This is a genomic window from Kitasatospora sp. NPDC090308 (assembly GCF_044769485.1).
GTDB lineage: Bacteria > Actinomycetota > Actinomycetes > Streptomycetales > Streptomycetaceae > Kitasatospora > Kitasatospora fiedleri.
Genome location: NZ_JBIVXY010000011.1, coordinates 163,251 through 216,191 on the forward strand (window position 1 = coordinate 163,251; position 52,941 = coordinate 216,191).

48 protein-coding genes, 2 tRNA genes, 2 pseudogenes and 1 riboswitch (1 of these 53 cut by a window edge) are annotated in these 52,941 nt (G+C 74.9%); of the genes and pseudogenes, 16 read left to right on the forward strand and 36 right to left on the reverse strand.

Annotated features, from left to right (window positions below; translation table 11 throughout):
• The 4 genes from ACIQVD_RS24110 to ACIQVD_RS24125 form a co-directional block, all read left to right on the forward strand.
• Positions 1 to 1,963 carry the 3' portion of a beta-ketoacyl synthase N-terminal-like domain-containing protein gene (locus ACIQVD_RS24110; protein ID WP_402291659.1) on the forward strand. 368 nt of this gene lie to the left of the window's left edge, so only the last 1,963 of its 2,331 coding nucleotides appear in the window; its start codon lies beyond the left edge, outside the window; its stop codon occupies positions 1,961 to 1,963.
• Positions 1,964 to 3,345: 1,382 nt separating this feature from the next.
• Positions 3,346 to 3,999: a hypothetical protein gene (locus ACIQVD_RS24115; protein ID WP_402291660.1), complete on the forward strand. Its 654-nt coding sequence runs from the start codon at positions 3,346 to 3,348 to the stop codon at positions 3,997 to 3,999.
• Positions 3,996 to 5,168 carry a hypothetical protein gene (locus ACIQVD_RS24120; RefSeq protein ID WP_400691947.1) on the forward strand — a complete coding sequence of 391 codons (1,173 nt, stop codon included), beginning with the start codon at positions 3,996 to 3,998 and terminating at the stop codon, positions 5,166 to 5,168. Before ACIQVD_RS24115 ends, ACIQVD_RS24120 begins: the two co-directional genes overlap by 4 nt.
• A 49-nt stretch (positions 5,169 to 5,217) precedes the next feature.
• Positions 5,218 to 7,005: a DHA2 family efflux MFS transporter permease subunit gene (locus ACIQVD_RS24125; RefSeq protein ID WP_402291661.1), complete on the forward strand. Its 1,788-nt coding sequence runs from the start codon at positions 5,218 to 5,220 to the stop codon at positions 7,003 to 7,005.
• A gap of 25 nt (positions 7,006 to 7,030) precedes the next feature.
• On the opposite strand, the gene ACIQVD_RS24130 is transcribed toward ACIQVD_RS24125, so the two are convergent.
• The 5 genes from ACIQVD_RS24130 to ACIQVD_RS24150 all read right to left on the reverse strand — a co-directional run bounded on the left by ACIQVD_RS24130 (position 7,031) and on the right by ACIQVD_RS24150 (position 12,314).
• On the reverse strand, positions 7,031 to 8,026 hold the full coding sequence (locus ACIQVD_RS24130) for a LuxR C-terminal-related transcriptional regulator (RefSeq protein ID WP_400691941.1): 996 nt from the start codon (positions 8,024 to 8,026) through the stop codon (positions 7,031 to 7,033).
• Positions 8,027 to 8,178: 152 nt separating this feature from the next.
• Positions 8,179 to 10,056 carry a BTAD domain-containing putative transcriptional regulator gene (locus ACIQVD_RS24135; RefSeq protein ID WP_400691938.1) on the reverse strand — a complete coding sequence of 626 codons (1,878 nt, stop codon included), beginning with the start codon at positions 10,054 to 10,056 and terminating at the stop codon, positions 8,179 to 8,181.
• A gap of 194 nt (positions 10,057 to 10,250) precedes the next feature.
• Entirely contained in the window at positions 10,251 to 10,451 is a 201-nt protein-coding gene (locus ACIQVD_RS24140) for a hypothetical protein (protein ID WP_400691935.1), read from the reverse strand.
• 166 nt (positions 10,452 to 10,617) lie between these two features.
• A complete protein-coding gene (locus tag ACIQVD_RS24145; RefSeq protein ID WP_402291662.1) occupies positions 10,618 to 10,854 on the reverse strand; it encodes a hypothetical protein in 237 nt (78 codons plus the stop codon).
• A 224-nt stretch (positions 10,855 to 11,078) separates the two neighbouring features.
• On the reverse strand, positions 11,079 to 12,314 hold the full coding sequence (locus ACIQVD_RS24150) for an ROK family protein (protein ID WP_400691929.1): 1,236 nt from the start codon (positions 12,312 to 12,314) through the stop codon (positions 11,079 to 11,081).
• Between the two features lie 143 nt (positions 12,315 to 12,457).
• On the opposite strand from ACIQVD_RS24150, the gene ACIQVD_RS24155 reads away from it, so the two are divergent.
• From ACIQVD_RS24155 to ACIQVD_RS24170, 4 genes are all read left to right on the forward strand, one after another.
• The gene (locus tag ACIQVD_RS24155; RefSeq protein WP_100836918.1) at positions 12,458 to 13,768 is read left to right on the forward strand and encodes a sugar ABC transporter substrate-binding protein; all 1,311 of its coding nucleotides are present in this window, start codon (positions 12,458 to 12,460) and stop codon (positions 13,766 to 13,768) included.
• Position 13,769: 1 nt separating this feature from the next.
• Positions 13,770 to 14,762 (forward strand): carbohydrate ABC transporter permease, encoded by a 993-nt coding sequence (locus ACIQVD_RS24160; RefSeq protein WP_400691923.1) that lies wholly within the window; start codon positions 13,770 to 13,772, stop codon positions 14,760 to 14,762.
• Positions 14,759 to 15,601 carry a carbohydrate ABC transporter permease gene (locus ACIQVD_RS24165; RefSeq protein ID WP_400691920.1) on the forward strand — a complete coding sequence of 281 codons (843 nt, stop codon included), beginning with the start codon at positions 14,759 to 14,761 and terminating at the stop codon, positions 15,599 to 15,601. The genes ACIQVD_RS24160 and ACIQVD_RS24165 overlap by 4 nt, the downstream gene beginning before the upstream one ends.
• 98 nt (positions 15,602 to 15,699) lie before the next feature.
• The gene (locus ACIQVD_RS24170) at positions 15,700 to 17,043 is read left to right on the forward strand and encodes a GH1 family beta-glucosidase (RefSeq protein WP_100836915.1); all 1,344 of its coding nucleotides are present in this window, start codon (positions 15,700 to 15,702) and stop codon (positions 17,041 to 17,043) included.
• Positions 17,044 to 17,128: 85 nt separating this feature from the next.
• Here the strand turns inward: ACIQVD_RS24170 and ACIQVD_RS24175 are convergent.
• The 3 genes and pseudogenes from ACIQVD_RS24175 to ACIQVD_RS24185 all read right to left on the reverse strand — a co-directional run.
• A pseudogene (locus ACIQVD_RS24175) lies at positions 17,129 to 18,085 on the reverse strand (chitinase); the annotation flags it as partial.
• Between the two features lie 210 nt (positions 18,086 to 18,295).
• Positions 18,296 to 18,808 (reverse strand): annotated as a pseudogene (locus ACIQVD_RS24180) (carbohydrate binding domain-containing protein); the annotation flags it as partial.
• Between the two features lie 251 nt (positions 18,809 to 19,059).
• Entirely contained in the window at positions 19,060 to 19,608 is a 549-nt protein-coding gene (locus tag ACIQVD_RS24185) for an RICIN domain-containing protein (protein ID WP_400691916.1), read from the reverse strand.
• A gap of 150 nt (positions 19,609 to 19,758) precedes the next feature.
• Between ACIQVD_RS24185 and ACIQVD_RS24190 the strand changes: the two genes are divergently transcribed.
• Positions 19,759 to 20,637 carry a phosphotransferase enzyme family protein gene (locus ACIQVD_RS24190; protein ID WP_402291663.1) on the forward strand — a complete coding sequence of 293 codons (879 nt, stop codon included), beginning with the start codon at positions 19,759 to 19,761 and terminating at the stop codon, positions 20,635 to 20,637.
• A gap of 34 nt (positions 20,638 to 20,671) precedes the next feature.
• On the opposite strand, the gene ACIQVD_RS24195 is transcribed toward ACIQVD_RS24190, so the two are convergent.
• Together ACIQVD_RS24195 and ACIQVD_RS24200 are read right to left on the reverse strand one after the other, a co-directional pair.
• Positions 20,672 to 22,102, reverse strand: a complete 1,431-nt coding sequence (locus ACIQVD_RS24195; protein ID WP_402291664.1) for an LCP family protein — start codon at positions 22,100 to 22,102, stop codon at positions 20,672 to 20,674.
• A complete protein-coding gene (locus ACIQVD_RS24200; protein WP_100836909.1) occupies positions 22,099 to 22,611 on the reverse strand; it encodes a SigE family RNA polymerase sigma factor in 513 nt (170 codons plus the stop codon). The genes ACIQVD_RS24195 and ACIQVD_RS24200 overlap by 4 nt, the downstream gene beginning before the upstream one ends.
• A gap of 221 nt (positions 22,612 to 22,832) precedes the next feature.
• Here ACIQVD_RS24200 and ACIQVD_RS24205 point away from each other — a divergent pair, with 221 nt between their 5' ends.
• A complete protein-coding gene (locus tag ACIQVD_RS24205) occupies positions 22,833 to 24,599 on the forward strand; it encodes an ABC transporter ATP-binding protein (RefSeq protein ID WP_400691907.1) in 1,767 nt (588 codons plus the stop codon).
• Between the two features lie 112 nt (positions 24,600 to 24,711).
• Here the strand turns inward: ACIQVD_RS24205 and ACIQVD_RS24210 are convergent, their stop codons facing one another.
• From ACIQVD_RS24210 to ACIQVD_RS24235, 6 genes are all read right to left on the reverse strand, one after another.
• Positions 24,712 to 25,905 (reverse strand): S8 family serine peptidase, encoded by a 1,194-nt coding sequence (locus tag ACIQVD_RS24210; protein ID WP_402291665.1) that lies wholly within the window; start codon positions 25,903 to 25,905, stop codon positions 24,712 to 24,714.
• 165 nt (positions 25,906 to 26,070) lie between these two features.
• Entirely contained in the window at positions 26,071 to 28,473 is a 2,403-nt protein-coding gene (locus tag ACIQVD_RS24215) for a glycoside hydrolase family 65 protein (protein ID WP_400691901.1), read from the reverse strand.
• Positions 28,470 to 29,213, reverse strand: coding sequence for an HAD family hydrolase (locus ACIQVD_RS24220; RefSeq protein ID WP_400691898.1), 744 nt, complete (start codon positions 29,211 to 29,213; stop codon positions 28,470 to 28,472). Before ACIQVD_RS24220 ends, ACIQVD_RS24215 begins: the two co-directional genes overlap by 4 nt.
• Before the next feature lie 74 nt (positions 29,214 to 29,287).
• Complete coding sequence (locus ACIQVD_RS24225; protein WP_402291666.1) at positions 29,288 to 29,755, reverse strand: SRPBCC domain-containing protein; 468 nt, start codon at positions 29,753 to 29,755, stop codon at positions 29,288 to 29,290.
• A 56-nt stretch (positions 29,756 to 29,811) separates the two neighbouring features.
• A complete protein-coding gene (locus ACIQVD_RS24230; RefSeq protein WP_100836903.1) occupies positions 29,812 to 30,429 on the reverse strand; it encodes an SDR family oxidoreductase in 618 nt (205 codons plus the stop codon).
• Between the two features lie 60 nt (positions 30,430 to 30,489).
• Positions 30,490 to 30,957 (reverse strand): carboxymuconolactone decarboxylase family protein, encoded by a 468-nt coding sequence (locus ACIQVD_RS24235; protein WP_402291667.1) that lies wholly within the window; start codon positions 30,955 to 30,957, stop codon positions 30,490 to 30,492.
• Positions 30,958 to 31,007: 50 nt separating this feature from the next.
• Between ACIQVD_RS24235 and ACIQVD_RS24240 the strand changes: the two genes are divergently transcribed.
• Entirely contained in the window at positions 31,008 to 32,438 is a 1,431-nt protein-coding gene (locus ACIQVD_RS24240; protein ID WP_400691888.1) for a PLP-dependent aminotransferase family protein, read from the forward strand.
• Here ACIQVD_RS24240 and ACIQVD_RS24245 read toward each other — a convergent pair.
• From ACIQVD_RS24245 to ACIQVD_RS24320, 16 genes are all read right to left on the reverse strand, one after another.
• Entirely contained in the window at positions 32,426 to 32,605 is a 180-nt protein-coding gene (locus ACIQVD_RS24245) for a DUF6126 family protein (RefSeq protein ID WP_318551985.1), read from the reverse strand. The two genes, ACIQVD_RS24240 and ACIQVD_RS24245, sit on opposite strands and share 13 nt — an antisense overlap.
• A 31-nt stretch (positions 32,606 to 32,636) precedes the next feature.
• The gene (locus ACIQVD_RS24250; protein ID WP_111555021.1) at positions 32,637 to 33,242 is read right to left on the reverse strand and encodes a helix-turn-helix domain-containing protein; all 606 of its coding nucleotides are present in this window, start codon (positions 33,240 to 33,242) and stop codon (positions 32,637 to 32,639) included.
• Positions 33,243 to 33,702: 460 nt separating this feature from the next.
• Positions 33,703 to 35,436, reverse strand: a complete 1,734-nt coding sequence (locus ACIQVD_RS24255) for a pyruvate dehydrogenase (protein WP_402291668.1) — start codon at positions 35,434 to 35,436, stop codon at positions 33,703 to 33,705.
• A 75-nt stretch (positions 35,437 to 35,511) separates the two neighbouring features.
• Positions 35,512 to 35,769 carry a hypothetical protein gene (locus ACIQVD_RS24260; protein WP_400691881.1) on the reverse strand — a complete coding sequence of 86 codons (258 nt, stop codon included), beginning with the start codon at positions 35,767 to 35,769 and terminating at the stop codon, positions 35,512 to 35,514.
• Between the two features lie 71 nt (positions 35,770 to 35,840).
• The gene (locus ACIQVD_RS24265; protein ID WP_400691878.1) at positions 35,841 to 36,929 is read right to left on the reverse strand and encodes a cytochrome P450; all 1,089 of its coding nucleotides are present in this window, start codon (positions 36,927 to 36,929) and stop codon (positions 35,841 to 35,843) included.
• Positions 36,926 to 38,341: a cytochrome P450 gene (locus tag ACIQVD_RS24270; protein ID WP_400691875.1), complete on the reverse strand. Its 1,416-nt coding sequence runs from the start codon at positions 38,339 to 38,341 to the stop codon at positions 36,926 to 36,928. Before ACIQVD_RS24270 ends, ACIQVD_RS24265 begins: the two co-directional genes overlap by 4 nt.
• Positions 38,338 to 38,934, reverse strand: a complete 597-nt coding sequence (locus ACIQVD_RS24275) for an ATP/GTP-binding protein (RefSeq protein WP_100836897.1) — start codon at positions 38,932 to 38,934, stop codon at positions 38,338 to 38,340. Before ACIQVD_RS24275 ends, ACIQVD_RS24270 begins: the two co-directional genes overlap by 4 nt.
• Positions 38,912 to 39,256 carry a DUF742 domain-containing protein gene (locus ACIQVD_RS24280; RefSeq protein WP_100836896.1) on the reverse strand — a complete coding sequence of 115 codons (345 nt, stop codon included), beginning with the start codon at positions 39,254 to 39,256 and terminating at the stop codon, positions 38,912 to 38,914. Before ACIQVD_RS24280 ends, ACIQVD_RS24275 begins: the two co-directional genes overlap by 23 nt.
• A complete protein-coding gene (locus tag ACIQVD_RS24285) occupies positions 39,253 to 39,660 on the reverse strand; it encodes a roadblock/LC7 domain-containing protein (RefSeq protein WP_400691871.1) in 408 nt (135 codons plus the stop codon). The genes ACIQVD_RS24280 and ACIQVD_RS24285 overlap by 4 nt, the downstream gene beginning before the upstream one ends.
• A complete protein-coding gene (locus tag ACIQVD_RS24290; RefSeq protein ID WP_400691868.1) occupies positions 39,644 to 40,990 on the reverse strand; it encodes a sensor histidine kinase in 1,347 nt (448 codons plus the stop codon). The genes ACIQVD_RS24285 and ACIQVD_RS24290 overlap by 17 nt, the downstream gene beginning before the upstream one ends.
• A 103-nt stretch (positions 40,991 to 41,093) precedes the next feature.
• The gene (locus ACIQVD_RS24295; RefSeq protein ID WP_402291669.1) at positions 41,094 to 43,271 is read right to left on the reverse strand and encodes a SpoIIE family protein phosphatase; all 2,178 of its coding nucleotides are present in this window, start codon (positions 43,269 to 43,271) and stop codon (positions 41,094 to 41,096) included.
• A gap of 137 nt (positions 43,272 to 43,408) precedes the next feature.
• A complete protein-coding gene (locus ACIQVD_RS24300; RefSeq protein ID WP_400691863.1) occupies positions 43,409 to 43,633 on the reverse strand; it encodes a hypothetical protein in 225 nt (74 codons plus the stop codon).
• A 175-nt stretch (positions 43,634 to 43,808) separates the two neighbouring features.
• The gene (locus tag ACIQVD_RS24305) at positions 43,809 to 44,000 is read right to left on the reverse strand and encodes a hypothetical protein (protein WP_400691861.1); all 192 of its coding nucleotides are present in this window, start codon (positions 43,998 to 44,000) and stop codon (positions 43,809 to 43,811) included.
• 30 nt (positions 44,001 to 44,030) lie between these two features.
• Positions 44,031 to 44,615 (reverse strand): TetR-like C-terminal domain-containing protein, encoded by a 585-nt coding sequence (locus tag ACIQVD_RS24310; protein WP_400691858.1) that lies wholly within the window; start codon positions 44,613 to 44,615, stop codon positions 44,031 to 44,033.
• Positions 44,615 to 45,493, reverse strand: a complete 879-nt coding sequence (locus tag ACIQVD_RS24315; protein ID WP_402291670.1) for an alpha/beta fold hydrolase — start codon at positions 45,491 to 45,493, stop codon at positions 44,615 to 44,617. Before ACIQVD_RS24315 ends, ACIQVD_RS24310 begins: the two co-directional genes overlap by 1 nt.
• A 172-nt stretch (positions 45,494 to 45,665) precedes the next feature.
• Positions 45,666 to 45,956: a YiaA/YiaB family inner membrane protein gene (locus ACIQVD_RS24320; protein ID WP_100836888.1), complete on the reverse strand. Its 291-nt coding sequence runs from the start codon at positions 45,954 to 45,956 to the stop codon at positions 45,666 to 45,668.
• 241 nt (positions 45,957 to 46,197) lie between these two features.
• Positions 46,198 to 46,347: riboswitch (cyclic di-AMP (ydaO/yuaA leader) on the forward strand.
• A gap of 10 nt (positions 46,348 to 46,357) precedes the next feature.
• On the opposite strand from ACIQVD_RS24320, the gene ACIQVD_RS24325 reads away from it, so the two are divergent.
• On the forward strand, positions 46,358 to 47,176 hold the full coding sequence (locus ACIQVD_RS24325) for a M23 family metallopeptidase (protein WP_402291671.1): 819 nt from the start codon (positions 46,358 to 46,360) through the stop codon (positions 47,174 to 47,176).
• Positions 47,177 to 47,247: 71 nt separating this feature from the next.
• On the opposite strand, the gene ACIQVD_RS24330 is transcribed toward ACIQVD_RS24325, so the two are convergent.
• The gene (locus ACIQVD_RS24330) at positions 47,248 to 48,060 is read right to left on the reverse strand and encodes a hypothetical protein (RefSeq protein ID WP_400691850.1); all 813 of its coding nucleotides are present in this window, start codon (positions 48,058 to 48,060) and stop codon (positions 47,248 to 47,250) included.
• Positions 48,061 to 48,110: 50 nt separating this feature from the next.
• On the opposite strand from ACIQVD_RS24330, the gene ACIQVD_RS24335 reads away from it, so the two are divergent.
• From ACIQVD_RS24335 to ACIQVD_RS24345, 3 genes are all read left to right on the forward strand, one after another.
• Positions 48,111 to 48,680 (forward strand): GNAT family N-acetyltransferase, encoded by a 570-nt coding sequence (locus tag ACIQVD_RS24335; protein WP_402291672.1) that lies wholly within the window; start codon positions 48,111 to 48,113, stop codon positions 48,678 to 48,680.
• Positions 48,681 to 48,892: 212 nt separating this feature from the next.
• Positions 48,893 to 49,591 (forward strand): sensor domain-containing protein, encoded by a 699-nt coding sequence (locus tag ACIQVD_RS24340; protein WP_402291673.1) that lies wholly within the window; start codon positions 48,893 to 48,895, stop codon positions 49,589 to 49,591.
• Positions 49,592 to 49,940: 349 nt separating this feature from the next.
• Positions 49,941 to 50,705: a class I SAM-dependent methyltransferase gene (locus ACIQVD_RS24345; RefSeq protein ID WP_402291674.1), complete on the forward strand. Its 765-nt coding sequence runs from the start codon at positions 49,941 to 49,943 to the stop codon at positions 50,703 to 50,705.
• On the opposite strand, the gene ACIQVD_RS24350 is transcribed toward ACIQVD_RS24345, so the two are convergent.
• Complete coding sequence (locus ACIQVD_RS24350) at positions 50,663 to 51,034, reverse strand: MerR family transcriptional regulator (protein ID WP_400691838.1); 372 nt, start codon at positions 51,032 to 51,034, stop codon at positions 50,663 to 50,665. The two genes, ACIQVD_RS24345 and ACIQVD_RS24350, sit on opposite strands and share 43 nt — an antisense overlap.
• 78 nt (positions 51,035 to 51,112) lie before the next feature.
• On the opposite strand from ACIQVD_RS24350, the gene ACIQVD_RS24355 reads away from it, so the two are divergent.
• Positions 51,113 to 52,396, forward strand: coding sequence for an MFS transporter (locus ACIQVD_RS24355; RefSeq protein ID WP_402291675.1), 1,284 nt, complete (start codon positions 51,113 to 51,115; stop codon positions 52,394 to 52,396).
• Positions 52,397 to 52,676: 280 nt separating this feature from the next.
• Here the strand turns inward: ACIQVD_RS24355 and ACIQVD_RS24360 are convergent.
• Positions 52,677 to 52,750 (reverse strand) — tRNA-Met (locus tag ACIQVD_RS24360).
• Between the two features lie 118 nt (positions 52,751 to 52,868).
• A tRNA-Met gene (locus ACIQVD_RS24365) sits at positions 52,869 to 52,941 on the reverse strand.

The following is a 52,941-nucleotide window of genomic DNA, read 5'->3' on the forward strand; positions in this document are numbered from 1 at the left end:
GCTGGACGCCCCGGCCGCCGCCGCCTCCCAACTCCCCTGCGTGGGCGACTACATCGCCGCCGAGTTCGACCTGCGCGGCCCGCGGATCGTGCTGTCGAACGCCTGCGCGGCCAGCGCCGTGGCCCTCGGCTACGCCGCCGAACTGCTCTGGAAGGGCGAGGTCGACCACGTCATCTGCGGCGGCGTCGACCCGCTGGCCGAACTCTCCGCGTACGGCTTCTCCGCCCTCGGCGCGCTCGACCCCGAGCCGTGCGCGCCGATGTCCGCCTCCACCGGGCTCACCCTCGGCGAGGGCGCGGGCTTCATGGTCCTGGAGTCCGCCGAACGGGCCGCCGCCCGCGGCGCCACCCCGCTCGCCGAACTCGGCGGCTACGGCCTCTCCTGCGACGGCTACCACCAGACCGCCCCCGACCCGAGCGGCAAGGGCGCCGCCGCCGCGATGGCCCAGGCCCTGCGCACCGCCGGGCTGGAGCCGCAGGACGTCGACTACGTCAACCTGCACGGCACCGGCACCCCCGCCAACGACGTCTCCGAGCCCAAGGCCGTGAAGCTGCTGTTCGGCGCCGAGCTGCCGCCCGCCAGCTCCACCAAGTCGATGCTCGGCCACACCCTGGGCGCGGCCGGCGCGGTCGAGGCGATCGTCTCCACCCTGGCCATCGACCGGGGCGTCATCCCGCCGACCGTCAACACCCGCGGCACCGCCTCCCCGTTCGGCCTGGACATCGTCCCCGACAACGGGCGGCCCGCGCCGCTCGAGGTGGTCGCCTCCAACTCCTTCGCGTTCGGCGGCAACAACGCCACCGTCGTCCTCAACAAGCCCGGACGGCCCGCCCGTTCGGCCCGGCACACCCAGCCCGTGCACCACGTCGTGGTCACCGGCGTCGCCGGACTGGCCGGCTCGGCCGGCTCCACCGCCGAACTGACCGCCGCCCTCGCCGAGGGCCGGACCGGCTTCGACACCCTGGAGCAGGTCGCCGGGATCGGCGAGCGCCCGATCGGCCGGATCGACGTCAAGGCCGTCACCAAGCGGCTCAACCCCAGCAAGGCCCGCCGGATGGACCCGCTCGGCGTGCTCGCCGCCGGCGCCGTCGGCGACCTGTACGAGCGCCACGGCAAGCCCTCCCGGGCCGAGGCCGAGGGCACCGGCATCGTCTTCGCCACCGGCTACGGCCCGGTCACCTCCGTCCTCAACTTCCACCAGGGCGTGCTGGAACAGGGCATCACCGGCGCCAACCCGGCGATGTTCGCCAACACCGTCGTCAACGCCGCCGCCGGCCACGTCGCGATGCTGCACCGCTACCGCGGCTACACCGCCACCATCGCCAACGGCGGCACCTCCTCCGTCCTCGCCCTCCAGCTCGCCGCCCGGGTCATCGCCCGCGGCATGGCCGACCGGATCATGGTGGTGGTCGCCGACGAGTTCCCCGCCCAGGCCCTGGCCACCCAGGCCCGGCTGCCCGGATACGCGAAGACCGCGCACGTCGTCCCCGACGGCGGCACCGGCACCGTCCTCTCCGAGGGCGCCGCCGCGATCCTGCTCGAATCCGAAGCCTCCGCCGCCGCCCGCGGCGCGAGCGTCCTGGCGGACGTCCGCGGCTTCGGGGCCTCCGGCGAGTCCGTCGGCATCGGCCGGATCGGCCGCGACGGCGAAGCCTGGGCCCGCGCCCTGCGCGCCGCCCTCGCCGAGGCCGACTCCACCCCCGAGCAGATCGACACCGTGGTCTCCGCCGCCTCCGGCTACCGCCTGGTCGACCTCGCCCAGCGCCGCGCCCTCGCCCTGGCCGGCCTCGCCGAACGCCCCACCCGCACCCCCAAGGCCCAACTCGGCGAGACCTACGGCTCCGCCGGCGCCCTCGGCCTGGTCGCCGCCCTCGCGGGCGACGCCCCCGCCGGACGCCTCCTGCTCTCCAGCTTCGCCTACGGCGGCTCCTACGCCGCCGCGGTCATCGACGCGAGGCCCTGATGACCCCCCTGCGGACACCCCGACCCCCCACCGCCCTCACCGCCAGCTGGTCCCTCCACCTGGGCCCGGCCCTGCACGCCGCCACCCGCCTCCCGGCGGGGGCGGAGCACGGCGGGGCGGGGGAGCGGTCGGCGGATCAACTCGCCTCGGCGGGAGGATCGTCGGCGGTGGGTGGTGTCGGCGGTGCTGCGGCGGGGTCGGGAGATGGCCGTCCGGCGGTCGGTGCCGAGCCTGCGGCGGTCCCGCCGGGGACTCAACTGGGCCCTTCGGGAGGGTTGTTGGTGTCGGGTGGTGTCGGTCGCGCTGCGGCGTCTCCGGGCCGTCCGGCGGTTGGCTCCGAGCCTGTGGCGGTCCCGCTGGGTGCTCAACTGGGCTCTTCGGGAAGGTCGTTGGCGGTGGGTGGAGTCGACGGAGCTGCGGCGGGACCGGGAGGTAGCCGTCCGGCGGTCGGCTCCGAGCCTGCGGCGTCCCCGCTGTGGGCGCAACTGTCCTCTTGGGTAGGTGCGTTGGCGCCGGGTGGCGTCGGCCGTGCCGTGGCAGGGTCGGGAGGTGGCCGTCCGGCGGTCGGTGCCGAGCCTTCGGCGGCTCCGCCGAGGACACGACTTGCTCCGTTGGCAGGGACGTTGGCGGCCCCCGGCCGGGCGCGGTTCGGCTTCGGTGCCGGTCGCGTCGTGGGGGCCGAGACCGAGTCCGCTGCCGGTGCGGCGGAGCGTGAACCCGCTCCGGTCGCCGATGGGGGAGCGGTCCGGTCCGGCGGGGCCGGGCGGCGGGTGGCCGGGATGGTCTTCGCCGTGCGGCGGTTGACGGCCCGGCTGGTGGGGACGGGGCGGACGGCTCCGGCCCTCCCCGCCACCGGGTCCGTACCGCCGGCGGTGAAGGACGGGCTCGCCACCGTCTCTGCCGCCGCCCTCTCCGCCGCTGGCGCTGGTGCAGCGGTTCGGTCGGCGGTCCGGGGGACCGGGTACCGCCCGGAGGTCGACGGCAGGTGGGCCGTGCCGGCCCCGGCCACCGCCATCCTCTCCGTCTCCGTCCCCGCCGCCAGCGCAGCGGTTCGGGGGGCGGGGTGCCGCCCGGGGGCCGATGGCGGGTGGGACGTGCTGGCCCCGGCCACCGCCGCTCTCTCCGTCCCTGCCTCCGTCTCCGCTCCCTTCTCCGTCCCTGCCGCCGACGCAGCGGCCCAGTCGGCGGTTCGGGGGACCGGGTGCCGCCCGGGGGCCGATGGCGGGTGGGCCGTGCCGGTCCCGGCCACCGCCGCTCTCTCCGCCCCTGCCCCCGTCTCCGCCCCCCTCTCCGTTCCTGTCTCCGTCCCTGCTGCCGATGCAGCGGCCCGGTCGGCGGTCCGGGGCACCGGGTGCCGCCCCGGGGTCGACGGCGGGTGGGACGTGCCGGTTCCGGTCAGCGTGGCCGACCGGGTGGTGTCCGGGGCGGAGCGGGGGGTGGTCGACTGTCTCGTCACCCACCATCCGCGGCTGCCCCGGGACCGGATGGGCCACCGGCTGAACGACGCCGGGCGGTGGCTGATCGCCGAGGCGGTGGCCCACCTGTACGGGGTCCGGATCTCGCCGCGCGAGCTGGCTCGCGATGAGCACCGGCGGTGGAGCGTACCGGAGTTGGGCCTGACCGCCTCGGTCGCGCACTGCGCCGCGTACTCGACGGTGGCGCTGGTCGCCGGGCAGACCGTCGGGGTGGACCTCCAGGACCACCGGGACCGGCCGTTCGCCATGCAGTGGCTGGGCGCGCTGCTCGGCCGCCCGGACGGCGAGCCCGCCACCATGCGGGACTTCGCCGAGTGCGAGGCGCTGATCAAGGCGTCGCACATCCGCAAGGAGACCTTCGCGGGCGTCCGGCTCCCGGACTGGCGGCCGGGTTGGCGTCCCACCAACGTCGGCTACCTGGTCCGCTCCACCGACCTCGGCGACGGTCTGCAACTGGCCCTGGCCACCGACGCCCCCGCGCAGGTCCGCTGGTGGTGGCAGCCGGAGCCCGCCGCCCGCCCCGTCCGCACCGCCACCCCGAAACTGGAGCCCGTCGCATGACCCCCACCGCCACTCCCACCGCCGCCCCGGGGCGCGTCTACACCCGGCGGATCTCGCAGATCGAGCGCGGCTACCTGAACGCCAACGCCACCGGCACCCCGCAGCTGATCCAGATGGTGATCGAGGGCAGCGGGCGGATCGACCCGGCCGAACTCGCCGACGCGGTACGGAAGTCCACCGCCGTCAACCCCGGTCTCGCGGTGCGCCGGAAGGGCCCGAACTGGCGGGCCGACGACGCCGCCCTGCCGCCGGTCACCGAACTGCCCGCCGGGGCCGGGTTCGAGCACCCGTTCTTCCACCGCGACCTGGACGTCGTCACCGGTCCGGTCTGCGAACTCGGCCTGGCGAACGGGCCGGTGACCCGGCTGGTGGTGCGGGCCAGCCACATCGTCACCGACGGCCGAGGGCTGCGGCACTGGATCGAGGACCTGTTCCGGGCCCTGCGCGGCGAGCAGCTCCTCGGCGCCGACTCCACCGTCGACGACACGCACTTCCGGGCCGCCGCCGCCCCCGTCCCGGCGGCGCCCGTCCCGGCCCGGGTGGAGGGCTTCCCGGCGATCCTCGGCCGGGGCGCGGCCGACGGCACCGCGCTGTGGCTGCGCCGCTCGATCGCGGCGACCCCGACCGCGGTGACCGCCCGGATCGGCGCCGCCGTCTCCCGGCTGCTGACCGCCGACACCGGCCGGCTGATCATCCCGGTGGACCTGCGCCGGCACGACCGCGAGGTGCGCTCCACCGCCAACCTGACCTCCCAGCTGGTGCTCGACCTGCACCGCGAGGACCGCTGGAACCGGCTGCACAGCCAGCTGCTCGCCGCCATGCTCCGCAAGCGCGAAGTCGCCTCCCTGGAAAGGGACTTCCTCCGCAACAACCCGTTCGCCAACTCGCTGCGCGAGGCCCAGGAGCTGGACGGCACCCGCTTCCCGTGCACCGCGATCCTCACCGACCACGGCCGGATCGACACCGGCCTGTACCGCACCGCGCACTTCCGCCCGACCGAGTACTACACCCTGCCGATGCTCGTCCCGTACGCCGAGATGTTCCTGAGCACCTGCCAGATCGACGACCGCACCGAGCTCACCCTGTCCTGCCGCAACCGCCCGGACGCCCGCCCGGCCGCCGAAGCCGTGCTGGACGAGGTCGAGCGCGCCCTGCTCACGGTCGACTGACCCGGTCCGGCCCACACTCCTCCTCCCCGCTGATGAAGGACCCGCGAAGATGCCCACCACACCCGCCCGCACCACGGTGAACGCGGCCAAGGGCAAGGCCCGCCGCAAGCCGGCCCCGGCCCGCAAGCCCGCCGCCACCACCGTCACCGTCACCAAGACGACCGCCACCGCGACCGCCGCCGCCACCGCCGCCACCAAGGCGACCGGTGCCAAGCCCGAGTCCCCCGCCCCGTCCGCGAAGGCCGCCACCCCGAAGGCCGCCACCCCGAAGGACGCGCCGAAGGACGCCACCCCGAAGGACGCGCCGAAGGACGCCCCCACCGCCGTCGCGGTCGAGGAGGAGCCCACCCCCGTCGAGCAGGCCGCGCCCCCCGCCGACCGGACGCCTCCCCCCGCCGAGGCGCCGTCGAAGGCCGCGCTGCTCACCATGGTGATCGCGGTGGCCGGCGGCTTCATCGCGCTGCTGGACACCACCATCGTCAACGTCTCGATGCAGGAGACCACGGCCCGGTTCGGCGGCATCAACCAGGTGCAGTGGGTGGTGACGGCCTACCTGCTGGCGCTGGCGGCCGTGATGCCGGCCACCGGCTGGCTGGCCACCCGGTTCGGGACGAAGCGGGTGTTCGCCGCCGCGGTGACGCTGTTCGCGCTGGGTTCGCTGGGCTGCGCCGCCGCACAGTCGCTGGACCAGCTGATCGCGGCGCGCGGCCTCTCGGGCGCGGCGGCGGGCGTGCTGACGCCGGTGTCGACGATCCTGCTGACCCGCGGGGTGCCGCGCGAGCACCTGGGCCGGGTGCAGGCGCTGAACGGTTCGGTGATGCTGATCGGTCCGCTGCTGGGCCCGACCATCGGCGGTCTGCTGGTGGGCTGGGGCGGCTGGTCGGCGGTGTACGTGGTGAACGTCCCGTTCTGCGCGGTGCTGCTGGCGGCGGCGCTGCGCTGGGTCCGCAAGGACGCGCCGCCGGCCGGGAGCGCCCGGCCGCTGGACGTGCTGGGCCTGGTCTCCTCGGCGACGGCGACGGTCTCCACGGTGCTGGCGATCCACGAGTACGCCGAGCAGGGCGCCCGGGCGAGCGCGGCGCTGCTGGTGCCGGTCGGCCTGGCGGTGCTGGGCGCGGTGGTCTTCGTGCTGCGCGAACTGCGGGCGAAGGCGCCGCTGCTGGACCTGCGGCTGTTCCGCATCCCGGTGTACGCGACCGCGGTGGTGAACATCTTCTGCCTGGGCTTCGTGCTGTACTCGCCGATGATGCTCATCCCGCTGTACTTCGAGGACGCCCGCGGCGAGTCCGCGGTGGCCACCGGCCTGCTGATGTCGACCGGCGGCCTGGGCGTGGTGTCCGCGGCCTGGCTGTCCCGGGTGCTGCTGCGCAAGATCGGCGGCGGCGCGACGGTGCTGATCGGCATCGGCCTGACCATGCTGGCGACGCTGCCGATGACCGGCCTGACCGGCACCACCCCGTACCCGCTGATCTGCGCGAGCCTGGTGGTGCGCGGCCTGGGCACCGGCCTGACCATCGTGCCGACGATGACCCGGGCGTTCCAGTCGATCCGTCAGGAGTCCATCCCGGACGCCTCCTCGCAGCTCAACCTGACCCAGCGGATCGGCGGCGCGCTGGCCATCGCGGTGGTCACGGTGGTGCTGACCGACTCCGCGAAGGAGCACCACGGCATGGTGCCCGCCGCGTTCGCGCACTCCTTCGGCTGGCTGCTGGGGGTGTACGGGGTGACGCTGCTGCCCGCGCTGGCGCTGCTCCTCGCGGACCTGCGGGAGAAGCGGGCGCAGGCAGCACCGGCGGCACCTGCGGCACCGGCAGAACCTGCGGCGCAGACGGCCTGACGGCGCGTCAGCCGGGCGCCCGCGGTCAGCGCGTGGCGGGGAGCCAGCCGTCCTGGACGGCGTGCACCCCGGCCTCGAAGCGGCTGCGGGCGTCCAGCCGTTCCATCAGGTTGGCGGCGAACCGGCGGGCGGTGCGCGGCGAGACGCCCATCCGCTTGGCGATCGCCTCGTCGGTGTGGCCCTGGGCGAGCATCTTGAGCACCGCGAGTTCCTGCGGCGGCATCTCGTGCGCGTCGACCTTCGGCATGTCGCCGACCGGGATCGCGTTGTCCCAGACGCCCTCGAACAGGGCGCACAGCGCGGCCACCGTGCCGGCGCCGCGCAGCACCACCGCGCCGGCCCGGGCGTCCTCGGTGTCGATCGGCAGCACGGCCTGCCGCCGGTCGAAGATGATCATGCGAATGGGGAGTTCGGGCACCGTCCGGACCTGGCCGCCGTGCAGGTTCAGCCAGGTCACGTGGTCCAGGGTGGGCCGGTGGTTGCGGACGCTGTCCAGGTAGACCGTGCGCATCTGGACGCCGCGCTCCAGCAGCGCCGCGTTCGGCTGCCGACTGGCCCGCAGGTCCTCCTCGGTGTGCGCGCCGCCGGGGGCGAAGGTGGCCACCTCCTGGCGCACCGAGCCGGCCAGTTCGGCCAGCCGCTCGCGGATCGCCTCCGGGCCGCTCAACTGCTCCGAGGCGGCGTCGGTCGCGGTCGGCCGGAACGCCGAGCACTCCGCGATCAGCTGCGCGGCGGCGGCCCGGGAGGCTTCCACCCGCAGCTGCTGGGCGGCGAGTTCGGCCTGCTGGCGGGCCAGCAGCACCTCCATCGCGGTCTCCGGGCCGATCGCCCGGAACCCGATGCCCTCCCGGGCGGAGGGCTGCACCAGGGCCAGTTCGCTCAGCCGGTCGAGCCCGGCGCGCACTCTCTCCTCGGTGATGCCCAGCGACCTGGCCAGGGCGGCGACGCCGGACTGCGGCTCGGCCAGCATCCGGCGGTAGATGGATTCGGCCTCGGTGTCGAGTCCCAGTGCGTCCAGCATGAATCGATCCCCGTTTCGATCAGCGCCAGTAACGTTTGCTCGGGCTCAGAGCTTACTGATACGGGGCAACCACGCACTGACCGTCATGTTCCGGAGAGGTGTCCGGGCAGCGGACGCGGGACCACCGGGACCGCGGCCCGGCACCGGGGGGATCACACCGCGGCGGTCAGCAGCAGGCGGCCGACCAGCTCGGTGACCTCGGGCGCTCCGGGGACGGCCCCGGGAACGGGCTCGGCCGGCGGCTCGGGCAGGGCCGAGGAGCAGTCCCGGATCAGGCTGTGGAAGGAGAACAGCGCCGACGCCTCCTGCCGGACCAGGTTGTGCTCGAACAGGACGTCCAGGAAGCACTCGGCCTCGTCCGGGCTCACCCCGGTCAGCGCCGCCGCCCGCTGCACGTCGAAGCTCTCCGCGCCCTGCCGGCTCATCAGCCGGGAGAAGCGCTGCTGCGCCCGGTCCAGGTACTGGTAGGAGGCGCGCAGCAGCGCCATCAGGTCCCGGTCCGCGGTGCGCAGGCAGCGGGCCCGCCGGGCCGGGTCGGCCAGCCGCTCCACCAGGTCCGCGACCGTCCAGGCCGGACGGTCGCGCAGCCGGGTCGCGGCGATCCGCACCGCCAGCGGCAGGTACCCGCACAGCGCGACGGCCTCGGCGGCCCGGGCGGGCTCCCGGGCCACCCGGGCCCGGCCGGCCACCCGGGCCAGCAGCTCGACCGCGTCGGACGGCGGCAGCACGTCCAGCGGCAGCGCCACCGCGCCGTCCAGGGCGCTGAGTTTGCGCCGCCCGGTCACCAGCACCAGGGTCTCCCCGGCGCCCGGCAGCAGCGGGCGCACCTGGGCGCTGTCCGCGGCGTCGTCCAGCACCAGCAGGCAGCGCCGGCCGGCCAGCCGGGCCCGCCACAGCGCGCTGCGCTCCTCCAGCGAGGCCGGGACCTCCTCGGGTCGCAGGCCGTCCGCCCGCAGCAGTGCGGCCAGCGCCCGGATCGGCGGCACCGGCGGCCGGGTCTCGTCGAAGCCGTCCAGCGCGGCGAAGAACTGGCCGTCCGGGAACTGCCCGGTCAGCTGGTGGGCGAGCCGCACCGCCAGGGTGGTCTTGCCGACCCCGCCCATGCCGTCGACGGCCAGCATCAGCGGGGCGCCGGGGGCCCGCCGGCCGACCGCCTCCAGCAGCAGGGCCGACTCGGCGGCCCGGCCGGTGAAGTCCGCCAGGTCGTGCGGGAGGCAGTTGGGGCTGCCGGGCGGCTCCTGCCCCCGGGCGGGCCGCGGCGCGGGCGGTTCGGCCGGTGCGGCGGCGGCGCCGTGCACGCCGGGGCCGTCGGCCAGGATCTCGGCGTGCAGGGCGCGCAGCCCGGGGCTGGGCTCCAGGCCGAGTTCGTCGGCCAGGAAGCGCCGCCCCTCGTCGTACACGGCCAGCGCGTCGGCCTGCCGGCCGCTGCGGCACAGGGCCGTCATCAGGCTCCGCCGCAGCGAGTCGCGCAGCGGGTACTCGGCCAGCAGCGCCGTCAACTCGCCCACCAGCGAGGAGGTTTCGCCGACCTTCAGGCGCAGTGCCATCAGGTCCTCGACGGCGGCGATCCGCTGTTCGTTCAGTTTCACCGCGGCGCTGGTCACCGCCGGGCAGTGGATTCCGGCGAAGGCCTCGCCGCGCCACAGGTCGACCGCGGACTGGAGCAGCCGGATCGCCTCGGCGAACCGCCCGTCCCGCTCGGCGGCCCGGGCCTCCCGGACCTTGCGGGCGAAGCGGTTGGCGTCCACCGCGTCCTCCGGGGCGGCCAGCCGGTAGCCGACGTCGGCCGTCACCAGCCGGTGCTCGCCGGCGGCCAGCACCCGTCTCAGGTCCCGGATGGCGTTGTGCACCTGGGGGCGGGCCGAGGTCGGCGGGTCCTCCCAGAGCTCGTCCACCAGGAAGTCCATCGGCACCACCCGGCCGACGTTCAGCAGCAGCAGTGCCAGGAGTCTCTGCTGCCGCATGCCCCGGACGTCCACGGGGACACCGCTCTGGCGGGCCTCCAGGGCGCCCAGCACCAGGAATTCCATCGTCCTTCACCCCCGTGAATCCGATCGGTCCGTCTACTCGCCGCTCGCCGCTCGCCGCTCGCCGCTCGCCGCTCGCTGCTCGTGCGGTGCGGTGCGGTGCGGTTGCGCTGTGCTGTTGTGCTGACCTTCGGTCAGTTGGTGCGGTGCGGACGGGCCTTGCCGACCCGTCGGCGGGTGCCGTGCGGCCGGTCGGCTCAGCCGCCCCAGGTGACGTCGCCCTGCGGGGAGGCGCCCGGGTGCGGGGTGGCGGTGGCGGTCGGGGTCGGGTCGACCTGGACGGTCCCGGCGCCGTCCGCGACGTTTCCGGAGAATTCCACGGCGCCCGCCGAAACGGTCAGGGCGGCGACGGCGACAATCGCGGAAGCGGCGAACTTGGAGACACGGGTGACCAGCACGGAATTCTCCTCGGAAAGTAGTGGGGATTTCCCGGGATTCCCTCCCGGGGTTCCTGGCCGGGGCTCTCGCTCCCCCCGACACCTCCACTCTGCTCCCGCCGGCAGCGGGAGGGAACAGACTCCGGCTGGACGGAACATGCACTGACCTAAGCCGTCCAGGCCGACCTCAGTCGAAGTCCCACCAGGGGCCCGGAACCAGGGCCGCACCCACGGCCAGCACGTCCACACCGGCCAGCTCGGGCTCCTCGCCGACGGCGCGCCCCAGCAGGGCGGCGGCCCGCTCCTCCGCCTCGGCCAGCCCGGCCGACAGGCTGAACACGCCCACGGTGACCTCGCCCGTCCCGTCCTGGTGGACGCTCACGTGCTCCAGGGCGTCCGCCTCGCGGGCATGGGACTGGACCATTTCCGCCAAGCCCGGGGGAACTCCACCGCCGGCCGGCATTCGCAACCTCGCGTGAACCAGATACATGGTCCCATCTTCGTCCCCGCCGCTAAGTACCCGAACGACTTCCGGGTGGTCTCTTTATGCCGTGGCACAAACCGTCCCGCCCGCGCCGGTCCTGAACGGGACGGCGTGGACGGGACGGGACGGGCGGGACGCGTGGGACGTGCGGGACGGGGCGCCGGTCAGACGGCGGCGACCGCCGCGAGGTGGTCGGGCAGTTCGCCGCCGCTGTCCAGGAAGTGCGTCAGCGGCAGCGTCGCCGCGCCGAGCGTCACCGCGTCCGGACCGAGGTCGGAGAGGGTGATGGTGGTGCGGGAGCGGGGGAAGGACAGGGCGTAGCGGGTCGCCGCCTCGCCGATCGCGGGGAGCAGCCGGGGGCCGAGCAGCAGGCCGGCCCAGCCGCCGATGACGATCCGCTCGGGGTTGAACAGGTTGACCAGGTCGGCGATGGACGCGCCGAACAGCTCGGCGGCCTCGTCGAGCAGGGCGACGGCGCTCGGCTGCCCCTCCTCGGCGGCCCGCAGCAGGGCCGCCAGACCGGCCTTCTCGCTGGTGTCGGGCACCGTGCCGTCCCAGCGCTCGACCAGCGCCTCGGCGCCGACGTACGCCTCCAGGCAGCCGCGGGAGCCGCACCGGCAGGGGCGGCCGCCGACGTGCACCTTGGTGTGGCCCCACTCGCCGGCCGAGCTGGTCGCGCCGCGGAAGCGGACGCCGTCGGCGATCACGCAGGCGCCGACGCCGGAGCCGAACAGGGCGACCACCGCGTGCCGGCTGCCGCGCCCGGCGCCGAACCACATCTCGGCCTGGCCGAGCGTCTTGGCGCCGTTGTCGACGTACAGCGGCAGCGGGGTGTGCTCGCGCAGCATCCGGCCGAACGGGACGGCGTCCCAGCCGAAGGTCTGGCCGTGCACGACGATGCCCGCGCCGGGGTCGGCGCCGGTGCCCTGCTCGACGATGCCGGGCACCCCTATCCCGATGCCGAGCACGTTCTCGGCGGCGACGCCGGCCGCGGCGAGCACCTGGTCGAGGCCGCCGGCGATCATCCGGACCACCCGCTCGGGGTCGTGCGCGGCGAGCAACGGCTGGTCGGCCGAGGCGAGTTCGGTGAGCGCGAGGTCGAAGAGGGTGACCCGGACCTGGGTCTCGCCGATGTCGATGCCGACCAGGTGGGCCTGGCCGGGGGTGACCCGGAGCAGGATGCGCGGGCGGCCGCCGTCGGACTCGACCGATCCGCACTCCTCGATCAGCCCGTCGGCAAGCAACTCGCCCGTTACGTTGCTGACCGATCCGGCACTCAGCCCGGTCGCGGTGCCCAGCTCCTGGCGGCTCAGCGGACCGTTGAAGTACAGGTGTCGCAGTAGCGTGGAACGGCTGCTCCGGCGCAGGTCGCGAACGGTCTGCTTGCCTCGCGGTGTCATCGGTTTCCCTTCTTCGTTGCAGAATCTACGCCGTCGCGCCTCTTGACGTCTACTTTTCTCAGACGTTAAATCTCGGCGTGAAGTAAGCAGTTCCGACTGCCTCTTCACCCCCACGAGACGACAGCCCGAGAGGGGCTCCTCCCATGCGCACCCACCGGATCTCCGCCGCCCTCGCCCTGACCGCCGCGATCGTCCTGACCGCCTCCGCCTGCGGCGGCGGCGACAGCGGCAGCGGCGGCAACTCCAGCCCCAAGACGCTCACGTACTGGGCCTCCAACCAGGGCAGCAGCCTGGAGAACGACAAGCAGGTGCTGGAGCCCGAGCTGAAGAAGTTCGAGGCGCAGACCGGCATCAAGGTCAACCTCGAGGTCATCCCCTGGTCCGACCTGCTGAACAGAATCCTGGCCGCCACCGCGTCCGGCCAGGGCCCGGACGTGCTGAACATCGGCAACACCTGGTCCGCCTCCCTCCAGGCGACCGGCGCACTGCTCCCGTTCGACCAGGCCGCCTTCGACAAGATCGGCGGCAAGGACCGCTTCCTGGAGTCGACCATCGCCTCGGCCGGCGCCAAGGGCAAGGACCCGGCGGCCGTCCCGCTGTACTCGATGGCCTACGGCCTGTACTACAACAAGAAGCTGTTCCAGGCGGCCGGGATCGCCAACCCGCCCGCCACCTGGGAGGAACTGGTCGCGGACGGCAAGAAGCTGACCTCGGGCGACAAGTACGGCCTGGCGATCGAGGGCGGCAACGTCTCGGAGAACGTCCACCACGCCTTCACCCTGGGCATGCAGCACGGCACCGGCTTCTACGACGCCTCGGGCAAGCCGACCTTCGACAGCCCGGAGGCCGTCGCCGCGGTCAAGCAGTACGTCGACTTCATCGCCAACGACAAGATCGCCGCCCCCGGCAACGCCGAGTACGCCGCCAACCAGTCGGTGACCGACTTCGCCACCGGCAAGGCCGCGATGCTGATGTGGCAGTCCGCGGGCGCCAACCTCAAGTCGCACGGCATGAACCCGGACGACTACGGCGTCGTCCCCGTCCCGGCCCCGGCCGGCGCCACCGGCGACAAGGCCACCACCTCGATGGTGGCCGGCATCAACCTGGCGGTCTTCAAGAACACCAAGAACCTCGACGGCGCCCTGAACTTCGTGAAGTTCATGACCAGCGACGAGGAGCAGAAGACCCTCAACGGCACCTACGGCTCGCTGCCGCCGGTGAAGGCCGCGCAGTCCGACGCCGCGTTCTCCACCCCGGAGCTGCAGACCCTCGCGGGCGTCCTGCAGAAGAGCGCCGCGCCGCTCCCGCAGGTCCCCACCGAGAGCCAGTTCGAGACCCTGATCGGCACCGCCGTGAAGAACCTGCTGGCGTCCGCCGCCGCGGGCAAGCCGATCACCGAGGCCACGGTCAAGGACGAACTGTCCAAGGCCCAGCAGCAGATGCCGGCCAGCTGACGTGCCCGAGAAAGTGATCGACCGCCAGACCGCCGGACAGGAGGCCGCCCCGAAGGGGGCGGCCCCCGCCCCCCGGCGCCTCCGTGACAAGTTCGGGCGCGGCGCACTGCCCTACCTGCTGCTGCTCCCGGCCCTGCTGGCCGAACTGCTGATCCACCTGGTCCCGATGGTCACCGGCATCGTGATGGCCTTCAAGCAGCTCACCCAGTTCTTCATCCGCGACTGGGGCTCGGCGCCCTGGTCCGGCTTCGACAACTTCAAGGTCGCGCTGGAGTTCGACGCCCCGGTCGGCAAGGCGCTGCTGCACTCGTTCTGGGTGACCTGCGGGTTCACGGTGCTGTCGGTCGGCCTGTCCTGGCTGATCGGCGTCACCGCCTCGGTCTTCACCCAGGACGCCTTCCGCGGCCGCGGGCTGCTGCGCGCGGCGTTCATGCTGCCGTACGCGCTGCCGGTGTTCGCGGCCGTGATCACCTGGTCGTTCATGTTCCAGCGGGACACCGGCCTGATCAACCACGTGCTGCACGACCAGCTCCACCTGACCAGCGACAAGCCGTTCTGGCTGATCGGCGACAACAGCTTCTGGGCGCTGCTGACCGTCTCGGTCTGGAAGTCCTGGCCGTTCGCCTTCCTCACCCTCACCGCGGGCCTGCAGAACATCCCGCGCGAGCTGTACGAGGCCGCCGCGCTGGACGGCGCCGGCGTGTGGCAGCAGATCCGCCGGATCACCCTGCCCTCGCTGCGCCCGGTCAACCTGGTGCTGGTGCTGGTGCTGTTCCTGTGGACCTTCAACGACTTCAACACGCCGTTCGTGCTGTTCGGCAAGTCCGCCCCGCAGGCCGCGGACCTGATCTCGATCCACATCTACCAGTCCTCCTTCATCACCTGGAACTTCGGCCAGGGCTCGGCGATGTCCGTCCTGCTGCTGCTGTTCCTGCTGCTGGTGACCGCGGTCTACCTGTTCGCCACCAACCGCCGTCGGGGGGACGCAGAATGATCAACCCGCCCGCCTCCTTCCGCTGGCTGCGCCGGATCGTGCTGCTGGTGCTGGCCGTCTTCACCCTGACCCCGGTCGCGGTGATGCTGAGCTCCTCGCTCAAGCCGCTCCAGGACGTCCAGGGCCCGTGGCGCTGGATGCCCAGCCACCTGACCTTCCGGCCGTACATCGACATCTGGAAGACCGTCCCGCTCGCGAAGTACTTCACCAACTCGCTGATCGTCGCGGGCTCGGCCACCGGCCTGTCCGTGCTGATCGCGCTGCTGGCCGGCTACGCGGTGAGCCGCTACCGGTTCCGCGGCAAGAAGGTCTTCACGATCACCGTGCTGTCCACCCAGATGTTCCCCGGCATCCTGTTCCTGCTGCCGCTGTTCCTGATCTTCGTCAACATCGGCAACACCACCGGCATCGCGCTGTACGGCAGCCGCGGCGGCCTGATCCTCACCTACCTGACCTTCTCGCTGCCGTTCTCGATCTGGATGCTGGCCGGGTACCTGGACTCCATCCCGCGCGACCTCGACGAGGCCGCCGCGGTCGACGGCTGCGGCCCGATCCGCACCCTCGTCCAGATCATCGTCCCGGCCGCCCTGCCCGGCATCATCGCGGTCGCCGTGTACGCCTTCATGACCGCCTGGGGCGAGGTGCTGTTCGCCTCCGTCATGACCAACGACCAGACCCGCACGCTGGCCGTCGGGCTCCAGGGGTACGCCACGCAGACCGACGTCTACTGGAACCAGGTGATGGCCGCCTCGCTGGTCGTCAGCCTCCCCGTGGTCGCCGGATTCCTGCTGCTGCAGCGCTACCTGGTGGCCGGTCTGACCGCCGGTGCCGTCAAGTGAGGCACCGTCAGGGTGCCGACAACTGACGCACCGACAGGGTGCCGACGCGTGACGCACCGCCCGGACCGCCGCCCCCTCACCCTCGAAAGGACCACCCCGTGAACCACCTCGACGCGCTGCCGGCCAACTTCCGCTGGGGCGCCGCCACCGCCGCCTACCAGATCGAGGGCGCCGCGAGCACCGACGGCCGCGCGCCGTCGATCTGGGACACCTTCTCGCACACCCCCGGCAAGGTCGACAACGGCGACACCGGCGACACGGCCTGCGACCACTACCACCGCTGGCCCCAGGACCTCGACCTGGCCAAGGGGCTCGGCCTGGACGCCTACCGCTTCTCCATCGCCTGGCCCCGGGTCGTCCCGCAGGCCGACGGCCGGGTCAACGCGGCCGGCCTGGACTTCTACGACCGCCTGGTCGACGGCATGCTGGAGCGCGGCCTCACCCCGTTCCCGACCCTCTACCACTGGGACCTCCCGCAGGCCCAGCAGGACCGCGGCGGCTGGCCCGAGCGCTCCACCGCCGAGCGCTTCGCCGAGTACACCGCGGTGGTCGCCGAGCGCCTCGGCGACCGGGTCCGCGACTGGTGCACCCTCAACGAGCCGCTCTGCTCCTCCTGGATCGGCCACCTCGAGGGCAAGATGGCCCCCGGCGTCACCGACCTCACCGCCGCCGTCCGCACCTCCTACCACCTGCACCTCGGCCACGGCCTCGCCGTCCAGGCGCTGCGCGCCGCCGTCCCCGGCGCCCGGATCGGCATCGTCAACAACCTCTCCACCATCGAGCCCGCCACGCAGTCCGACGCCGACCTCGCCGCCGCCCGGCGCGCCGACGGCCACATCAACCGCTGGTGGCTCGACCCGATCCTCGGCCGCGGCTACCCGCAGGACATGCTCGACCTGTACGGCGTCGAACTCCCCGTCCGGGACGGCGACCTCGACCTGATCTCGGCCCCGCTCGACTGGGTCGGCCTCAACTACTACTTCCGCCAGATCGTCGAGGACGACCCCACCGGCCCCGTCCCGGGCTTCCGCCAGGTCCCCGGCCCCAACCCCGAGCGCACCGCGATGGACTGGGAGGTGCACGCCCCCGGCATCGAGGAGCTCCTGCTGCGCCTCACCGAGGACTACGGCGTCCGCGAGATCTACGTGACCGAGAACGGCTCCGCCTACCGCGACACCGTCACCGCCGACGGCCGCGTCGACGACCCCGAGCGCACCGCCTACCTGGAGTCCCACCTCGCCGCCTGCGCCCGCGCCGTCGCCAAGGGCGCCCCGCTGGCCGGCTACTTCGCCTGGTCCCTGCTCGACAACTTCGAGTGGGCCTACGGCTACGACAAGCGCTTCGGCCTGATCCACGTCGACTACGACACCCAGGTCCGCACCCTCAAGGCCAGCGGCGAACGCTACGCCCAGCTCATCGCCGCCCACCGCGCCCGCGCCTGACCCCCACCCCCCGAACCACAGGGCCCCGGAAGCGACCGACGCTCCCGGGGCCCTGCCTCGTGCACTTCCTACCGGCTACGGGGCGTCAGCGGCCCTGGAGGGACTTGACGTTGTCGCCGAAGGTCCAGCCCTTCGAGCCGTCCCAGTTGAGGGACCAGGTCATCAGGCCCTTCAGCTGGCCGTTGAAGGAGCCGTAGGCCTGGGAGACCAGGCCGGGGGCCATGTAGCCGCCGCCCGCGCCGGACTGGGCGGGGAGGCCGGGGACCTGCTTGTCGTAGGGGACCTTGACGGTGGTGCCCTGGATGGTCAGGCCGTTGTTGAGGCAGGTGGTCTGGGCGGTGAAGCCCTGGACGGTGCCGGCCGAGTAGGAGTCGCCGGAGCAGCCGTACATGGAGCCGTTGTAGTACTGCATGTTCAGCCACCACAGCCGGCCGTTGTCGACGTACTTCTTGATGATCGGCAGGTAGGAGCCCCAGATCGAGCCGTAGGTGACGCTGCCGCCGGTGACGTACGCGGTCTCGGGGGCCATGGTGAGGCCGAAGCCGGCCGGCATCTGGGCGAGGACGCCGTCGATGATCCGGATCAGGTTGGACTGCGAGGCGGACAGGGTGGTGATGCTGCCGCTGCCGGACAGGCCGGTCTCGATGTCGATGTCGATGCCGTCGAAGTTGTACTTCTTCAGGATCGGCACGATGGTCGCGACGAACTTGTCGGCCACCGCGCTGGAGCTCAGGTCGATGCCCGCGGCGGCGCCGCCGATCGACATCAGGATGGTCGCGCCGTTCGCCTTGGCCTGGCACATCTCGGCGGGGGTGGCCACCTTGACGCCGGTGTCCATGCCGTCCTGCCAGAGCACGGTGCCGTCGGAGAGGATCACCGGAAAGGCGGTGTTGAGGACGTTGTAGCCGTGCTGGGCGATCCGGCTGTCGGTGATCGGGGTCCAGCCGAGGCCCGGGTGCACGCCGTTGGAGGCGCCGTCCCAGTTCTCCCAGTAGCCCTGGAGCACCTTGCCGGTCGGCCGCGGCTTGGTGGCGCAGGTGGCGTCACCGGGCGGGTTGCTGGTCGGCGGCTGCGAGGTGGGCGGCTGCGAGGTCGGGGGCTTGGACGTCGGGGGCTGCGAGGTGGGCGGCTGGGACGTCGGCGGCTGGGAGCTGGGGGCGCTGGTGGACGGCGACGGGCTGCCGCTGCCGCCGGGGCCGCTGAGCACCAGGTCGTCCGCGTAGAAGGCGGGCTGGCCGTACCAGCCGTGCACGAAGACGGTCACCGAGGTGGTGGAGGCGCCGGTGGAGAAGGTGGTGCTGAGCTGCCCGTACGAGGCGTTGCCGGGGGCCCAGGTGGAGGCGTTCACGCCGGTGCCGGTGGCGCCGAGGTAGACGTAGCTGCCCTGGACGAAGCCGCTCAGGGTGTACTGCGCGTTGGGCTGCACGCTGATGGTCTGCGAGCACTGCGCGCTGTCCTGGCCGCTGGGGGTGGCCTTGAGCGCGGCGGTGCCGCCGTGCACCGGGCTGCTGACGACCGTCGCGCCGGAGCCGGCGGTGCAGGTCCAGTTGGCGAGCCCGCTCTCGAAGCCGGGGTTGGCGACCAGGTTGGCGACGTCGGCGGACGCGGTGACCGAGCCGGCCACGGCGAGGCCGGTGCCGATCACGGCGGCGGCGCTGACGCCGGCCAGCGACCGCTTCAGGACGCTCGGACCCGGCTGGGCGTGGCTGACCCGCGGCGCCTGGGCGGCGCGCTCCACGGGCGAGTACGACCTTCGACGGAACATGGTGCTCCCTTCCCGCCGAACACCTGGTCATGGGCATGACCAGCGCTGTGGGGGCGCGATGCGCGGCTGTGGGTGAGGTGGGGACATGTGGGGGGTTGTGCCCAGCCGGATCGTAGGAGCGGGGGCAGGGGGCGTCAATAGGTCTGGACCAATGGCGAGGGTCCGGCCCACCCCGGCGAAGGGTCGCCGACTGCCCCTCCACCGGCGGCCCCTCCACCGGCGGGCCGGGGGCGTCGCGGCCCGGCCGCCGGTCAGCCCGTCGGGGCCACGGTGAACGGCGCGGCCAGCACCCAGGTCTGGTTGGAGCCGCCGTGCGGTGCCCAGAGCGTCGCCGGAGCGGGGGAGACCGCCTCGTACGGGCAGTCCAGCACCATCCCGGTGCCCGCGTTCTCGATCCGGTGCGCCCGGCCGCCGTCCACCGCGACGACCCGCCAGCGCTGCCAGGCCGCGTCCGCGCCGTGCCGGTCGCACATCCGCACCGAGTCGCCGTCCTGCGCGCCCCGGCCGTCCAGCAGCAGGTTGTTGGCCGCCGAGACCAGCTCGAACTCCCCGTCCCGGTCGGTCGGCCCCAGCAGCCACAGCTGGTGCGGCTGCCCGTGCGCCTTCCACAGGTGCGGACGGGTGCCGTGCCGGGTGTGCAGCGCGGTGTCCAGCGCCAGCCCGCTGCTCACCGAGAGCACCAGGAACGGCCCCAGCGGCTTGCGGGCCCGGCGGCGGAACAGCGAACCCACGTCGTCCGTACCGATCTTCAGGAACGGTACGCCGATCTCGGCACTGACGCGGCGCTCTCCCGGTGGCATGGCCGCCATGCTAGGGCCTGCCCCCGGCCTCCCGCGCCCCCGTACGCCCTCCCCGCCCGCCGAGCCCGCGGCGCACACTGGCAGCGGCCCCGGCCCACAGCATCCGGCCCCCGGCCGGCCCCCGGACGTCGAACGGAACGAGCCCGAGACGTGGACTGCCGCACCCCCGCCGCCCTGCTGGCCGAAGCCTGCGCCGCCGCCGGGCGCCCGAGCACCGGCGCGCGGCTGATCCGGGCCGGTGAGAACACCCTGTGGCGGCTGCCCGGCGGAGTGGTCGCCCGGATCGGCCGCCCCGGCCAACTCGCGGTCGCGGCCAAGGAACTGGCCGTCGCCGACTGGCTGCACCGGCACCGGGTGCCGGCCGTCCGCCCGCTCGGCCACCCGGCCGCGCCGCTGGCGGTGCACGGCCGCCCGGTCACCTTCTGGCACGAGCTGCCGCCGCACCGCCCCGGCACCCCGGTCGAACTGGCCACCGCGCTGCGCCGCCTGCACCGACTGCCGCCGCCACCGGCCGGACTGGGCGCCCTCGACCCGTTCGTCCGGCTCCCCGAGCGGATCGCCGCCGCCGCCCTCGACGAGCCGGGCCGCCGCCGACTGCGCTCCCACCTCGCCGAGTTGCGCACCGCCTGGAGCGAACTCGCCCTCCCCGCCCGGCCGCCGCACCTCGTGCACGGCGACGCCTGGAGCGGCAACCTCGCGGTCACCGCCACCGCCGCCCACCTGCTGGACTTCGAACGCACCGCGCTCGGCCCGGCCGAGTGGGACCTGACCACCACCGCCGTCGGCCGCCACACCTTCGGCACCGTCCCGCCCGGGACGTACGACGCGTTCTGCGCCGCCTACGGCGCCGACGTCACCGAGTGGCCCGGCTACCCGGTGCTCCGCGACATCCGCGAACTCCGGCTCACCTGCTACGCCTGGCAGCAGGCCGGCGCCGACCCCCGCCACCGCGCCGAGGCCCGCCACCGGCTGGCCTGCCTGTTCGGCGAGCACGGCCCCCGCCCCTGGGGCTGGACGGCGCTCGACTGACCGCCCGCCGACCGCCGGCCCACCCGCCCGGCCGTCAGTCCACGCAGGGCACCCCGCCCAGCTCGACCGGCTCCGGCAGCAGTCCGGAGACCCGCGCGGACGGGTCCGGCGACGCCCGCACCCCCGTCGACCCCTCCGCCGCCGCCACCACCGCCTCCGCGTCCGCCGCCGAACCCTGGACCGCCGACCCCTGGTCCGCCGACCCCTGGCCCGCCGACTCCGACCCCGACGGCGCGGGCGCGGGCGTCGCCGGATCGTCCTCCAGCAGCTTCCGGGCCGCCCCCGGCACCCCCCGGAGCCGGGAGCCGTCGAGGACCACCGGCAGGGTCCGCAGGGTGCCCCGCCCGGCGGCCAGCGCCGGCACCTGGCGGACGAAGTCCACCGGGCTCCACCCCGTGTCGACCACCAGGTCCTGTTGCAGGGCCCGGTACAGCGCGGTGAGCTTCCCCGGCTCGGCCAGCACGCCGCCGCCGCGCAGCTTCTCCACCACCCCGGCCAGGAACGCCTGGGCGCGCCGGGTGCGCTCGATGTCGGTGCCGGTGCCGACGCCGCGCCGCTGGCGGACGAAGGCCAGCGCCTGGGCCGGGTCCAGCTCCTGCCGCCCGGCCGGGAGCCGGGCCCCGCTCCACGCGTCGTCCACCGGGTGGTTCAGGCAGACCGGCACCCCGCCGAGGGCCTCGGCGGCGTGGTAGAAGCCGACCAGCGAGAGTTCGGCGTAGTGGTCCACCCGCACCGAGGTCAGCTGCTCGACCGCCCGGAGCAGGGCCTGCCGCCCGGCGCCCTGGCCGCGCGCCCACAGCTCCTGCTCGGACAGCCCGGCGTCGCGCTGCTGCTCCGTCGCGGCGCGCGCGGCGTCCGGGTAGACCTGGTCGAGCGGCACCTCCTCGCCGGAGGCCCCGGTGACGTAGACGTCCCGGGGCAGCGACAGCTGCCGGACCTCGCCGCCGCCCGCCGGGACGTGCACCAGCATCACGGTGTCGGTGGAGCCGGGGGACCGGGACGAGCCGTGCAGGCCGTCGCGCCGCAGCGCGTCCGGGGCCGGCCCGCCCCGGGCGTCGACCGCGGTGTCCAGGCCGACCAGCAGGACGGTCACCCCGCCGGCCAGCGGCGGCGGCGCCGGGTCCGGGCCGGAGTGCGCCAGGTCCACCACGGAGGTCTTCTCCCCGGGCACGCCCCGCGGCACCGTCAGCACCCCCGCCCCGACCGCGACCGCCGCGGTCAGCACCCCCGCCAGCAGCACGGTGCGCCGCCGCCGGGCCCGCCGGCGCCGCCGTCCGGCCGCCAGCCCGCCGTCGACCAGCCGGGCCGTCACCTCCGGGCCCGGCCCGCCGCCCGTCAGCCCGAAGGCCGCCCCCAACTGCACTTCGAACGCCCCTTCCCCGTCCCGGTCGCCGCCCGCGCCGCGCGCCGTGCCGCCCGCCCCGCCGTCCACCGCACCACTCCGTCCGTCGCGTCCCGGGTTCATCGCGCCACCAGTTCCGCCAGGTCCCCGCCCAGCAGCCCCCGCAGTTTGGCCAGCGCCCGCGAGCACCTGGTCCGCACCGCCGCCGAACTGTCCTTCACGATCGCCGCGGTCTCCTCCACGCTGCGGTCCTCCCAGTACCTGAGCACCACCACCGCCCGGTCCCGGGGCGGCAGTTGGGCCAGCGCCTCGACCAGGGCCAGGCGCAGCGCCGAGTCCGGCCCGTCCTCGGCGACCTCCGGCAGGGCCTGGCTGGGCCGCTCGCTGCTGCTGCGCCGCCGCTGGTGCGTCAGGTACGCCCGGACCAGCACGGTCTGCGCGTACCCGGCCGGGTTGTCGATCCGGCCGGCCCAGCTCGGCCGGTGCAGCCGGTGCCAGTGCGCGTACATCTGCCCCAGCGTGTCCTGCACCAGGTCCTCCGACAGGTGGGAGTCCCCGCCCGTGAGGAAGTACGCCGAGCGGTAGAGCTGCCCGGACCGGGCCGTCGCGAACACGACGAACTCCTCCTCCATGGCGGCCCGCCGTCCAGCAGTGCCCACGTTCCGTCTCCCCTCGCCCTGATCCGCCCTATGACGGCGCGGGGGTGCCGCGATGTTTCACCCCTGACCGGACCTGTTCGAAAAGTCGTCCGTCCATGGAGTATCACTGTCCGGTTGCGGACAGTCCGAGGGGCCCCGCCCGCTGGAAGGATGGGACGGCACCGCCTGTTCACCCCCCGTACTGGAGTTCCCCCATGGCCCTGCCCGACGGATCGCTCAGCCACCGCTACCGCGGCGAGCACCCCGTCCGCACCCTGCTGTTCCTCTTCCGCCCCGACCGCGCCCGCGTCCTCGGCGCGGTCGGCGTCTTCTTCGCCAAGCACGCCCCCGTCTGGCTGCTGCCGCTGATCACCGCGAACATCGTCGACGTGGTGGTCAAGCACCGCGACGTCTCGGTGCTCTGGTGGAACTCCGCCGTCCTGCTGGTCATCCTGCTGCTCAACCTGCCGCTGCACATGCTGTACGTGCAGTGGATGCACGGCTCGATCCGCCGGATGGGCACCCGGCTGCGCTCCGCCCTGTGCCACCGGATGCAGCAGCTGTCCATCGGCTACCACTCCCGGGTCAGCGCCGGCGTCCTGCAGGCCAAGGTGATCCGCGACGTCGAGGGCATCGAGACCGCCTCCCAGCAGACCGCCGACAACGGCCTGGCCGCGATCGCCACCCTGCTCGGCGGCCTGGTCGTCATCGCCGTCCAGACCCCGGCCTTCCTGCCGGTCTTCCTGGTCGTCGTCCCGGCCAGCGCCCTGCTGGTGGTCCGGCTGCGCGAACGGCTGCGCAGCCAGAACGAGTCCTTCCGCCGCGAGGTCGAGCAACTCTCCTCCCGCATCGGCGAGATGACGACCCTCATCCCGATCACCCGGGCGCACGGCCTGGAGCGCACCGCGCTGCGCCGGGTCGACCGCACCCTGGGCCGGGTCCTGGACGAGGGACTGCGCCTCGACCTGCTCAACGGCCGCTTCGGCTCGATCTCCTGGATCCTGCTCAACGCGATCGGCGTCGGCTGCCTGGCCGGCTCCGCGCTGGTCGCCTACTACGGCTGGCTGAACGTCACCCCCGGCGCCGTCGTCATGCTCAGCGCCTACTTCTCCTCGCTCACCAGCTCCGTCACCACCCTGCTCACCCTCACCCCGCAGCTCGGCAAGGGCCTGGCCTCGGTCCGCTCGGTCGGCGAGGTGCTCCAGGCCCCCGACCTGGAGGAGAACTCCGGCAAGGCGGACGTCGCCGGCGTCACCGGCCGGATCGACTTCCAGAACGTCGGCCACAGCTACCCCGGCGCGGACGCCCCGTCCGTCACCGGCTTCGACCTGTCGGTCCGCCCCGGCGAGACCATCGCCCTGGTCGGCGCGTCCGGCGCGGGCAAGTCCACCGTCCTCAACCTGGTGATCGGCTTCCTGCGCCCCACCGAGGGCCGCATCCTGCTCGACGGCCGCGACATGGAGGAGCTCGACCTGCGCTCCTACCGGACCTTCCTGTCCGTCGTCCCGCAGGAGTCGATCCTGTTCGAGGGCAGCATCCGGGAGAACGTCACCTACGGCATGAAGGACGTCCCCGAGGAGACCGTCCTGGCGGCCCTGCGCGACGCCAACGCCATGGAGTTCATCGACCGCCTCCCCGACGGCCTCGACACCGTGGTCGGCGAACGCGGCGCCCGCCTGTCCGGCGGCCAGAAGCAGCGCCTGGCCATCGCCCGCGCGCTAATCCGCGACCCGCGCATCCTGATCCTCGACGAGGCCACCTCGGCGCTCGACTCCCGCTCCGAGTCCCTGGTCCAGCAGGCCCTGGCCCGGCTGGTGCGCGGCCGCACCGTCTTCGTCGTCGCCCACCGCCTGTCCACCATCCGCGGCGCCGACCGGATCGTCGTCATGCACGACGGCCGGATCGCCGAGATCGGCTCGCACGCCGAACTCCTGCGCACCGGCGGCCCCTACGCGGGCCTCCAGGCCGCCCAGCTCGCCTGACCCGCGGTCTCCGGCGCGGCGAGACCGGGGGAGGCACGTCCGGGAGAGGCACGTCCGGGGGCGCGGGAACCGCGCCCCCGGACGTCCGCTCCCGGGCGTCGGCCCCGCGCGGCTACTCCCGGAACGCCGCCACCCCGTCCGGGCTGCCCAGCCCGGTCGGTCCGTCGTACCCCGGCCCCGCCGTGCACAGGTACGCCGGGTCGCAGGAGTCGGCCGTCGCGCCGGAGGTGACGTCGTGCAGGGCGTCCGGGTGCCGGTACGGGAAGGACGCCGGGCGGCTGCCGGCCGAGGGGCGGCCGGCCAGGGCGTAGGTCGCGGCGATGATCGGGGCGGCGGCGGAGGTGCCGCCGTAGGTGTACCAGCCGTTGCCGCCGTAGCTCTGGTAGACGGCCACGCCGGTCGCGGGGTCGGCGACGGCGGACACGTCGGCGACGGTGCGGCGGTCGCAGCCCGGGTCGGTCTGCCAGTCGGGCTTGGGGAGGCGGCCGGAGCAGCCGCTCGCGGCGCCCTCGTCGGGGCCGGTGGACCAGGCGCTCTCGCTCCAGCCGCGCGGCGCGGTGCCGTCGGGCCGCAGGGTGGTGCCGCCGACCGCGACCACGTGCGGGGAGGAGGCGGGGAAGTTGACGCCGTAGCCGCCGTCGCCGGAGGCGGCGGCGATCACCACCCCGGGGTGGTCGAAGTACCGGCTGTCGTAGGCCGCCGCGTTGGCGTTCTCGGTGGTGCCCCAGCTGATCGACACGTACCGCGCGCCGAGCGCGACCGCGGTGTTGACGGCGGTGCCGAGGTCGGAGACGGCGGCGCTGTCGGCCTCGACCAGGACGATCCGGGCGCGCGGCGCGACCGCGGAGACCATGGCGAGGTCGAGCGCGGTCTCCCCGGCCCAGGCGGTGTCGCCGCGGGGGAGCCGGTTGCCGCCGCGCTGGTCGGTCTTGCGGAAGCAGCCGCTGCCGGAGGTGCAGGCGGGCAGCCCGTAGCGCTCGCGGTAGGTGCCGAGGTCGGCCTCGGCGCGCGGGTCGTCGTACGCGTCGACGACGGCGATGGTGGCGCCCTCGCCGCCGTCCGCGGGCAGCCCGTACGCGGCGCGCAGCTCGGCGGGCCCGTACCCGTCGTCGCCCGCTGTGGCGGCGGTGCCGGGCCTGATCACGCGCAGCGCGTCGCAGGAGGCGGTGTCGGCCCGGGCGGGGGCGGCGCAGCTGTGCACCCAGCGCGGGGCGGCCGGGGCGGCCGGGGCGGGTCGGGCGGCGGTGGTGGCGGCGGTGGCGGTGAGCGCGGTGAGCAGGGCGGCGGTGAGCGCGAGGGGGCGCAACGGGGCCTCCGTTCGGGGCGGCGGAACCGGAGGCGCCGGGGGTCTCCCCGCACCCGCCGGTTCACGGGGGGTGCAGGGAGTGTTGACGTGCCGTCGGACCGGTACACGCACGGTCACCCGCCCGGGGGAGGGCACCGGGCGGGCGGAGTGCGCCGAGCGCAGCGGCTACTCGGCGGGCAGGTGGTCGACCGCCCCCACCTTGACCCCGGCCTGGCTGTGCCGCCGGGCGGGGGCCCGGCCGGGCGGCTGGGCGGGGCGTTCGCCGGGGTCGCCGATCTTCGCGGTGGGCCGGCTGACCGGCTTCCCGGCCTCGACCCGCAGCTGCTCGTCGTCGTGCAGGACGGGCAGCACGCTGCCGCGCCGCAGCGTGTACGTGGTGGTGGCGTGGGTGATGTCGACCCGCAGCAGGTGTTCGCGCACGCTCATCGAGAAGCGCAGCCGCTGGAGCCCGGCGGGCAGCCGGGGGCGGAAGGAGAGCTGCTCGGTGTGGTCGCGCAGCCCGCCGAACCCGGCGACCAGGGCGATGCAGGCACCGGCCAGCGAGGCCATGTGCAGGCCGTCGCGGGTGTTGCCGCCGAGGTCGTGCAGGTCCATCAGGGCGGCTTCGGCGGTGTAGTCGTAGGCCAGGTCGAGCTGGCCGACCTCGGCGGCGATGACGGCCTGGGTGCAGGCGGAGAGCGAGGAGTCGCGGACGGTCAGCCGCTCGTAGTAGGCGAAGTTGCGGGCCTTCTGCTCGGCGGTGAAGACGTCGCCGCGCACCTGCATGGCCAGCACCAGGTCGGCCTGCTTGACCACCTGCTTGCGGTACAGGTCGAAGTACGGGTAGTGCAGCAGCAGCGGGTACTTCTCCGGCGGGGTGGCCTCGAAGTCCCACATCTGGTGGTCGGTGAACCCGTCGGCCTGCGGGTGCACGCCGATCTGCTCGTCGTACGGGATGAACATCTTGTCGGCGGCGTCGCGCCAGGCCGCCGCCTCCTCGGTGTCCACCCCGAGCAGCGAGGACTCGTGCCGGTACTTCAGCGCGGTGGCCGCCGCGTTCCACAGGTTCGACTGCGCCATCACGTTGGTGAACACGTTGTTGTCGGCGACCGCGGAGTACTCGTCGGGACCGGTGACGCCCTCGATCCGGAAGTTGCCCTTGGCGTCGTGGTGGCCGAGCGAGCGCCACATCCGGGCGGTCTCCACCAGCAGCTCCAGGCCGTGGGTGCGCTCGAACTCGGTGTCCCCGGTGGCCCGGACGTAGCGGACCACGGCGGCGGCGATGTCCGCGCCGATGTGGAACGCGGCGGTGCCGGCCGGCCAGTACCCGGAGCACTCCTCGCCGCGGATCGTCCGCCACGGGAACACCGCCCCGGCCAGCCCGAGCTGGGCCGCCCGCTCGCGCGCCATCGGCAGCGTGGTGTGCCGCCAGCGCAGCGCCTGCTTGACCGCGTCCGGCAGGCAGTAGGTGAGCACCGGCAGCACGAAGGTCTCGGTGTCCCAGAACGAGTGGCCGTCGTACCCGGGCCCGGTCAGGCCCTTGGCCGGGATGGCCCGCTCCTCGCTGCGGGCGCCCGCCTGTAGCACGTGGAACAGCGCGAACCGGACGGCCTGCTGGAGCTCGACGTCGCCCTCGATCTCGATGTCGTTGTCGCTCCAGAACCGGCCCAGGTACTCCTTCTGCTCGCTCACCAGCCCGTCCCAGCCGGTGTACCGGGCGGCGGTCAGCGCCGCCTCCACCTGGTCCCGGACGGCGGGCAGCGAGCGGGTCGCCGACCAGCCGTACGCCAGGTACTTGACCAGGCGCAGCTTCTGACCGGCGTTCAGCACCGTGGTGGCGGTGATCCGGGCCTGGTCGTCGGAGGACTCGGCGGTGGTGTCGATCCGCTCCGGCCCGTCGACCACGTGGTCCATCGCGGCGGCCACCCGCAGCCCGGAGAACCGGGTGCGGTGCACCAGCACGCCCTTGGTGCCGTCCGCGTGCTGCAACTCGGCGGCCAGCGGGGCCTCCAGCACCGCCGCCGCCCGCGGGTCGCCGTCGCCCGCGCCGCCCGGCAGCTGCTCGTTGGCGACCAGCTCGGACTGGAGCACGATCCGCACCGGCCCGTCCACGGCCTCCACCGTGTAGTCGACCGCGCAGACCGCCCGCTGGGTCAGCGACACCAGTCGGGACGAGGTGACCCGCACCGTCCGCCCGGCCGGCGAGGTCCACTCCGCCTCCCGGCGCAGCACGCCGTCCCGGAAGTCCAGGGTCCGCCGGTGGCTGCGCAGTTCGCCGTAGCGCAGGTCGAACGGCTCGTCGTCGACCAGCAGCCGGATCAGCTTGCCGTTGGTGACGTTGATGACGCTCTGCCCGGACTCCGGGAACCCGTAGCCGCTCTCCGCGTACGGCAGCGGACGCAGCTCGAACACGCCGTTCAGGTAGGTGCCGGGCAGCCCGTGCGGCTCGCCCTCGTCCAGGTTGCCGCGCAGCCCGATGTGGCCGTTGGACAGTGCGAACACCGACTCGGCGCGGGCCTGCCCGGGCAGGTCCAGGCCGTGCTCGCTGATGCCCCACGGGTCGACGGTGAACAGTTCGGACGGGCTCACCGGTGCTCCTCGATCAGCTCCGACAGGTCGTCGACCACGATGCTCGCGCCGTGCTCGCGCAGCGCGTCGGCCTGGCCGGTGCGGTTCACGCCCACCACCGCGCCGAAGCCGCCGGCCTTCCCGGCCGCGACGCCCGCCAGCGCGTCCTCGAACACCACCGCGTGCTCCGGGGCGACGCCCAACTGCCGCGCCGCGGCCAGGAAGGTGTCCGGCGCGGGCTTGCCCGCCAGGTGGTCGCGGGCCAGCACGACCCCGTCCACCACCACCTCGAACAGGTCGTCGATCCCGGCGGCCCGCAGCACGTCCCGGCAGTTCGCGCTGGAGGACACCACCGCGCGCGGCAGCCCGAGTTCGCGCAGCCGGTGCAGGTACGCCACCGAGCCCTCGTAGGGCTGCACGCCCTGCTCGCGGATCAGCCGCAGCACCGTCTCGTTCTTCGCGCTGGAGAGCCCGTTGACCGTCCGGGTGCCCGGCGGGTCCTGCGGGGTGCCCTCGGGCAGGTCGATCCCGCGCGAGGCCAGGAACTGCCGGGTGCCGTCCAGCCGGGGCCGCCCGTCCACGTACCGGTCGTAGTCGCCGGGGTCGAACGGCCTGAACTCGCCGCCGGTGCGCGCCGCTTCGGCCCGCAGGAAGGTGTCGAACATGTCCTTCCAGGCCGCGGCGTGCACCTTCGCGGTCTGGGTGAGCACCCCGTCCAGGTCGAACAGGAAGGCCGTGATGCGGTCCGGAAGTCCCAACATGCAGTCAGTCTCACCCGTCCGGCCCGCTCCATGCCGGTCATCGCCCGATCCGGCGCGTCGCACCCGCCGGGCCCTCACTCCGCCTGCACGTGCACCCCCGGGTGCGGGTGGCCGGCCGGGACGAACAGCGGCTGCGGGCGCCCGCTCTGCGCGTAGTCCTTCAGCCGGACGAGCAGCTCCGCCCACCGGCCCGCCGCCACCGCCACCGCCGGGCCGGTGTCCGCGGCCCAGCCCAGGTGGCGCAGCAGCAGCACCGACTGCCGCGGACCGTCCGGGTGGTCGAAGAAGTCCCAGGTCACCGTGGTGCCCTGCCAGGCCGGCGGGAACACCCCGACGCTGCGCCAGGCCACCCGCTCCAGGTCGGCCCGCTCCCGGCGCAGCCGGAACGGCCCCGGGGTGTCCGGCACCGGGAACAGCAGGTCCTCACCGTCCCGCTCCACCTCGGTGGTCCACCAGGACGCCAGCCCCTCGCGGGTGTCCAGCGCCGCGAGCAGGCGCTCCCGGGACGCCGCGACGTCGACCTGCAGGGCGATCTCGGCCATCGCACTCACCTCACCCCCTCCACGATCCCGCCCGGCCCGGCGCCGGGCAACCGCGGTCAGGTCGTGAGCTCCAGGGTCTGGTGCACCGTGGTCTCGTCGTCCAGCAGCCGCACCAGGGTGTGCGCGACCTCGTCCCGGGACACCCGGCCGGGCCGGTTCGGCGGCGGCGCGAGGTGCGCGTGCCGCTCGGTGGGCCCGTCGGTCAGGCCGCCGGGGCGCAGCACCGTCCAGTCCAGCGGACGCTCCTTCACGGCCTCCTCGGCCGCCCACTTCGCCTTCAGGTACGCGTCGAACTCCGGCGTGACCTCCGGGTCCCCGATCCGGTCCAGCCCCATCGAGGAGACCAGCAGGTACCGCCGCACCCCGGCCCGGTGCGCCGCGTCCGCCAGCAGCACCGCCCCGGCCCGGTCCACGGTCTCCTTGCGGGCCGCCCCGCTGTCCGGCCCGGCCCCGGCCGCGAACACCACCGCGTCCGCCCCCGCCAGGTGCCCGGCCAGCTCCTCCACCGAGGCCCGCTCCAGGTCGCACACCACCGGCCGGGCCCCCGCCTCCTCCAGGTCCCCGGCCTGCGCCGGGTTCCGGATCAGCCCGGCGACCGTGTCGCCCCGGGCCGAGAGCAGCTTCGAGAGCCGCAACGCGATCTTTCCGTGCCCACCTGCGATCACCACGTCCATGGAACGCGACGCTACCTCCGGCCGGGGGCCCCGGCACGCCGGGACGCGCCGCCGGCCCCGCTACGGGCGGGGGGTCAGCCGACTGGTCACGCCGACCCGGTTGAGCGCGTTGATCGCGCTGATCAGGCCGATCAGGTGGGCCAGTTCGGTCTCCGGGAAGTGCGCGGCGGCCTCGTCGAACACCTCGTCCGGGACGTGCGTCCCGGCGAGCAGGGTGACCGACTCGGTGAGGGCCAGCGCGGCGCGCTCGCGGGCGGTGAAGTACGGGGTCTCCCGCCACGCGGCCAGGGTGTCCAGGCGGTGCGGGCGCTCGCCGTTCGCGCGGGCGTCCCGCGCGTGCACACCGAGGCAGAACGCGCAGCCGTTGATCTGCGAGGCGCGCAGGTTGACCAGTTCGGTGACCACCGGGTCGGCCAGGCCGGCGGTGGCGGCCCGGGAGGCCTCCAGCAGGGCGCGGTGGAAGTCGGGGGCGCTGCGGTGCAGCAGGATGCGGGGAGCAGGGGCGGGAACGGTGGATTCGTCGGTCATGCCGCCCACCGTAGGCGCGCGGTGGACCGGCGGCGTGGTTCATTGGGGGGATGGATTCCTGGGCCACTTTCGGCGGCGACCTGCACCTCGACCTGGACGCCGGACGGGCCCGCGGCCTGGGCCTGCGCGCCGCCCTGGAGGACGCGCTGCGCACCGCCGTCCGCGACGGCCGACTGGCCGCCGGCACCCGGCTGCCGTCCTCCCGGGCGCTCGCCGCCGACCTCGGCATCGCCCGCAACACCGTCGCCGAGGCGTACACCCAGCTCGCCGCCGAGGGCTGGCTGGCCTCCCGCCAGGGCTCGGGCACCGTGGTCGCCGGACGCGGTCCGCAGCCGTCCCCGGCCGCGCCGCCGCCCGGCCTGCCCGTCCGGCCCGCGCCCGTGCACAACCTGCGCCCCGGCTCGCCCGACCTGAGCCGCTTCCCGCGCGGCGCCTGGCTCGCCGCGGCCCGCCGGGCCCTGGCCACCGCCCCGCACGAGGCGTTCGGCTACGGCGACCCGCGCGGCCGGATCGAACTGCGCCGCGCCCTGGCCGACTACCTGGCCCGGGCCCGCGGCGTGCGCACCGACCCGGAGCGGCTGCTGATCTGCACCGGCTACCTCCAGGGCCTGGGCCTGCTCTGCGCCGCCCTGCGCGAGCACGGCCTGACCGAGGTCGCCGTCGAGGAGTACGGCCTGCCGCCGCAGCACGCCGCGATCACCGCCCGCGGCCTGGCCCTGCGCCCGCTGCCGCTGGACGAGGGCGGCGCCCTGACCACCGGCCTCGACCGCACCGGCGCCGGGCTGGCCGTGCTCACCCCCGCCCACCAGTTCCCCACCGGCGTCCCGCTGCGGGCCTCCCGGCGGGCCGCCGCCGTCGACTGGGCCCGGCAGACCGGCGGCTACCTGCTGGAGGACGACTACGACGGCGAGTTCCGCTACGACCGGCACGCGATCGGCGCCATGCAGGCCCTCGACCCCGAACGGGTGGTGTACGCGGGCACCGCCGCCAAGTCGCTCGCCCCGGGCCTGCGGCTGGCCTGGCTGGCCCTGCCCGCCGCCCTGGTCGAACCGGTGGCCCGGCACAAGCGGTTGGCCGACGGGCAGAGCGGCGCCCTGGAACAGCTCACCCTGGCCGAACTGATCGACTCCGGCGGCTACGACCGGCACGTCCGGCGCAGCCGGCACCTGCTGCGCCGCCGCCGCGACCGGCTGGTCGAGGTGCTCGCCGCCCGCGCCCCGCAGGTCCGGGTCACCGGCCTCAACGCCGGCCTGCACGCCGTCCTGGAACTGCCCGCGGACGGCCCCGGCGAGGACGAACTCCTGCGCCGCGCCAGGAAGTCCGGCCTCGCCCTGAACACCCTGGGCTGGAGCCTGGCCCCCGGCGCGACCCCCGCCCCGGGCCGGGCCCCCGGCCTGGTGATCGGCTACGGCACCCCGCCCGAGCACGCCTTCGAACCCGCCCTCGACGCGCTCTGCGCGCTGCTCCGTCAGCCCTTGTGACTGCCGACGTAGAACAGCAGGAACAGGAAGCCCACGAAGACGTGGCCCGACACGATGTAGATCCACACCCGGATCCAGACCCGGTTCGAGGCGCGGTAGCCCGCGTCGATGGTCTCGGCGTACTTCGGGACGGGGGCGTGGGCGGGGTGCTTCGCGGTGTCGGCCATGGCGGTCTCCTGACGGTGGTGGCGGACGGGGCTAGATGCGGGGGGCGTCGCCCAGGCACAGCTCGCCGGCCGGGCTCTGCAACAGCGTGTGGACGAAGATCAGGTCGAGGCCGTCGGCGGTGTCCGCGGCGATCACGTGCGGGGTCATCGAGTCGAAGTGCGCCGAGTCGCCCGGCTCCAGCAGGTGCACCCGGTCGCCCAGGGTCAGCCGCATCCGGCCCTCGGTGACGTACAGCCACTCCTCGCCCGGGTGCACCCGCACCACCGCGTCCTGCGTGCTCGGCGGCACGTGCACCCGCAGCGCCTGCATCGCCCGGCCCGGCGCACCGGCCCGCCGGTAGCCCCAGCCGCCGGCCCGCCCGGGCTCGATCCCGCCGCCCCGGATCACCGGGTCCGGCTCGCCGGGCTGCTCCCCGAGCAGCCCGGCCACGCTCGTCCCGTACGCCCGGGCCAGGCCCAGCAGCACCGGCAGCGAGGGCTGCCGCCGCCCGGTCTCCAGGCGCGACAAGTAAGCTGGCGAGAGGCCGACCCGGGCCGCCGCGGCCTCCAGCGTCAAGCGGCTGGAGACCCGCTGCTCCCGCAGTCGCGCACCGAGGCCCGCGACCTCCTGGTCCTCACCGAGTGGGCTGTCCGTCATGCCCCCAGTGGACACCCTCCGTGCCCCACAGGCAACAAACTTGCCTCTCAGGCAAACCCCCGCGACCGCCCCTCATCCTCCCCACCCCCACCCACCCCTCACAAGGGGCCGACCGTCCCTCCCCGGACAACCCCGCCCCCGCCCCCGCCCCTGAAGGCTGCCGCCCGCAGGGCCTCTTTCCCTCGTCTCCTGCCGACGGCTTCTCCCCGGGCAGCCCCGGTCCCGCCCCTGAAGGCTGCCGGCTGCTCTCCTCTTCCCCCTGCGGCCCGCAGGGCCTGTTCCCCTCCCCTCCCACCTCCCGCCGGCGGCCTCCTCCCCGGGCAGCCCCGGTCCCGCCCCTGAAGGCTGCCGGCTGCTCTCCTCTTCCCCCGTCCTGCCGCCCGCAGGGCCTGTTTCCCGCTCCTCCCACCTCCCGCCGGCGGCCTCCTCCCTGGAGAGCCCCGGCCCCCCTGAAGGCCGCTCAGGGGCGCGGGATGTTGCGGAGGTTGGAGCGGGCCAGGTCGATCATCTTGCCGACTCCGCCGGTCAGGACGGTGCGGCCGGCGGCGAGGGCGAAGCCCTTGAGCTGGGCGGCGGTGATGTGCGGGGGGATGGAGAGGGCGTTGGGGTCGGTGACCACGTCGACGAGCGCGGGGCCGGGGCGTTCCAGGGCGTCGACGAGCACCTCGCGGACCTTCGCGGGGTCGGTGACCCGCTTGGCGGGGATGCCGCAGGCGCGGGCGATCGCGGCGTAGTCCACGTCGCCGTTGTCGATCTCGGCCTCGGGGTAGCCGGAGACCAGCATCTCCAGCTTGATCATGCCGAGCGCCCCGTTGTTGAACACCACGGTCTTCACCGGCAGCCGGTACTTCGCCACGGTGAGCAGTTCGCCGAGCAGCATGCCGATCCCGCCGTCGCCCGACATCGAGACCACCTGCCGTCCGGGGAAGGCGAGTTGGGCGCCGATCGCGTGCGGCAGCGCGTTCGCCATCGAGCCGTGCAGGAAGGAGCCGATCACCCGGCGGCGCCCGTTGGGGGTGAGGTAGCGGGCGGCCCAGACGTTGCACATCCCGGTGTCGACGGTGAACACCGTGTCCTGGTCGGCGACGTCGTCGAGGACCGAGGCGACGTACTCGGGGTGGATCGGCCGGTGCTTCTCGATGCCCTTGGTGTAGGCGCCGACCACCGTCTCCAGGGCCTTGCAGTGCCGGTCCAGCATCCCGTCCAGGAAACGGCGGTCGGTCTTGCGCTCCAGCAGCGGCAGCACGGCCCGCAGCGTGGCGGCCACGTCGCCGTGCACGGCGAGTTCCAGCGGGGTGCGGCGGCCGAGCCGGGTCGCGTCGTGGTCGACCTGGACGGTGCGGGCCTGCGGGAGGAAGGAGTCGTAGGGGAAGTCGGTGCCCAGCAGCAGGACCAACTCGGCCTCGTGCAGCGCCTCGTGGCAGGCGCCGTAGCCGAGCAGGCCGCTCATCCCGACGTCGTACGGGTTGTCGTACTGCACCCACTCCTTGCCGCGCAGCGAGTGCCCGACCGGGGCCTGCAGCACCTCGGCGAGGTGCATCAGCTCCTCGTGCGCGCCGCGGACGCCCGCGCCGGCGAAGACGGTCACGGTGCGGGCGGAGTTGAGCGCCTCGGCGAGGGCCTGGACCTGGGACCAGGGCGGGGCGGCGACGGCCTGCTCGGTGAGGAAGGCGCTGCTCCCGGTGGGGGAGGGGGCGGTGAGCGCGGCGACGTCGCCGGGGAAGACCAGCACCGAGACGCCCGGGGCGCCGAGCGCGTGCTGGATGCCGACCCGCAGCAGCCGGGGCAGCTGGGCGGGGTTGGAGAGCATCTCGCACCAGGTGCTGCAGTCGGTGAACACCCGCTCGGGGTGGGTCTCCTGGAAGAAGCCGGTGCCGATCTGTCCGGACGGGATGTGCGAGGCCAGGGCCAGCACGGGCACCCCGCTGCGCTGGGCGTCGTACAGGCCCTGGATCAGGTGGGTGTTGCCGGGGCCGCAGCTGCCCGCGCAGACCGCGAGCCGCCCGGTCAGCTCGGCCTCGGCGGCGGCCGCGAACGCCCCGGCCTCCTCGTTCCTGACGTGCACCCAGGAGATGCCCTCGGCGCGGCGGATCGCGTCGACGACCGGGTTGAGGCTGTCGCCGACCACTCCGTAGACGCGTTCGACCCCGGCCTGCCGGAGCACTTCCACCATCTGGTCGGCCACGCTGCCCACGGGATCACCTCACGCCAGGAACCACGGAAGAAACGGACATTCGCACCATAACGGTTCCGGATGTCCGGGGCGTGGCTACTGCCCGTCGACGGCCGCGCCGAGCGTCTCGCAGGCACCGGTGGCGGAGTCGGTGAGCGGGCCGACCACCGGGTACTGGGCCAGGTCGCGGTGGCACAGCTCGGCGGTGGAGGGCAGGGCGCCGTGGTAGCCGGTGTCCAGGCCCTGGGCCTGGCCGAGGCCGCCGGCCGAGGCGATCGGGTCGGCCTGGGCGGGGGCCTGGGTGAGCGCCAGCCCGGCCACGGACAGGACGGCGAGTGCGGTGAGCTTCTTCATGGCAGGTGCAACGAGGGCGACCCCCGCCCGGTCACGTGGACCGGCCGGGCGGGGGAGCCCGCGGCGGGGCGTCAGCCGAGCCGGACCCGCAGGCTGCTGATGCCGTTGCTGACGAAGGACGGGATCGGCCGCGGGTCCGCGCCCTCGGCGAGCCGCAGCCCGGGGAAGCGCGCGAACAGCTCGCGCAGCGCGGTCTCCGCCTCCAGCCGGGCCAGCGCCGAGCCGATGCAGAAGTGCGGCCCGTGCCCGAGCGAGAGGTGCCGCAGCGGGGAGCGGGTCAGGTCGAAGCGGTCCGCGTCCGCCCACTGTTCCGGGTCGCGCCCGGCCGCCGCGTACGAGGCGAGCATCCCGTCGCCCTCGCGGATCACCACCCCCTCGCCCAGGTCGATGTCCTCCAGCGCGTAGCGCATCGGGAACTGGCCGACCGGGGAGTTCCAGCGCAGCGTCTCCTCGACCACCGCCGACCACGGCACGGTGCCGTCCAGCACCAGCCGCAGCTGCTCGGGGTGGGTGAGCAGGGCGTGCACCGCGTTGCAGATCAGGTTGAGGGTGGTCTCGTGGCCGGCCACCACCAGCTGGAGCAGGATGCCGATCAGTTCGGGCTCGCTGAGCCGGTCCTGGTCCTCGCGGGCGGCGATCAGCGCGGTGGTCAGGTCGTCGGCGGGCTCGGCCCGCTTGGCGGCGACCACGCCGGCCAGCAGCACGCCGATGTCCCGGGCGGCGGCCGCGCTGGCGCCGGGCGCGCCGGAGGAGCTGACCACGATGTCGGACAGCTCGTGCAGCCGGTCCTGCTGGTCCGGGTCCAGGCCCAGCAGCCGGCCGATGACGTGCATCGGCAGCGGGTAGGCGAACCGGGCGCGCAGGTCGACCCCGGCCGCCGGGTCCTGCGCGGCGGGCAGCGCGTCCAGCAGCTCGGCGACCCGCTGCCGGACGGCGGGGGCCAGCTCGGCGATCCGGCGCGGGGTGAGCGCCTGCGCGGACAGGGCGCGCAGCCGCCGGTGGTCGGCACCGTCGGAGGTGGTCATCCCGGGCACGGTGACGAAGGTCAGCAGCGGCCAGCCCTCGGGCAGCCCGCCCTCCCGGTACAGCGACCAGTGCCCGACGCCCTTGCCGACCCGGGGGTCGGCCAGCACCCGCTGGAGGGCGTCGTGCCGGGTCACCGCCCAGACCACCACCCCACCAGGGAGCTCAACCTGCGTCGCAGGTCCGCGAGCGCGGAGCCGCTCGTTCTCGGCGTGCTGGTCTGCTCCGACGGGGTCGAGTCTGTAGGGGCAGACCCGGTCTGCGGCTGCGGTGTCCATGCGGTCCTCTCGGGCGGTGCGGGGCGGGGCGGGGTGAAGGCGCTGTACAGCACCGGCAGGCTGGTCAGGGCGCGCGACCAGGGCGACGGGCGCCAGGTCAACTCGTGCGCGGGGACGGCGAGCTGGAGGTCCGGCAGGCAGTGCAGCAGCGTCTCGATCGCGGTCTCGACGATCAGCCGGGCCGGGTCCTTGGCCGGGCAGACGTGCCGGCCCGCGCCCCAGGCCAGGTGGGCCCGGTTGCCGCTGAGGCCGTCCGGGCCGTGCGCCGACGGGTCGTCGTTGGCCCCGGCCAGGCCGAGCACCAGCAGGTCGCCCGCGCTGATGTACTGGCCGCCCAGCACGGTGTCCGAGGTGGCCCACCGGCCGGGGAAGTTCTGCACCGGCGGGTCGCGCCAGAGCACCTCCTCCAGGGCGTCCGCGACGGTCGCCCGGCCGCCGGTCAGGCTGGTGCGGAAGCGGCGGTCGGTGAGCAGCAGCCGCACCGTGTTGCCGATCCAGTTGATGGTCGGCTCGTTGCCCGCGATCAGGATCACCACCAGGTGGTGCACCACCTCCTCGTCGGTCAGCCCGACCGGGTGGGTCAGCAGCCAGGAGGTCAGATCCTCGCCGGGCCGCTCGCGCCGCCGCCGCACCAGCGAGGCCAGCAGCGCGGCCAGCGCGGCGGAGGCCCGCTGCGAGTCGGCGTTGCTGTCCACCACCCCGGTGATCAGTTCGAGCAGGTGCGGACCGTCCTCCTCGGGCAGGTCCAGCAGCTGGGTGAAGACCAGCAGCGGCAGCCGCCGGGTGAACTGGCCGACCAGGTCGGCGGTGCCGTCCGGCCCCCAGCTCTCGATCAGCGCCATCGCGGCGGCCTCGGTGGTCTCCCGCAGCCGCTTGTGGTCGATCCGGGCCAGGGTGTCGGCGACCGCGCTGCTCAGCCGCTGGTGCTCGGCGCCGTCCATGCTCTGCAGGGTGGGCCGCCACATGGTCATCGGCACCAGGTGCGAGTCCGGGCGCAGCCGGCCCTCCCGGGGCACCCGCCAGCCCCGCGAGTCCTTGGAGAACTGCTGCTCGTTGCGGGTCAGTTCGAGCATCTCCTGGTACCCGATGACCAGCCACGCCTCCACCCCGGGCTCCAGCTCGATCGGGGCGACCGGGCCGTGCTCGGCGCGCAGCCGGGCGTACAGGCCGTGCGGGTCGGCGGCGACCGCCGAGCCGTACAGCGCGGCACCGGCCGGGCGGCCGGTGTAGGGACAGCCGGTGGTGGCCGCCAGGTGTTCGGGAACGGTCATGACAGCTCCAGGGCGCCCACCCGCAGGTGGTCGACGAAATCGATCAGCAGGCGGTGAGCGGCGCCCTGGTCACGGACGTCGCAGGTGAGGATCGGCACCCCGGGCAGCAGGTCGAGCGCGGCCCGCAGCTCCTCCTCCGGGTAGGGCGGGGTGTCGGGGAACAGGTTGACCGCGACCGCGAACGGGATGCGCTGCTCCTCCAGCAGCCCGAGCACGTCGAAGGACTCCTCGATCCGGCGCGAGTCGACCAGCGCGATCGCGCCCAGCGCCCCGCGCGACAGGTCCTCCCACAGCGGCCAGAACCGCTGCTGCCCGGGCGTGCCGAACAGGTACAGCGCGAGCCGGCCGCTGAGCGTGATCCGGCCGAAGTCCAGCGCCACCGTGGTGGTCGACTTGTGCGGACGGCCGGTCAGGTCGTCCACGTCCTCGCCGGCCGCGGTCATCGTCTCCTCGGTGCGCAGCGGGTCGATCTCGCTCAGCGCGCCGACCAGGGTGGTCTTGCCGACCCCGAACGGCCCGGTGACCAGGATCTTCACCGCGCCCTGCACGCTGGGCGGCAGGTAGGTCGGCTCAACGGAGCTGACGGAGACCAACCAGCACCTCCTCGATCAGGGCCAGCGGTGCCCGCTCGGCCGGTCGTACGGGCGGCAGCACCTGGACCGCGCCCAGCTCCCACAGATCGCCCACCAGCACCTTCAGCACGCTGATCGGCAGGCCGAGGTGGGCCGCCACCTCGGCGACCGACAGCAGCTGGCGGCAGATCTCCAGGATCTCCAACTGCTCCCGGTTCACCACCATCGGGTCGACCGCGACCCCCGGCACGGTCCGCACCAGGCTCTCGAACTCCAGCACGCTCCGGCCGGTCCGGCTGCGTCCGCCGGTGATGACGTACGGGCGTACCGGTCCGCGGCTCACCGCAGGTCCCCGGCGGCGCTCTCCTGCCGGGGCGCGGCGGTCAGGTGCTCGCCGATCCGCCCGACCAGCATCTGCATCTGGTAGGCCACCAGGCCCGCGTCCACCGACTCCCCGGCCACCACCGCGAGGTGCGCCCCGGCCCCGGCGGCGACCACGAACAGGTAGCCGCCGCCGTACTCGATGACGATCTGCCGGGTGCTGCCGTCGCCGAAGCCGGTCGCCACCCCCCGGGACAGCGACTGGAGCCCGGAGCAGGCGGCGGCCAGTCGCTCGGCGTCGTCCCGGTCGATCCGCGGGCTGCGGCCGATCTCCAGTCCGTCGTTGGACACCACGAGGGCGTGCCGGACCTCCGGTACGGAGACGATGTCGGCCAGCAGCCAGCCGAGATCAGGGTTGGTCGTCATGGGAGTCTCCCTGGGGGGAAGCGGGGAATACGTCGGGGCGGTCCGGGTCGGACCACCGGTCCTGCTGGGCGGCGACGCGGCCGTCAGCGGTACCGCTCTGGAACAGCGACATGAAGGCCTGGGCCTCGCGGGCGGAGCGCGGCGAGACCGCCGGCTCCGCGGGGAACTGGTGCTGCGGGGCGCTGCCCCGCCGGTTGGTGCGGCGCGGCAGGGCGCCGCCGCGCGGCGGCCCTTCGGGGGGCTGGGCCGCGCCGGGGGGCTGGGCCGCCGCGGTCCGGGGGGTGACCGGGCGGACGGGCAGCGGGTCGGTGGCGCGGGAGCGCGGTTCGGGCGCGCGGTGGCGCGGTTCGGACGTGCGGTGGCGCGGCTCGGGCCCGGCGCGGCGCGGTTCGGGCGCCGCCACCGCCGGGCGGGCCGCGGCGCCCGGCAGGCCGTGCGGCAGCGGGTCGGTGAGCAGCGCGTTCGGCAGCAGCACCACCACCCGCACGCCGCCGTACGGGGACGGGGTGGAGTGCACGGTGACCCGGAAGCCGTACTGCTGGGCGAGCCGGCCGACCGCGGCCAGGCCCAGCTGCGGGACCTCGCCGATCCGGGAGACCTCCAGCGAGCCGCCGCCGGCCAGCGCGGCGGCGGCCTTCGCCACCGTCACGTCGGTCATGCCGACGCCGCAGTCGTCGATCTCGATCACCGCGCCGTTGTGCACCGGCATCAGCGTCACGTACACCTGCGAGCTGGGCGGCGAGTAGCGGGTGGCGTTGTCCAGCAGTTCGGCCACCGCGTGGATCAGCGCCTCGGCGGCGGCGCCGAGCACCGCGGTGTCCACCCGGCTGTGCACCACCACCCGCTGGAACGGCAGGATCCGGCCCTGGGCGCCGCGCACCACGTCCTCCAGCGGGACGGGCTCGGGCCAGGTCCGGCCGGCCCGCGAGCCGCAGAGCACGGCCAGGGTCTGGGCGAGGCGGGCCTGCTGGGCGGCGGCGTGGTCGGCCCGCAGCAGGCCGTCGAGCAGCACCGGGTCGTCGTGGGTGCGCTCCATCTCGTCCAGCCCGGCCTGCTGGTCGTGCGCCATCACCAGGATCCGGCGGGCCACGTTGAGGAAGGCCCGGCGGGTCGCCGCGTTCATCTCCTGCTCCTGCAGGGCGGCCTCGGCCCCGGCCCGGCGGTCGGCCAGCTCGGCGGCCAACTGCTGCTGGACGGCCGCGAGTTCGTTCTCGGTACGGGACAGCCGGGAGCGCAGGGCCCGGGTGACGGCGCGGGAGCGGGCAGCCGCCGCGAGGGCGAGGAGGGCGAGCAAGGAAGCTGCTGCCAGGCACCATTGAGTGGTCGTCACACGCGGAGTTTATGGTGGTGTTACTACTTGCGTATGAACGGTTCCAACTTCCGCCGTTCAGATTCCGTCAATTTCGGACAAGCCGGGCGGGTTCGGGCGGATCTCAGCTAGCCGTCCGGTGCAGCAGCAGCAGCGCCACGTCGTCCTGCCGCACCGCGCGCTCGGTCACGTTCAGCGTCAGCAGGTCGGCCAGCCGCTCCAGCGCCCCCGGCCGCCCCAGCCGCCGGGCCCCGCCGGCCTCCGCCGTCCACAGCTCCAGCCCGCCCAGCATCCGCTGCACCGACTCGTCGTAGTCCTCGTCCCGGACCTCCACCAGCCCGTCCGTGTAGGCCAGCAGCGTCTCGCCCGGCTCCAACCGGGCCTCCACCAGCGGGTAGCGCACCTCCGGCAGCACCCCCAGCGGCGGGCCGCCCGGCAGCTCCAGCTCGGCCGCCCCGGCCGCCCCGATCCGCACCGGCGGCGGGTGCCCGGCCCGGGCCGCCCGCAGCAGGCCGCTCGCCGGGTCCAGCACCACGTACAGGCAGGTGGCGAACAGCTCGGTCTCCATCTCGGCCAGCAGCCGGCCGGTCCGCTCCAGCGCCGCCGCCGGGTCGTTCCCCTCCGTCGCGTACGCCCACAGCACCGACCGCAGCTGCCCCATCACCGCGGTGGCCTCCGCGTTGTGGCCCTGCACGTCGCCGATCACCAGCCCGACCAGGCCGCCCGGCAGCCGCAGCAGGTCGTACCAGTCGCCGCCGATCTGCATCCCCTCGGTGGACGGCAGGTAGCGCGCCGCCGAGGCGATCCCCGGCAGCGCCGGCAGCGAGCGCGGCAGCATCGCCCGCTGCAGCTCGCTGGCCCGCTCGTGGTGCACGTCGTACAGCCGGGCCCGCTCCAGCGACTGCGCCAGGATGCCCGCGAACGCCGAGTACATGGTGCGGTCCTCGCGGCTGAACGCCCGCTCGGTGGCGAAGGTGATCAGGCAGGAGCCGACCTGCCGCCCCGAGGCCACCAGCGGCAGCACCGTCCAGGCGGCCGGCTCCTCCGGACCCCGGGGCTCCCGGTCCGGCTCGCTGAACAGCGGCGCGGCCCGGGCCAGCACGTGCTCCATCACCCCGCCCGCCAGGTCGTGCAGCCGGTTCAGCTCGGCCCGGTGCGGGCCGCCGAACACCGCCGGGGACACCGGCGTCAGCCGGCCCTCGTCCACCAGGTCCAACACCACCCCGGCCGCGCCCAGCGCCGGCCGGGCCACGTCGGTCAGCGCCGTGGTCACCTCCCGCACCGTCACCGCCCGGGACAGCGCCCGGGTCAGCGCCAGCAGCAGGGTCGACCGGGCCCCCGCCGCCGCGGCCGCCGCGGGACCGCCCGCCGGGCCCGGCCGCCACGCCCGCCCGGTCAGCAGCCCCGCCGTCCGCACCGGCCGGCGGTGCACGTCCAGCATCACCTCGCCGACCTCGTCCACCTGCCAGGTGGTGCCGTCCGGCCGCACCACCCGGTACGAGACCCGGTACGGGCCGCCGACCGCCAGCGCCTCCGCCAGGGCGGTCTGCACGTCCGGCAGGTCCTCCGGGTGCACCACCTCCGCCAGGTCCGGCGCCCGCCCGGTCGCCCCCGGCGGAGGCAGGCCCACCACCCGGTACGCCTGGGCGTCCCACACCGTCTCGCCGGTCACCAGGTCCCGCTCGAACGCTCCGGCCCCCGCCGAGCGCACCGCCAGCGACACCAACTGCCCGTCGGCGGAGGGGATCTCCGGCCGGGGCCCGGCCACCGCCGGATCGGCCGCCCGCACGTGGTCCAACAGGTGCGCGAGCCGGTGCGCGACCACGTCGGCGAAGGTCTCCAGCAGCTCCACGTCCCGGCGCGGGACGGCCCCGCGGTGGGCCAGCGCCAGCGCCAGCGAACCCACCGGGTCCCCGTCCACCACCAGCGGCAGCACCGCCAGCGCGACCAGGCCGGTGCCCAGGCCCGCCGCCGCGTTCGGGTAGTCCGCGCTGGTCCGCTGCGGGCTCAGCAGCACCGGCTCCCGCCGCCGCAGCGCCAGCGCCACCGGCAGCCCGCCCGCCGGGTCCACCACGGCGTACTTGCGGTGCGCCCACGCGGGCAGCTCGTGCGAGGCGGTCAGCCGCAGCGCCCCATCGCCGTCCAGCAGGTACAGCGCCGAGCCCTCGCCGGTGATCCAGGCCGGGCCCTCGGCCAGCAGCGCCGCCAGCAGCTCGGCCGCGCTCGACGCCCGCAGCAGTGCCCGTACGCACCGCAGCTCGGACCGGCTGGCGCGGCGCGGGGAGCTCTGGTCCTGGTCCATGGGGAGGCGCCCGGCCCTTCCGGTCGACGTGCCAGTGCTGCCCATCTTATGGACGCACCGGGCAACCGGGCGCTTTCACGACACGTGGGACAGCACCGGCATTTCCGACACCCGGCCGCTCCCGGCACCGCCCGCGGCTACTGGCCGTCGACCTCGCCGTACCCGCGCTGCGGGCGCGCGGCGACCGGCCGCAGCGAGCGCAGCGAACGCGCCACCGCGATCCCGCGCAGCAGCGCGGCGCCCCAGCCCTCCCGCGGCGGGGCGGCCGCCGGGCGCGCGGCGCCGGGCGCGCCGTCCGGCGCCGTCCGGGGAACGGGGATCAGCCCGGTGCCGGGCTCGGTGCGCTGGGTCGCCTGCGGCATGTCCTGGTCCTCCGTGCTTGTCGGTCACACCCGTGGAAGGTCTCCACGCGGTATGACTTCCCGACCGAAGGACAGTGTTACGCACCAGTGGTGTCGGAATGGTGGGCGTCAGGTTGCGAAAAGGTGTGGACGTCGCGCCACCGGCGCGTTCCCCGCGGACCGGTGGCCGCCCGGGTCACGCCCCGGGCTGCTCGGCGGCCGGTCGCACGGTGTCCCCGTCCAGCGGCAGGTCCGGGGCGGAGACGGCGTCCTTGAGCGGGCCGAGCCCGGCCCCGTGCTCCGGCGCCGCGTGCGCGCTGGGGGCGGTGAGGGAGGCGACCACGCCGACGGCGAGCGAGGCAAAGGCGAGCAGGCTGCGCTTCTTCATACCGGGTAGAACGCGGCAGCGCCCCGGAGGTCACGCGCCTTCCGCGCCGGGCCAGTTGGCCAGGCCCTCGACCAGCACGCCGGTCAGCCGCTCCAGCGTGACGTCCGTGCCCTCGGCGAGCCGGAACGCCCCCGCCGTGGTCAGCGAGGCGTACCCGTGGGCCGCGGCCCGCAGCGTCCGCACCGCGTGCACCGCCTCCGAGCCCGCCAGCCCGTAGCCGCGCAGCACCGCGAACAGCACGCCCACCAGCCGTTCGGCCGCCGCGGCCAGCGCCGGGCCCGGCTCCGGGTCCGGCGCCTGCGGCAGCGCCGCGTACCGGCGGGGGTGGCGCAGCGCGTACCCGGCGTAGGCGGCGAGCAGGGCGCGGACCGCCGCGTCCCGGGAGTGGCCGAGCACGGCGGCGGCCAGGTGGTCGGCCAGCTCCTCGGTGGTGCGGACGGCCACCAGCCGGCGCAGTTCGGGCAGGCCCCCGGCGACGTGCTTGTACAGCGAGGGGGTGGCGACGCCGGCCCGGGCGGCGACGGCGGCCAGGGTGAGCGCCTCGGCGCCGCGCTCGTCGATCAGTTCGAGGGCGTGGTCCACCACGGCGGCGGTGGAGAGTCCGGCGCGGGGCATCAGCGGGCGGTCCCGTTCTCGTCGGACGGGCCTGCCTGCCCGGCCTGCCCGACCTGCCCGCCCAGTCCGGCCAGGAAGGGCAGCAGGGCGTCGGCGACGGCCTGCGGGTGACTGGCCATCGGGTAGTGGCCGGCGCCGCCGATCATCACCGTGCGGCCGCGCAGCGCGGCGGCCTGCCGGTCGGCGACCAGCCCGGGCCGCGGGAAGTCCGGGTCCTTGTCGCCCATCAGCACCAGCGCGGGCACGTCGACCGCCGCGCACCAGCCGACCGGCGCGGAGTCGCCCCTCAGGTAGCCGCGCAGCGCGGCCTTGCGGGCGGGCTCGCGGAGCATCGCGGCCAGCCCGGCCCGGTAGGCGTCGAAGTCGGCGGGCCGCTCGCCCGGGTAGTAGAACTTCTGCATCGCGCTCCACAGCCCGGGGAACGCGGTGACCAGCGGTGCGGCCAGGCCGAACAGCGCCTTCTGGAAGCCGTTCAGCGGCAGGTTCTCGACGAACGCGTCGATCAGCACCACGCCGCCGGTGCGCCCGGGGGCGAGCGAGGCGGCCCGGACCACGCTGGCGCCGGTGTACGAGCTGCCGACCAGGACGGCGCCGCGCAGGTCCAGGTGGTCCAGCAGGGCCGCCAGGTCCTCGGCGATCGCGGCCGGGCTGTGGTCGGTGAAGCCGGTCGAGGACTCGCCCATGCCGCGCAGGTCCATGCTGACCACCCGGTGCCCGGCGGCGCCCAGCAGCGGGGCGAGGTGGCGGTAGACGGCCCGCTTGTCGAGCATGCCGGGCAGCAGGACGACCGGGACGCCGGGGCCGGGGGCGTCGTCGTAGGCGATCCGGCCGCCGGTGACGTCGAGGTACCGGGTGGTGGTGCCGAGGGTGCTGTTCATCGCGGGCCTCCTGGCGGGCGTCCGGCGCTCCGGGCGCTCAGGGCCCGGCTCCTGCCGATAGCCATAAAGCTAAGGCTAATAGCCTTAGCCGTCAACTCCCGGCCACCGGCCCGCCCCTGCCGCCCGCGCCGCCCGCCCGCCGGGCGCTCGGATCCCGCCAGGCCCCGTCCGGTCAGATCCCGTCGACCTTGAACGGGTCGTGCTCGGCGAGCAGCTTCTCCAGCCGGGCCTGGTCGACCCGGCTGGTGAGCGCGCCCTCGTCCTGGCGGTCGCGGATCACCTTGGCCAGCGTGAACGCGGAGGTGATCTCGTAGAGCAGGCCGACGCCGAGGAAGGCGCGCATCCAGGCGCTGACCGGGAGGTAGGCGATCCCGAGGACGAGGGCGGCCGTGGCGAACGCGAAAGAGGCGACGGCCTGCAGGTAGTAGGCGGAGGTGGTGCGGTGCGGCACGGATGCGGTCATGGGGCCAGGGTCCCGCCGGGGGCGGCGGGGGGTCGTGAGTACGGATACTCAACCGCGCCGTCACGGTCCGTCATGTCCGGAACCGGGCCCCTTGGCGAACCGTCACAAATCGCCCATAGGGCGTCAGGAAAGTTTCACTGCACCTCGGTAGGCGCTTGGAATCATGGGGTCCATAGGATTAACGTTTGATAACGCAGCGCGGTCGGCAACGCCGTAACCATGCGGCACCGTGCGCCACGCCTAATCCATCGGGCCCACCCCCGCGGTCGGGCCCGGGAGCCGGGGAACCACGTTCCACCGGGGTGAATCGGGACGGCCCTGGGCCCGACCGTAGGAGACCTTCCACCTCCGAACCCGTCAGCTAACCCGGTCGGCGGCAGGGAAGGAAGGAGCGCGCCCCCGTGGCGTCGACCTACACCGAGAGCACCGGCACCCAGCTGCTCGACCACCCGGTCGAGACCGAACCCGTCCGGCCCCGGCTGCCCCGCCAGGCCCGCGTCGGCGCACCGCTGCTGGGCGTCACCGCGATGACCGCCGCCCTCGGCGCCACCGGCCTCGCCGCCGCCCCCGCCCAGGCCGCCGCACCGGCCCCGGCCCCCGTCGCCGCCGCCGACGAAGCCTCCGAGGGACTGCTCGCCGCGGACCCGGGCCTCGCCCTGGCCGCCCGCATCCTCCAGCAGGCCGACGGGCAGCGCACCGCCACCGAGGAGTCCGCCCGGGTCGCCGCCGCGCAGGAGGCGGAGGCCAAGCACGCCGACCGCCGGGCCGAGACCGCGCCCGAGACCGCGGCCGACCCCGTGGCCACCGAGGCCACCGCGGCCGGGGCCGAGGCCGTCCTGCCGGTCGCCGGCTACCGGCTGGCCGACCCGTCCGCCCAGCCCGGTGCGCACTGGGCCCACCTGCACACCGGCCTGGACTTCGCCGCCCGCACCGGCACCCCCGTCACCGCCGTCACCGCCGGCACCGTCACCTCGGCGGGCTGGTCCGGCACCTACGGCTACCGGGTCATCCAGACCCTCCCCGACGGCACCGAGCTCTGGTACTGCCACCTCTCCCGGATCGCCGCCCCCGCCGGCCGGGTCGCCCCCGGCACCGTCCTCGGGGCCGTCGGCGCCACCGGCAACGCCACCACCCCCCACCTGCACCTCGAAGTCCGCCCGGGCGGCGCCGCCCCCGTCGACCCCCTCCCCTGGCTGCACCACCTCGGCCTCCGGCCCTAGGCCCCGCCCGGGGCGGTGCGCGGCCCTCTCGCGCCCGGCCGCCCCGGCCCGCTCGGTACTCCCCGGCCCGCTCAGTACTCCTCGGGGGCCAGCTCCGGGAACTCCTCCAGCAGCAGCCGCGGCAGCCCCGGGACGGTCCACTCGCCGCACAGGTCGATCGCGGCCTGCGCCACTGCCTCCTCGAACTCCTCGAACGCGCCGGTGAGTTCGGCGGGCATCGGCAGTCCGCGGGCGTTCAGCTCGGCGAGGTTGCGGTAGCTGCGCCGCATCAGGCCCTGCTCCAGCAGCCGCCGGGCCCCGTCGGTGGAGACGCCGATCAGCAGCGGCCGTCCCGGCTGGTCCCAGTGGCCGTCCCCGTCCAGGCCGGGCACCCGGTCGAAGGCGGCGAAGCGCTCCTCCTCCGGGAGTTCGCGGAACGCCGCCAGCCAGGCCCGGACCGCACCGAGGTCCGCGGTCGGCACCCCGTCCGCGCGCAGCAGCAGGGCGTACAGCCGGGGCCAGGTCACCAGGTCGGAGCGGCGCAGCAGGGAGAGCAGCACCTCGCCCTGCCAGTCGGCCTCCGCGCGGAGCTTCTCCGCGCGCTTGGCGTTCAGCCGCCGGGCCGCCCGCTGCCACTCGATCAGCAGCCGCACCGCCGCCGGGTACGCCGCCGGGTCGCCGTCCGGCTGCACGTACAGGTGGAGCTGCTCGTAGAGCAGGTGCTCCAGCACCGGGGAGGTGAGTTCGGGAAGGCCCTCGTGCAGCCGGGCCCCGCCCAGCTCCAGCAGGGTCAGCACGGTCCGCACCGCCGGCTCGGGCACCGGGTCGAGCCCCGCCCCGTCCGCCCAGCTCAGCAGATCGGCGGCGCGGGTACGGGGGAGCAGGTGCAGGTCGTCGTCGTCCACCCCGGTACGGTAGCCGGTCCCCGGACCGGCGCCCGGTAGGGTCGGCGGCCATGGAGACCCTCCGGCTGCGCGGCCCCCGGCTCACCCTGCGGGAGTACCGGCACACCCCGGAGGAGGTGTCCGCCCTGCACGCGGTGCACGGCGACCCCGAGACGGTCCGCCACCTCCCGTTCGGGGTGCGGGACTTCGAGGACTGCGCCGACCAGGTCGAGCTGTACCTGGAGGCCGTCGAGGAGGAGCCCCGGACGCACTACCGGCTGGCCGTCGACGACCCGTCGGGCGAGCCGGTCGGCCAGGCCGCGCTCACCCGCGAGGACGGGCACGCGGCCCAGCTCGGCTGCGTCCTGCGCCGCGACACCTGGGGCCGCGGGTACGCCACCGAGGTCACCGCGCTGCTGTGCGCGCTCGGCTTCGAGACCCTGGGCCTGTACCGGCTGGCGGCCCGCTGCGACCCCGCCAACACCGCCTCGGTCCGGCTGCTGGCCCGGGCCGGGTTCCGGTACGAGGGCCGGATCCGGGCCGAGTCGCACCGGGACGGCGGGTGGCACGACGCGCTCCAGTACTCGCTGCTGGCCCCCGAGTGGCCGGGCCCGCCGTGGGCCGGGCCGTCGCGTCCGTAGCGCCTGTCGCGTCCGCTGCGTCCGTCGCGTCCGTCGCGTCCGTCGCGTCCGTCGCGTCCGGGGGAGAGCGGGCCGCAGGGCGGGACGGGGGTTAACCCCACCACGGATTCGGCAGCAGGCGTCATTACCCCGGCCGGGCCGCTGCGGCAGATTGGAGCACGTGCCCGGCACCGCCGACCGGCGGGGCCGCCCGACGACCCGAAGGACCGCGGATGTCCACCGCTGCGTACCCCGTCACCAGCCCCGGCGGCCACCTCGACCGGCCCGGGTTCTGGCGCGCCCCGTTCTCCCGGCGCACCTTCCAGCAGCTCGGTTACGTGCTCAGCGGGCTGCCGATGGCGGTGCTCGGCTTCGCCCTGGTCGTGCCGCTGTTCTGCGCCGGCCTCGGCCTCTCCCTCACCGCGATCGGCCTGCCCGTCCTCGCCCTGCTGCTGGCCGTCGCCCGCGGCCTCGGCGCCGCCGAGCGGCTGCGGATCCGCACCCTGCTGGGCGAGGAACTGCCCACTCCGCCGGAGATCACCGTCCGCCGGGAGGGCGTCTGGGGCCGGATCACCGGCCGACTGGCCGACCCGGCGGGCTGGAAGGCCGCGCTGCACCAGTTCGTCATGCTCCCCTGGGCGATCCTCAGCTTCACGCTCTCGGTGACCTTCTTCTGCCTCGGCTGGTCGCTCGCCCTGTTCCCGGCCTACCAGTGGGTGTTCGGCCGCTACACCCCCTGGGACGGCTACCGGGTCGCCGACTGGCGCGACTCCCACGGCGTCCAGCACGTCTACGAGCTCACCGAGCCCTCGCAGATCGCCGGCGTCTGCGTGCTCGGCCTGGTCTTCGTCCTCCTCACCCCGCAGCTGATCCGCGGCCTCACCGGCATCCACCGCTTCGCCGCCCGGGCCCTCCTCTCCGCCAACGACTGAGCCCGCAGCCGCCGTTCGCCCTCGCGGCCGTCGGCGGATTCCCCGGCCGGTGCCCGGTCCTCCCGGGGCCGGTCGGGTTTCCGCCGTCGGCCGTCCGAGCCCTGCTCTCCGCCGGTGGCCGAGCCTGCGGGTGCCGTTCGGCTTCCCGGTCGCCAGCCGACCCTTCGGTCGGGGCCCGGTCTCCCCGGGGTCGTGCGGACCTCCGCCGCCGACCGGTCGACGGCCGGATCTCCTCCCGCGTCGGTCGCGCCCCCGGCACCGACTGGACGTGCGACACCCCCGGGCCCGTGGTCGGATGACCACGGGCCCGGGCCGCACCCCGGGCCCGTCGAACGTCCGGAGGCCCCGCATGTGCCCGACCACCCTCGCCCGGCTCTCCCGGCCCGCGGAGGCTCCGCCGGTGCTGGTCACCTCCCGGCCGCTGGACGAGTACTGCGCCTGCTTCGGCCTCACCCGGGTCGAACTGGCCCGGCTGCCCGGCCCCGTCCTGGACTGCCCCGGCGGGGCCGCCGCGCTCGCCGCCGAGGCCCGCGCGCTCGGCTGCGAGGTGGTCGCCGCCGACCCGGGCTACGCGCTCGGCCCGCACCGCCTCGCCGCGCTCGCCGCCGACGGCCGGGCGACCATGGCCGCCGCCATCCGCCGCGACCCCCGCAGCCACCTGCCCGCCCTGCGCCGCCCCGAGAAGTACCTGCGCAGCTGGGACCGCGCCCGCCGGCTGTTCACCGCCGACGCCACCGCCCACCCCGACCGCTACGTGGCCGCCGCGCTGCCCCGGCTCCCGTTCGCCGACGGCACCTTCGCGCTCACCCTCAGCTCCTACCTGCTGTTCGCCTACCCGGCCGTCTTCGGCCCCGTCGAGCAGCTCCGCGCGCTGCGCGAACTCGTCCGGGTCACCGCCCCCGACGGCGAGGTCCGGGTCTTCCCGCTGTACGACGAACGCGGCCGGCGCTGCCCGCACCTGACCGAACTGCGCGCCGCGCTGCGCCACCACCGGATCGCCAGCCGCGTCCTGCGCACCGGTGCCACCGGCCGGGTGCTGGTGCTGCGCCCGGCCCACCCGCCGCGCCCCGGCTACCGCCCGGCCGCCCGCAGCGAGCGCACCGCCCCCAGGTAGGCGCCCACCGCGTCCCGGCTGCGGGCCAGGCACTCCGCCCGCTCCGCCAGTTGCCGGTACTCGTGCTCCAGCACCGCCAGCGTCTCCGGCGCGGCGTCCCGGACGTGGAACTGGCCGTCCGTCAGGCAGGGCAGCACGGTGCGGATGGTGCGGGTGGACAGGCCCGAGGCCAGCAGCGAGCGGATCTGCCGGACGCGCTCCACCAGCGGCTCCTGGTACTCCCGGTAGCCGTTCGCGGAGCGGCCCGGCTTCAGCAGCCCCTGCTCCTCGTAGTAGCGCAGCAGCCGGGGCGCCACCCCCGTCCGGGCCGCCAGTTCACCGATCCGCACCGGCTCCTCCGTCCGCCGTCCCCGGCCCGCCGGAAGGACTTGACTCTCACATCGATGTCAGAGTTCGACCATACCCGCATGGCAACCACCCCGTCCGCGCCCCGGCTGCGCTGGTCCCCGCTGCTGGCCCTGGCCACCGCGGCCTTCCTCGGTATCGTCACCGAGGCGCTGCCCGCCGGCGTCCTCCCCGAGATGGCCCACGACCTGCGGGTCGGCGAATCCGCGATGGGCCAGTCGCTGACCGGCTACGCCCTGGCCACCGGCCTGTCCGCGATCCCGCTGGCCCGGGCCACCGCCCACTGGTCCCGCAAGCGCCTGGTGCTGGCCGCCGTCGCCGTGCTGCTGCTGGCCGACGCCGTCACCGCGCTCTCCCCGTCCTACCCGCTCACCATGGCCGTCCGGATCGCCGCCGGGGTCGCCGTCGCCGCGATCTGGGCCGAACTCGTCGGCTACGCCCGCCGCCTGACCCCGCCCGCCCTGCACGGCCGGGCGATCGCCGTCACCGGCATCGGCGTCCCGCTCGCGCTCTCCCTCGGCATCCCGCTCGGCACCTGGTCCGGCCGGCTGATCGGCTGGCGGCCCACCTTCGCGCTGGTCGCCGTCCTCGCCGCCGCCCTGCTGCTGTGGATCGCCGCCGCCGTCCCCGACGCCCCCGGACGCCGCTCCGGCCGCCCCGAACCCGTCCGCGCCGCCCTGCGCCTGCCCGGCGTGCGGCCCGTGCTGTTCGTCACCGCCGCGTACGTCCTGGCCCACAACGTGCTCTACACCTACATCGCCGCGCTGCTCGACCACTACGGCGCGGCCGACCGCCGCGACCTGCTGCTGCTCGTCCTCGGCCTGGCCGCCGTCGTCGGGCTCGCCGCCACCGGCGCGCTGGTCGACCGGCGGCTGCGGCGGCTCACGCTGGCCGCCGGCACCGCGTTCCTCGCCGCCGTCGCCCTCCTGCTGCTGCCCGCGCCCGCCGCACCCCTGGTGCTGCTTGCCGCCGCGCTCTGGGGCCTCGGCTGGGGCGGCGCCGCCCCGCTGTTCCAGACCGCGGTGGCCGACGCCGGCGGCGAACGCGGCCAGACCCTGCTGGTCGCCACCTGGAACACCGCGATGGGCCTCGGCGGTGCCGTCGGCGGGCTGCTGCTCGACCTGGGCGGCCCCGGCGCGCTGCCCCCGTTCGCCCTCGCCCTGCTGCTGCCCGTCCTCGCCGTCACCGCGGCGGCCCGCCGCCACGGCTTCCCGCCCCGGCGCGGGGCGACGGCCCCCGGGACCCCCGGGACCTCCCGGACCTCCGAGAACGCAGACGGCCCGCGGGCTGCTCCTCGGACCGTCCCGCTGGGGACGGCGACCGAGGCACCGGGGATGTGCCGGTGAGCCCACGGGCCGGGTGACTGCTGGAAATTCGCCTGAGCCGGAGACCGAACGGCCTCACCGCTGCGCAGGCAGGGGCGGCTCTAGCGAGCAGCCACCTCACGCATCCTGAAAGAACTCAACTCAGGATCACCTCCTTTCAGTGTGCCGCCACCATAGGCACCGCCCGCCGGGAGAGGCAACGGATTTATTCGGCCGACCTTCCGACCGACCGTCCGGCCGACCTCCGGGCGGACACGGCGAAGGCCCGGAGGCGTTGCCTCCGGGCCTTCGTGCTACTGAGTAGCGGGGACAGGATTTGAACCTGCGACCTCTGGGTTATGAGCCCAGCGAGCTACCGAGCTGCTCCACCCCGCGTCGGTGAACACCACCCTACCCCATCACGGGACGCGCCCGTCACACCGGCGAACGGCAGCACCTCCAGACACACGGCGAAGGCCCGGAAGCGATGCTTCCGGGCCTTCGTGCTACTGAGTAGCGGGGACAGGATTTGAACCTGCGACCTCTGGGTTATGAGCCCAGCGAGCTACCGAGCTGCTCCACCCCGC

Coding starts and splice junctions, on each gene's coding strand:
- ACIQVD_RS24245 (WP_318551985.1), bottom strand. CDS start 32,605: ATGGCCGACACCGCGAAGCACCCCGCCCACGCCCCCGTCCCGAAGTAC.
- ACIQVD_RS24135 (WP_400691938.1), bottom strand. CDS start 10,056: ATGGAATTCCTGGTGCTGGGCGCCCTGGAGGCCCGCCAGAGCGGTGTC.
- ACIQVD_RS24225 (WP_402291666.1), bottom strand. CDS start 29,755: ATGGCCGAGATCGCCCTGCAGGTCGACGTCGCGGCGTCCCGGGAGCGC.
- ACIQVD_RS24295 (WP_402291669.1), bottom strand. CDS start 43,271: ATGGACCAGGACCAGAGCTCCCCGCGCCGCGCCAGCCGGTCCGAGCTG.
- ACIQVD_RS24340 (WP_402291673.1), top strand. CDS start 48,893: ATGTCCACCGCTGCGTACCCCGTCACCAGCCCCGGCGGCCACCTCGAC.
- ACIQVD_RS24120 (WP_400691947.1), top strand. CDS start 3,996: ATGACCCCCACCGCCACTCCCACCGCCGCCCCGGGGCGCGTCTACACC.
- ACIQVD_RS24270 (WP_400691875.1), bottom strand. CDS start 38,341: ATGACCGTTCCCGAACACCTGGCGGCCACCACCGGCTGTCCCTACACC.
- ACIQVD_RS24320 (WP_100836888.1), bottom strand. CDS start 45,956: ATGACCGCATCCGTGCCGCACCGCACCACCTCCGCCTACTACCTGCAG.
- ACIQVD_RS24185 (WP_400691916.1), bottom strand. CDS start 19,608: ATGCCACCGGGAGAGCGCCGCGTCAGTGCCGAGATCGGCGTACCGTTC.
- ACIQVD_RS24315 (WP_402291670.1), bottom strand. CDS start 45,493: ATGAACAGCACCCTCGGCACCACCACCCGGTACCTCGACGTCACCGGC.
- ACIQVD_RS24200 (WP_100836909.1), bottom strand. CDS start 22,611: ATGGAGGAGGAGTTCGTCGTGTTCGCGACGGCCCGGTCCGGGCAGCTC.
- ACIQVD_RS24125 (WP_402291661.1), top strand. CDS start 5,218: ATGCCCACCACACCCGCCCGCACCACGGTGAACGCGGCCAAGGGCAAG.
- ACIQVD_RS24335 (WP_402291672.1), top strand. CDS start 48,111: ATGGAGACCCTCCGGCTGCGCGGCCCCCGGCTCACCCTGCGGGAGTAC.
- ACIQVD_RS24150 (WP_400691929.1), bottom strand. CDS start 12,314: ATGACACCGCGAGGCAAGCAGACCGTTCGCGACCTGCGCCGGAGCAGC.
- ACIQVD_RS24285 (WP_400691871.1), bottom strand. CDS start 39,660: ATGACGACCAACCCTGATCTCGGCTGGCTGCTGGCCGACATCGTCTCC.
- ACIQVD_RS24345 (WP_402291674.1), top strand. CDS start 49,941: ATGTGCCCGACCACCCTCGCCCGGCTCTCCCGGCCCGCGGAGGCTCCG.
- ACIQVD_RS24230 (WP_100836903.1), bottom strand. CDS start 30,429: ATGGACGTGGTGATCGCAGGTGGGCACGGAAAGATCGCGTTGCGGCTC.
- ACIQVD_RS24305 (WP_400691861.1), bottom strand. CDS start 44,000: ATGAAGAAGCGCAGCCTGCTCGCCTTTGCCTCGCTCGCCGTCGGCGTG.
- ACIQVD_RS24240 (WP_400691888.1), top strand. CDS start 31,008: ATGGATTCCTGGGCCACTTTCGGCGGCGACCTGCACCTCGACCTGGAC.
- ACIQVD_RS24355 (WP_402291675.1), top strand. CDS start 51,113: ATGGCAACCACCCCGTCCGCGCCCCGGCTGCGCTGGTCCCCGCTGCTG.
- ACIQVD_RS24130 (WP_400691941.1), bottom strand. CDS start 8,026: ATGCTGGACGCACTGGGACTCGACACCGAGGCCGAATCCATCTACCGC.
- ACIQVD_RS24260 (WP_400691881.1), bottom strand. CDS start 35,769: ATGAAGAAGCTCACCGCACTCGCCGTCCTGTCCGTGGCCGGGCTGGCG.
- ACIQVD_RS24155 (WP_100836918.1), top strand. CDS start 12,458: ATGCGCACCCACCGGATCTCCGCCGCCCTCGCCCTGACCGCCGCGATC.
- ACIQVD_RS24250 (WP_111555021.1), bottom strand. CDS start 33,242: ATGACGGACAGCCCACTCGGTGAGGACCAGGAGGTCGCGGGCCTCGGT.
- ACIQVD_RS24205 (WP_400691907.1), top strand. CDS start 22,833: ATGGCCCTGCCCGACGGATCGCTCAGCCACCGCTACCGCGGCGAGCAC.
- ACIQVD_RS24310 (WP_400691858.1), bottom strand. CDS start 44,615: ATGCCCCGCGCCGGACTCTCCACCGCCGCCGTGGTGGACCACGCCCTC.
- ACIQVD_RS24165 (WP_400691920.1), top strand. CDS start 14,759: ATGATCAACCCGCCCGCCTCCTTCCGCTGGCTGCGCCGGATCGTGCTG.
- ACIQVD_RS24300 (WP_400691863.1), bottom strand. CDS start 43,633: ATGCCGCAGGCGACCCAGCGCACCGAGCCCGGCACCGGGCTGATCCCC.
- ACIQVD_RS24220 (WP_400691898.1), bottom strand. CDS start 29,213: ATGTTGGGACTTCCGGACCGCATCACGGCCTTCCTGTTCGACCTGGAC.
- ACIQVD_RS24145 (WP_402291662.1), bottom strand. CDS start 10,854: ATGGTCCAGTCCCATGCCCGCGAGGCGGACGCCCTGGAGCACGTGAGC.
- ACIQVD_RS24195 (WP_402291664.1), bottom strand. CDS start 22,102: ATGAACCCGGGACGCGACGGACGGAGTGGTGCGGTGGACGGCGGGGCG.
- ACIQVD_RS24235 (WP_402291667.1), bottom strand. CDS start 30,957: ATGACCGACGAATCCACCGTTCCCGCCCCTGCTCCCCGCATCCTGCTG.